This is a genomic window from Sphingopyxis sp. LK2115 (genome assembly GCF_014595975.1).
Lineage (GTDB): Bacteria > Pseudomonadota > Alphaproteobacteria > Sphingomonadales > Sphingomonadaceae > Sphingopyxis.
On sequence record NZ_JABWGQ010000033.1, the window covers coordinates 1 to 57671 of the forward strand.

Here is a 57671-nt window from a genome sequence, read left to right on the forward strand (position 1 = left end):
CGCGATGTGGGGCATACTCCGAGCGAGTTTGTCGAAGAGTCCTTTCCCTCCTCCATTTTCACATTTTCATGCCTGCCCGACCTTCCGGAAATATTCCGGGATTCCCTTGGCATTTCTGATGACCTGTGACGTGACCGCCAGCATTCGTCTAGCCGGCTTTAGTGACGTGACCCCCTGATTTTCCTCGACGCTCGATTAGAGTCTGGCCTGAAGGAAGGACGGACGATGAAGCGTCGAGGAAAATCAGGGGGTCACGTCAAAACCTCAGTTCTTGAGCCGGTAGCCTGTCCGGAACATCCAGAAGATGACGCCCAGGCACAGCGCGAAGAAGAGTGCGACCGCTCCCATGCTAACCTCGATCGCGACGTCGCCCTGCCCGAAGAAGGTCCAGCGAAAGCCGCTGATCAGATAGACGACGGGATTGAACAAGGTCACCGTCCGCCACGCAGCGGGGAGCATGTCGAGCGAATAGAAGGCGCCGCCGAGGAACGTCAGCGGATAGACAATGAGCAGCGGGATTACCTGCAACTGCTCGAAACTTTGCGCCCAGACGCCGATGATGAAGCCGAAGAGGCAAAAGGTCACCGCCATCAGGATCATGAACAGAGCCATAAGCAGCGGATGCGCGACCTGGACATCGACGAACAGATGCGCGGTCGCGAAGATGATCGTGCCGATGATCACCGATTTGGTCGCTGCGGCGCCGACATAGGCGATCACCGTTTCCAGCGGCGACAGCGGCGCCGACAGCATTTCGTAAATCGTCCCCGTCCATTTGGGCATATAGATGCCGAAGGAAGCGTTGCTGATGCTTTCGGTGAACATCGTCAGCATCATCAGCCCCGGCACGATGAACGCGCCATAGGGCACGCCGCCGACCTCGGCCATGCGGCCGCCGATCGCCGAGCCGAACACGACGAAGTAGAGCGCCGTCGTGATGACGGGCAGCATCAGGCTGGTCCAGAAGGTGCGGCCGAACCGCGCCATTTCGAACAGATAGATGGCACGGATGCCGCGGACGTTGGCAATCATGCGACCAGCCCCCTTGCGCCCTTGTCTTCGTGCACCAGCCCGACGAAAATATCCTCGAGCGAGCTTTGCCTCGTGTGCAGATCCTTGAAACCGATGCCGATGTCGCTCATCCGGCGGAGCAGCGAGGGCACGCCGGTCGCTTCGGCCTGACTGTCGAACTCATAGACAAGTTCGTGCCCGTCGCCCGCAAGTTCGAGCTTCCAGTCGGCCAGTTCGGGCGGCACCGCGCCGAGCGGTTCGGCGAGGTTCAGCGTCAGCGTCTTGCGCCCAAGCTTCTTGATGAGCGCATGTTTTTCTTCGACCAGAATGATCTGCCCCTTGCTGATCACGCCGACGCGGTCGGCCATTTCCTCGGCCTCCTCGATATAATGCGTCGTCAGGATGATCGTCACGCCGCGCTCGCGCAGTCCGTGTACCATCGCCCACATGTCGCGCCGCAGTTCGACATCGACCCCCGCGGTCGGTTCATCGAGGAACAGGATTTCGGGTTCGTGACTCAGCGCCTTGGCGATCATCACGCGGCGTTTCATGCCGCCCGACAATTCCATGATCTTGCTGCCGCGCTTGTCCCACAGCGACAGGTCACGCAGCAATTGTTCGATATAGGCAGGGTTCCTGGGCTTGCCGAACAGCCCGCGCGAAAAACTGACCGTCGCGAGCACCGTTTCAAAGGCGTCGGTGTGCAATTCCTGCGGCACCAGCCCGATCATCGACCGCGCGGCGCGGTAATCGCGGGCGTGGTCGTGCCCGCCCACGGTCACCGTTCCGCTGCTCGCGGTGACGATTCCGCAGACGATGCTGATCAGCGTCGTCTTGCCCGCGCCATTCGGCCCGAGCAGCGCGAAGATTTCGCCCTTGTTGATTTCAAGATCGACATTGCTGAGCGCTATGTGACCGCTTTTATAGGTTTTTCCGAGGCCGGAGAGCTGGAGAACGGCTGTCATGGCAGGCGGTCTAGCCGACGCGGCGCCCGGCGCAAAGCGCGAAACTTGCTTGACCTCCCCCCGCCCGTCGGCTTGACCGTCACCGCGCGTGCGGACGTGGCGAAATCGGTAGACGCAGCAGACTTAAAATCTGCCGACCCAGTGTCATGCGGGTTCAAGTCCCGCCGTCCGCACCATATATGCGCCCGATGCGGGCCGGATCAGCGCCGAATCAGCGCCTTTGCCTTCGCGCGCAGACCCAGCCGGTCGAGCAGGGATTTTCCCGCGCCCGCCAGCCGGTCGACGCCGTTCATCAGCCCCAGCGCCGCGCGATTGCCCAGCGTCGGGCGCAGCACCAATATGTCGGCGCAATCGACCGACGCGCGCGCGAACTGCGCCTTGTGCGCGCCGTCACCTTCGGTGAAATCAAAGGCACGAAATCGCCCTTCGGCAAAAAGCGCACGCATCGCTTCGACATGCAGCACGGTTCCGGGGGACAAGGCGGCAAAGGCGGGATCATAGCCCAGATGAGCATAGATGAGGATGTCGCGCTCGACGGGCAGATAAAGATAGGCGATCGCGCGCGCGCCGACGAACAGCAGGAAAGCCCGAACCTTGTCCTCGGCCGCGGCCGCAACAGCGCGCGCCCGGTCGGCCTCGCCCGCGGGCAAGCCTGCCTGCATCAGCCGCGCCTGATAGGTCTGCGCCGACAATATCGCGGCAATGCGCATGAACTCGTCAATCTCATCCGCCGTGCGATAGCGGCGCACGGTCACACCGTCCCCGCAATGAGCGCCGAGCCGCCGCGCCTTGCGCGACAGCGTTTGCCGCGTTCTGGATGAAAAGCCCTGCCACCAGTCGTCGAAACGCAACCCCGCCATCGGCACATAATGGCGCGGATAGGCCTGGCGCTCGACAACAAGCCAGTCGGTCAGACCGGCCTTCAACGCGGGCAGCCGATCGCGCGGCAAGGACCGAAGCAGCCAGCCATCGCGGCCCGCGGGCGGCATGTCGCGCGCCATCGGCGCCAATATGTCGTCGAGGCCATGCGGGACGACGGCCAGATCGCGCCGGATATAGCCGAATGTTCGCCCCGCGATTTCGATGCGCAGCGCGACGCGTTCGCCCATATTTTCGCTTCCCCTGCCCTTCACTTCCCGGTCCATAGTTCGCGATACCTCTGGTCAGCTTTGGCAGCACATGGTTATGATTGGCTTACACGATTTGAGGGATGTGCCGGAATGACAGCAATGGGCCGCACCACATGCCGCGCGATCGCTATCGCGGCCGGCCTGATGCTGACGCTGTCCGGTTGCGACCTGTTCGGCGAGCGCGGGCCGGTTCGCGTCGCCGCGATGGGCGAACTCAACCCGATGGCGAACCCGGCGCGGGGCGAGCTTTCGACCGCCAATGCGGCGCTGCTCGACGCGACCTCGCAAGGGCTGGTCAGCTATGACGGCGAAGGGCAGATCGACACCGGGCTGGCCGACCGCTGGACCGTCACCGCCGATGGGCGCAGCTATATTTTTCGTATCGCCGAGGCGAAATGGACCAATGGCAGCAAGGTCACCGCCGAGACCGTCGCCGCCATCCTGCGCTCGTACCTCGCCCCCGCCAGTCGCCATGTGCTGAAGGATGATTTTCCGGAAGTCGAGACGATCAAGGCGATGACCGACACCGTCATCGAAATCCGCCTGAAGGTGCCGCAACCCGCGTTGCTCGAACTGCTCGCGCAGCCGTCGATGGCGATCGTCAACCGAGGCATGGGCTGGGGACCGATGCGCGCACGCAAGCTTGGCCAGGCGCTGCTGCTCTCCCCCGTCCCCGACCCGCTCGCCGAAGATCCCGAAGCCGCCGAAGCCGCGGCGAACGACCCCGCCGCATCGATCGAACTTGTCGGCACCACGCCGCAGGGCGCGCTCGCGCGGTTCAAGAACGGCTATGCCGACGGCGTGATCGGCGGGCGCTTTTCCACCCTGCCCTATTTCGTCGCGTCGAACATCGGCCGGTCGCGGCTGGTCGTCGATCCCGTGCCCGGCCTGTTCGGGCTGGTCTTTGTCCGCGCCGAAGGCTTTCTGGCGACCGACACCAATCGTGACGCGCTGGTGCGCGCGATCCGACGCGAACGACTGATCGAAGCGTTCGGGCTGACCGAATGGCAGCCGCAGGTGACGCTCCGCCCCGCGCTCTATACACGCGACGGTGGCCCTGCCCCCTTGCAGCCCGCGTGGGCCGATTATGACGCGACGTCGCGGCTTGCTCAGGCGCGCCGCGTCGTCGACGCCTGGCGCGCCGCCGGACGCGAAATCCAACCGCTGCGCATCGCCGTTCCCGACTCGCCCGGCGGCCGCATCCTCTATGCCTATGTCGCTGCCGATCTGGCGGCGATCGGCGTGCCCAGCCGCCGCGTCAAAATGGCGTCGAGCGCCGATCTGCGGCTGATCGACGAGGTCGCGCCGAGCGACGATCCGATCTGGGCGCTGCGCCGCCTGTCGTGCCGCCGCGACACGCTCTGCAACCGCGAGGCGCAGGATCTGATCGAACAGGCATCGGCCAATATCGATGCCGGTCAGCGAACGCGGCAGATCGGCGAGGCGGAGGCGGTGCTCGCGCGTTACGCGCCCTTCATTCCGCTCGCGACCCCGCTGCGATGGTCGGTCGCGTCGCAGCGTCTGACGGGACTGCGAGCCAACGGCCGCGCGCAACATCCGTTGAATCATTTGATTGCCATACCCAACTAATACAGTGGCGTTCGTCCTGGAGCACTTTTGAGAGGACACCGATGGCCCCTTCGCCGCCGAACCCCGACGCGATCTTCGATGCGCTGATCGCGAACCGCACCGACCCGGCCGCGCTGCGCAAGCGCGTCGAAATGCTCGAAATCCTGCTCGAACGCAGCTTTGTCATTCCGGGCCTGGGTCGCCCCGTCGGCCTTGACGCGATCGTCGGGCTGGTCCCCGTCGTCGGCGACGTCATCGCCGCGACGATGGGTGCTTACCTGATCTGGGAGGCGCGGAACCTTGGAATGCCGAAATGGAAAATCTGGCGGATGATCGGCAATCTGGGCGTCGACACCGCGCTTGGCGCGGTGCCGCTGGTCGGCGATGCGTTCGACCTTTTTTTCCGCTCGAACACGCGCAACCTGAAGATCATCAAGAAGCATCTCGACCGGCATCATCCGGCGACGATCACCATAGACCAGTAGATTGCCGGATCAGCATTCCCGTTCGCATCGAGCGGATGGAAGCGAGGCGTTGATCGCACCCTTCCTTTCGGGTGTATAATGCTGCTAGCACAGCACCACCACACCCCAGGGGAGAGTTCCGAATGATCCGCGTCAGCCTTGCCGCGCTTGCGCTCAGCTGTTCCATTGCCGCCATCGCCGCTTCGCCCCAGGACGACCCTTATCTCTGGCTCGAAGACATCGAGGGACCAAAGGCCCTCGACTGGGTCAAAAAGGAGAATGCGAACGCCGACGCGCTGCTCAGGAGCCGCCCCGGCTTCGAGGCCGACCGCAAGCGTGCGCGCGAAATCCTCGACGACGATCGCCAGATCGCGATGCCCGGCGAGGTGATGGGCGATACGATCACCAATTTCTGGCGCGACGCCGCCAATCCGCGCGGCCTGTGGCGCCAAAGCCCGCTCGACGCCTGGCTGGCGGGCAAGCCCGAATGGAGCACGCTGATCGACGTCGACGCGCTCGGCAAGGCAGAGGGGCAGAGCTGGGTCTGGCACGGTGCCGACTGCCTTGCGCCCGATTACACACGCTGCCTCGTCTCGCTGAGCCCCGGCGGCACCGACGCCGACATCATTCGCGAATGGGATCGCACGACGCGGCGCTTCGTCGACGGCGGCTTCACGGTGCCGCTGGCGAAAAGCAGCGTGACGTGGGAAAATGCCGACACGTTGCTCGTCGCGACCGACTATGGCGAGGGCAGCATGACCGCGTCGGGCTATCCGCGCATCGTCAAGCGCTGGAAACGCGGGACGCCGCTGTCGTCCGCGACGACGGTCGCCGAAGGCGCGCCCGACGACGTCGGCATGAATCTGTTCGCGCTGACCGACGGCGACACGCGCTGGCCGATGATCAGCCGCGGCAAGACCTTCTACACCGCCGACCTCTTGCTGCCGAACAGCGACCGGTCGCGCTACATCCCCACAATCGTCCCCGAAACCGCCAGTGTGCGCGACGTGATCGACGGCCAGCTGATCGTTTTTCTGAACCGCGACTGGGGCGACAACCCTGCCGGCTCGCTCGTCTCGCTGTCGCTTGCCGACATGTCGGCCGATCGCAAGGTGGCGATCGTCCCGGCGATGACGCCGACGAAGGCACAGGCGATCGAGGAGGTGTCGGCGACCGACAATATATTGTGGGTCAAGGCGCTGGACGATGTCGAAGGCAAGCTGTTCGCGCTGCGCCGCGACGCCGCGACGGGCGCGTGGCGCCGCAAGGAGGTGCCGCTCGCCGCCAACGCCACGGTCGGGATTGCAGGAACGATCGGCAGGCGCGATACGCTGCTTGCCACGGCCGAGACGATGCTGACCCCGCCGACGCTCTATGCCGTTGCCGAGGGTCAGTCGCCAAAGGCGGTGCAGAGTCTGCCCGCAACCTTCGACGCTGGCGACATGACCGCGGAAAAGCGGTTCGCAACCTCGAAAGACGGGACGAAAATCCCCTATTTCCTTGTCCGCAAGAAGGGCGCGAGCGGCCCGGTGCCGGCCCTCATCCACGCCTATGGCGGTTTCCGCGCCGCGCAGACGCCGGGCTATCTGACCGGCCAGCCCTATCGCGCCGGGCCGCTGGGCCTCTTCTGGGTCGAGGGCGGCAACGCCTATGTCCTCGCGAACATCCGCGGCGGCGGCGAATATGGACCCGCCTGGCACCAGGCGGCGCTCCGCGACAGGCGCCAGAACAGTTTCGACGACCTGCACGCGGTCGCCGAGGATCTGGTCAAGGCGGGGATCAGCGCCAAGGGCCGGATCGCGATTTCGGGCCGTTCGAACGGCGGCGTGCTTGTCGGCGCCGCGATGACCCAGCGGCCGGACCTTTATGGCGCGGTGATCTCCGGCTCGCCGATCAAGGATATGTGGCGATACGACAAGATGCTCGCCGGCGCCTCCTGGGTCGCCGAATATGGCGACCCCGACGAGCCCGGCGACTGGGCGTTCCTGTCGAGATATTCACCCTATCACAATATCCGCAAGGGCGTCGTCTATCCGCCGATCTTCCTCTATCTTTCGACCAAGGATGACCGCGTTCACCCCGGCCATGCGCGCAAATTCGCCGCGCGGCTCATGGAGAACGGCAACCGCGTCTATTATCACGAATATCTGGAAGGCGGCCATTCGGTCGGCGCCGACCATGCCGAAGACGCAGTGCGCGCGGCGATGCTCCACGCCTTCCTGTCGCGCGAGCTCGTCGAAAAGAAATAGCGGGCATGGCGGACAGGATCGCGCTGATCGAGGCCGGCGGCACCAAGTTCGTCGTCGGCGTCGGCGACGCGACGCGCCAGATCCTCGCGCGCACGCGGATAGACACGACGCGCCCCGGCGAAACCATCGCCGCGGCGATCGACTGGCTGCGGGCGCAGGGCGACGATTATTCGGCGGTGGGCATCGCCAGCTTCGGCCCGCTCGACCTCGATCCCGCATCGCCGTCGTGGGGGCATATCCGGCAGACGGCCAAGCCGCACTGGAGTGGCGCGGACATCGCCGGGCCGTTCGGGCGCGCGCTTGCCTGCCCGGTCGCGATCGATACCGACGTCAACGGCGCCGCGCTCGCCGAAGCGATGTGGGGTGCGGGCGCGGAAACGAGGTCGGCGCTTTACCTGACGGTGGGCACCGGGATCGGCGGCGGTGCGGTCATCGACGGACGGCTCATCCACGGCGTCGGCCACCCCGAGATGGGGCATATCCGTATACCGCGCCACCCCGACGACCGGGCGTTCGCGGGCAACTGCCCCTTTCACGGCGACTGCCTCGAAGGCCTCGCGGCGGGTCCGTCGATCAAGGCGCGGTGGGGCGCCTCACTGTCCGAACTCCCCGCCGGCCATGCCGCGCACGGCGTCATCGCCTGGTATCTTGCGCAGGCCGTCGCCACCTTCCAGGCAATCCTCGAGCCCGCACGCATCATCTTCGGCGGCGGCGTCATGGCGACGCCCGGACTGATCGAACGCGTCCGCGCCGAAGCGATGGCGGCATCGAACGGCTATTTCAGCGGCGACCCCGAAACGGTCATCGTGCGCCCCGGTCTTCGCGATGACGCCGGCCTGCTCGGCGCGCTTGCGCTGACCGGCCTCGACGGCCACCTCCGCCGCGTAGCGGGCGCGGGCGGCTGACGCGACGCTCATCGAACCTGCCGCTTCTCCAATTTCCGCGCCAGGGTTCGCCGATGCATCCCAAGCCGCCGCGCGGTTTCGGAGATGTTGAAGCCGGTTTCGACAAGCGTCTGGTGGATATGCTCCCACTCGACGGTCTTGATCGACGACGGGCGCGCGTCGAGCGCGGCGTCGGGGTTGCCCTCGGCGCGTTCGAATGCCGCCTCGATGTCGTCGGTGTTCGACGGCTTGGCGAGATAATAGGAGGCGCCGAGCTTGATCGCCTCGACCGCGGTCGCGATGCTGGCAAAGCCCGTCAGCACGACGATCCGCATCGCCGGATCGGCGGCGCGCAGCGCCTGCACGCACGCCAGCCCCGACGCGCTGCCAAGCTTGAGGTCGACCACCGCATAGCCCGGCCGCGCGGTCGTCAATACCGCATCCATCGCTTCGGGGCTGTCGGCAACGAACACGTCATAGCCGCGCCGCTCGAAGGATCGTTTCAGCGTCCGCGCGAACGTCTCGTCATCCTCGACGATCAGCAGTTGCCGCCTGTCGGTCATACCGTTTCTCCACCCGGCCGTGCCAGCGCCGCCACCGGCAGCCAGATTCGCACAAGTGCCCCGCCCTCGTCGCGGTTGGCCACCGTCGCCCCGCCGCCGAGCTTGCGCAGCACATTGACGAGCAGGAACAACCCCAGCCCGCCGCCGGGGCGCCCCTTGGTCGATCGATAGGGCTGGCCGAAGCCCTCGATCATCTCGTCGCTGAAGCCAGGGCCGCGGTCGGCGATTTCGATCACCAGCATCTCGCCGTCGCGCGACGCGGTGAAGCTGGTCCAGGCGGGCGACACTTCAGCGGCGTTGTCGAGCACGTTGCCGATCACCTGCCGCAGCGCGGGGTCCGACACGATGGCGACATCGGGGCCGAAACGGTCGTGGAACTCCAGCGTGCCGGGGCGGCGCGCGGCGCGCGCATGGGCGACAATCTCGCCGAACGCCGCGCGCATCGTGGTAAGCTGCGGCGCCTCGCCGCGCGCCTCGCCCGCCGACATCAATATGCCGCTGACGATCGCCTTGCACCGCTGCACCGCGGCATCCATGTCGGAAAGATCCTCCTGCAATTCACGGTCGTCCTTCAGCCGCGCCGCCGCCTTCCAGTCGCCGATCAGGACTGACAGCGTCGACAGCGGCGTGCCGAGCTCGTGCGCCGCGCCCGATGCGAGCAGCCCCATGCGCACGATATGATCCTCCTCCGCCGCGCGCTGGCGGCTCGCGGCGAGCGCCGCGTCGCTGTCGCGCAAATTGCGGCTGATCCGCGTGACAAACGCGACGAGCAGCACCGCGATCAGCAGGAAACAGACAAAGCTGCCCTGAAGGTAAAGCCCCATCGGGTCGGCGGCATAGGCGGGCGGCAGCACCAGCGGCGTCGGATCGACGCGAAGCGCCGCGAGCGCGACCAGGGCCGCGGCGACGATCGCCCATGACGAACGCGGCGTGAGCAGGATCGCACCGATCACCACTTGCAGAAGAAAAAGCGACGCGAAGGGGTTGGCGAGCCCGCCGCTGTGATGCAGCTGCCATCCAAGCGCGGCAACATCGAACAAAAGCGCGGCGGTCAGTTCGGCATTGGTCACCGCGCGGCCGCGACGAAGCAAGGCGGTGCTCGCGAGGTTGATCGCGATGAGCACAAGGATCGCGCCGAGCAGGGGACCGCGCTCCAGCGAAATCCCCATCGGCCCGCTGACGATACCGATCGTGGCGAGCTGTCCGCCCACCGCGAGCCAGCGCAGCTGAATCAGCAACGCCATGTTGCGGCGGCCGGCGGGCGCCGTGCTGGACGTCGGCGGCAGGGTCGAAAGCGCGGTCATCAATCGCGACTATGCCACAGTCGCCAGGCAAAAAAGAGGCTGAGCGCGCATAGTGCGAACCAGGTCAGCGCATAGATCAGATGATGATCGCGAAAACGCACGACGGTCAGTCCGCCGACCGGATAACCGCCAGCGTTCGGCGCCGCGTCGGCATCGACGAAATAGGGGGCGGTCCTGCCCAGTCCGCGCGCCTTCGCAATCGCTGCAACATCGCGCGAGAACCAGCGGTTCGCGGCCGGGTCGTTGTCGCGCAGGAAGGCGCCGCCGGGCTCGCTCACGCGCAAAAGGCCCGACACCGTCACCGGCCCCGCGACATTGCCCGCCGCCCGCGTCGCTGCCTCGCGGCGACTCGATGGCACGAAACCGCGATTGACGAGCAGCGTGAAGCGCGGCGTTTCAAGCGGCGTCAGCACCCAGAAGCCCGCGCCGCGCTCGGTCACCGCCTGAACCAGCGTCTCGCGGTCGTGGCGGAATACGCCCGTCGCGGTGACGCGGCGATAGGCGTCGTCGCTTGCGTTGATGCGCGGCCAGGCATCGGGGCCGGGCGCCGCCACCGGCGCGGCGGCGATCCGCGCATCGACTGCGGCGATCAGTTCATGCTTCCACGCGCGGCGTTCGACCTGCCACATGCCGAGGCCCGCGAAAAGCATCGCCGCGATCAGCGCCGCCGCGGCAAAGCCCGCGCGGCGGGCGCGCGTCACGGCGCCTGGCCTTCAACCTGACTCGTCGCCTCGTGCGGCATCGGCATCATGTTGGTGTTGAGGTGGTGCATCACCCACAGCGACCCCGCGAGCATGATCACGACGACGATGACGGTAAAGACAAGCGAGGTCAGCGACCATCCGCCCTCGGCCTTTGGCGTCATGTGCAGGAAAAAGATCATGTGGACGACGATCTGCGCGACGGCAAAGCCCATGATGATCGCGCCGGTCGTGCCCGCGCTCAACGGCATCGTCATCACCAGCCAGAAGGGGATGGCGGTCAGGATCACCGACAGCACGAAACCGATGACATAGTCGCGCATTGTGGCGTGCGGCATCTCGATCTCGTGATGACCGTGCGCCTCGGCGTGGGGATCGGCGCTCATCGCAGCACTCCCATCAGATAGACAAAGGTAAAGACACCGATCCACACGACGTCGAGGAAGTGCCAGAACATCGAAAGGCACATCACCCGGCGCTTGTTCGCGGCGATCAGCCCGTGCTTCGACAGCTGGACCATCAAGGTCGCCAGCCAGATGATGCCAAAGGTGACGTGCAGGCCGTGCGTGCCGACAAGGGTGAAAAAGGCCGAGAGAAAGGCGCTGCGCTGCGGCGTCGCCCCGATCTCGATCAGATGGTGGAACTCGTAAAGCTCGATTCCGAGGAAGGCGAGCCCGAACAGGCCGGTGACGGCCAGCCAGAGCTGCACGCCCTTCACCTTGCCCTGCTGCATCTGGAGCACCGCAAAGCCATAGGTGATCGACGAGAAGAGCAGCATCGCGGTGTTGAGCGCGATCAGTTTCAGGTCGAACAGATCCTTCGGCGCCGGCCCCGCGGCATAGCTGCCGCCGAGCACCGCATAGCAGGCAAAGAGGATCGCAAAGATGAGGCAGTCGCTCATCAGATAGATCCAGAAGCCCAGCATCGTGCTGTGCCCCTCGGGATGCGCCTGTTCGTCAAGCTGGTAGAAGCTGACGGGTTCGTCGGCGGTCAAGCTGTTGGCACTCATCGCATCAGGCTCCGGCCGCCAGCTGGCGGGTGCGCGCGTCCTCGACCGCCGCGACCGTCGCCGCCGGAATGTCGAAATCGCGCTGATAGTTGAACGTATGCACGATCGCCCCCGCGATCACCGCGACGAAGCTCGCCGCCACCAGCCACCAGATATGCCAGACGAGCGCGAATCCCAGGACGAGGCAAATGCCCGACAGGATGATCCCCGCCCCCGTATTGCTTGGCATATGGATGTCGCGATAACCGCCGATCGGCCGCTGGTGCCCGCGCTTCTTCATGTCGTACCAGGCGTCAAGGTCGTGGATCACGGGCGTAAAGGCGAAATTATAGTCGGGCGGCGGCGAGCTGGTCGCCCATTCGAGCGTGCGGCCGTCCCACGGATCGCCGCTTTCCTCGCGCAGCTCCTTGCGGCGCCAGATGCTTACCGCGAACTGGACCAGCATCGCGCCGATGCCCGCGGCGATGATGAGCGCGCCGACCCCCGCGATCGCGAACCAGATTTGCAGGCTGGGGTCGTCGAACACGCGCATCCGCCGCGTCACGCCCATCAGGCCGAGGACATAGAGCGGGGCAAAGGCGACCCAGAAACCGACGACCCAGCACCAGAAGCTGATCTTGCCCCAGAAAACGTCGAGCTTGAAACCGAACGCCTTGGGCCACCAATAATTGATCGCCGCGAACAGGCCGAACAATACGCCGCCGATGATGACATTGTGGAAATGCGCGATCAGGAACAGCGAATTGTGCAGCACGAAGTCGGCGGGCGGCACCGCTAGCAGCACCCCGGTCATGCCGCCGATGACAAAGGTCAGCATGAAGGCGATCGTCCACATCATCGGCAATTCATAACGAATGCGGCCGCGATACATGGTGAAGAGCCAGTTGAAGAGCTTGGCCCCGGTCGGGATCGAAATCACCATCGTCGTGATGCCGAAAAAGCTGTTGACGCTTGCCCCCGACCCCATGGTGAAGAAATGGTGCAGCCAGACGATATAGGACAGGATCGTGATGCACACGGTCGCATAGACCATCGACGTATAGCCGAAGAGGCGCTTGCCCGAGAAGGTCGAGGTAACTTCGGAAAAGACGCCGAACAGCGGCAGGATGAGGATGTAAACTTCCGGGTGCCCCCAGATCCAGATCAGGTTCACATACATCATCGGCGATCCGCCGAGATCATTGGTGAAGAAATTGGTGCCCGCGTAGCGATCGAGGCTGAGCAGCGCGAGCGTCGCGGTCAGGATCGGGAAGCTCGCGACGATCAGGATGTTCGAGCAGAGCGAAGTCCAGGTAAAGACCGGCATCTTCATCAGCCCCATACCCGGCGCGCGCAGCTTCAGGATGGTGACGATCAGGTTGATGCCCGACAGCGTCGTGCCCACCCCGGCAATCTGAAGGCCCCAGATATAATAATCGACCCCGACATTGGGGCTGTAGGCGATCCCCGACAAGGGCGGATAGGCCAGCCAGCCGGTCTGCGCATATTCGCCGACGAAGAGCGAGATCATCGTCAGCGCCGCGCCCGCGCTCGTCATCCAGAAGCTGAAATTGTTGAGGAAGGGAAAGCTGACGTCGCGCGCGCCGATCTGGAGCGGCACGATATAATTCATCAGCCCGGTGATGAACGGCATCGCGACGAAAAAGATCATGATGACGCCATGTGCGGTGAACACCTGATCATAATGATGCGCGTTGAGGTAACCTTCGGACCCGCCGAACGCCATCACCTGCTGCAATCGCATCATGATCGCGTCGGCAAAGCCGCGCAGGAACATGATGAGGCCCAGGATCATGTACATGATCCCGATCCGCTTATGATCGACGGTGGTGAACCACTCCTTCCACAAATATCCCCACAGGCGATATTTGGTCAGCAGCGCAAGGATGGCGATGCCGCCGATCGCCACCACGATGAAGGTGACGACAAGGATCGGTTCGTGCAGCGGGATCGCGTCGATCGACAGCTTGCCGAAAATCGGGTGCGTCGGTGGGGCGGGATGCGGGATGATGGCGTCGGACATGGATTTCAGCTCGGCAGACGGTCAGGACAGCGGGGGCGTGACGGCGGGCGCGTTCAGCGCGGTGCGGGCGGGCTTGCCCGGCAGTGGCAGCCCCTCGCCCTTCAGCTTCTCCGGCGACACGGGCTTGGCGTCGGGGCGGTCGTTCGACATCACCGGCGCGCTGCACCAGGCGGCGACATAGCGCATCGACCAGCGCGCCGCGTCGACGGTGCCGCGCGCGGCGAACTTGTCATAGGTGACCTGCCGGACATTGCCGATGCCCGCGATCCCCGCGCCGCCCGCGGCATCGAGCGACATCATGTCGTGCATGCACATCTTGCCCGGCTCGACGCACATATTGACCACCGCGTCGAACAGCTGCGGGTCGCTTGCGACGAAGCGGCGGACAGGCTCCTTCTGCGACGGCGTTTCGAGCTTCAGATAGGCATTGCGGTCAAGGTCGCCTTCGGCCGACGCGCGCGTCGCGACGACCCATTGGTCGAACTCGGCGGGGGACAGACTCCTGACGCCAAAGCGCATGTTGGAAAAGCCCCAGCCCGAATAATTGGCCGAAAAGCCCGTGAACTCGCCCGTCTTGTCGAACACGCCATGAAGTTTGGTCTCCATCCCCGGCATCGCATAAATCTGTCCGGCGAGCGCAGGCACGTAAAAGCTGTTCATCACCGACGAGGAGGAAATGCGGAAACGCAGCGGCCGATCGACCGGCACCGCCAGCTCGTTGACCGTCGCCACCCCCTGTTCGGGATAGATGAACAGCCATTTCCAGTCGAGCGCGACGACCTGCACGTCGAGCGGCTTCACCTCCGCCGCGACGGGCTTGCCCGGACCCGTGCGCGCGAGCGGGCGATAGGGGTCGAGCAGATGCGTCGCCACCCATGTCACCGCGCCGAGGCAGATGATGATGAGCAGCGGCGCCGACCAGATGACCAGCTCAAGCTGCGTCGAATGGTCCCAGTCGGGCTTGTAGGTCGCGTCCCGGTTCGACGCGCGATATTTCCATGCGAAAAAGATCGTCAGCGCCATCACCGGCACGATAATCAGCAGCATCAGCGCCGTCGAAAGCACGATCAGATTGCCCTGCTGGCGCGCGACGTCGCCTGCGGGATCGAGCACGACCATGCCGCAGCCCGACAAGAGCGGCGTTGCGGCGAGCAGCGGCAGCAGCCGCATCGGGGCGGAAAAACGGGAGTGATCAGCGGGCATGACGCGCGCCTAAGCCTCCTTTGCTGCACTGCACATAGGACATTTTGTCCAATCCCGCGATGCGTCGTCATCGCGCAGGGGCGTTTTCATTGCGGGCGCTTTTGCCCTATGACCGACTCGTGCCCGTGCATCCTGACGTGCCGCGGGCGCCAGCTCAAGGATTGTTGCCATGGCTGCCGATACTGTCCCCACGAGCGAGGCTGAACGCGACGCGCGCGCGCTCCACGGTGCCGACAAAAACGGGGACGGGCACCGCATCGACCCGGCCGAAATCGCCATCGGCGTCATCATCGGCCGCACCTCCGAATTTTTCGACTTTTTCGTCTATGCGATCGCGTCGGTGCTGGTCTTTCCGAAGCTGGTGTTCCCGCACGTCGATCCGCTGACCGGCACGCTCTGGTCGTTCGCGATCTTTGCCCTTGCCTTCGTCGCGCGACCTGTCGGCACGATCATCTTCACCGCCATCGACCGCGCCTATGGCCGCGGCGCCAAGCTCACCATCGCGTTGTTCCTGCTCGGCGGCTCGACTGCGGCCATCGCCTTTCTGCCCGGTTACGAATCGATCGGCATCGGCGCCGCGCTGCTCCTCGCGCTGTTCCGCATGGGCCAGGGCGTCGCGCTCGGCGGCTCGTGGGACGGCCTTGCCTCGCTGCTCGCATTGAACGCGCCCGAATCGAAGCGCGGCTGGTATGCGATGATCCCGCAGCTCGGCGCGCCGCTCGGCCTGATCGTCGCCAGCCTGCTCTTCATGTTCCTGATCTCGGCGCTGCCGGCAGAGGATTTCCTCGCCTGGGGCTGGCGCTACCCCTTCTTCGTCGCCTTTGCGATCAACGTCGTCGCACTTTTCGCGCGGTTGCGCATCGTTGTGACCCCAGAATATGCCGAATTGTTCGAGAATCGCGCGCTCCAGCCCGCGCCGCTGGCCGAAACGGTGCGATCGGAGTGGAAAACGATTGTCATCGGCGCTTTCGCGCCGCTCGCAAGCTTTGCGATGTTCCACATGGTCACCGTCTATCCGCTGTCGTGGGTGTTCCTGTTCACCGACGAAACCCCCGCGCGCTTCCTGATGATCGAGGCGATCGCCGCAGTCGGCGGCGTCATCGCGATCATCGCCTCGGGCTATCTTGCCGATCGCTTCGGGCGCCGCACCGTGCTCGCCGCGACGGCGGCGGCAATCGCGGCATTCAGCGGTTTCGCCCCGCAGCTGCTCGACGCCGGCCAGGTCGGCGAGGCGAGCTTCATGATCCTCGGCTTCCTGCTGCTCGGCCTGTCGTTCGGGCAATCGTCGGGTGCGCTCTCGTCGAACTTCACCCCGCGACATCGCTATACCGGCTCGGCCTTCACCACCGATCTCGCCTGGCTGTTCGGCGCCGGCTTCGCGCCGATGGTCGCGCTGTGGCTGTCGAGCGAATTCGGGCTGATCGCTGCGGGCGCCTATCTGCTGTCGGGCGCGATCGTCACGCTGGTTGCGCTATGGCTCAACCGCGAACTCGCGCGCACGATTGATTGACGACGCACAGGCGGGTTACGCAGCTTTGCCGATCTGCACAATCCAAGGCAAAGCCGCAGTGAGAATTGGGGACGGATTCCCTTGTTCGCCAGTGGATAAAATCGAATCCGGCGGCAAAACCTGGGTCGACGTGGACGCTCGACGATAGCAACCGGATGGTCGCCTTCATGGTCCAGAATCAGGCAGACCGCCGGTTCGCTTAACCTCAGGTGATATCCTGTTCGCCGTCTTGCTCGTCGTAAACCCTTCCTCTCAAGAGGTCGGGCCGCCGGCAATGCCGGAAACGGTTCATAAACCTGTGTTTTCTGGTGTTTCATCGCCTTGGGAGGCGGTGGTGGACAGGGCTGGATTCGAACCAGCGTACGGAAACCCGGGCAGATTTACAGTCTGCTGCCTTTAACCACTCGGCCACCTGTCCATGGGGTCCGCGTTGGGAAGAGGCCCAATGGCGAAACGAGGCTTGCCTGTCAATGCCAGTCATGGGAAAGGCGCGGCCATGAGACAATTTTCCCGTCACCGCCGACCCACCGGCGGAAACCAGCGCGGACAGGCCGTGCGCTTCTGGGGTCGCCATGCCGTTCTTGCCGCGCTCGCCAACCCCGACCGGACCGTCAAGCGCATCTGGGGCACGCGGGACGCGCTGAGCCAGCTCGACCTGCCGCCGGTGATTCCGATCAGCTATGCCGACGTCGCCGACCTTGCACGCCTCGTCGCGCGCGACGCGCCGCACCAGGGGCTGGTGATCGAGGTCGAACCGCTCGACAGCATCTATCTCGGCGACTTGCTGCAGGAAGAAGTCGATGCCGAAAGCAAGCGCCCGCTCGTCATTCTCGACCAGGTCACCGATCCGCACAATATCGGCGCGGTGCTGCGCTCGGCCGCGGCGTTCGACGCGGCAGCGATCATCACCCAGGATCGCCACAGTCCGCCCGAAAGCGGCGTCATCGCGCGGTCGGCATCGGGCGCGCTCGAAAGCGTGCCGTGGGTGCGCGTCGTCAACCTGTCGCGCGCGCTGGAGGAAATCGCCGAAGCGCAATATTGGCGTATCGGGCTGATGGGCGACACCGAAACGACGCTGGGCGAAACGCTGGACGGCAGCAAGGTCGCGCTCGTGCTTGGGTCCGAAGGCGACGGGATGCGCCACAATGTCATGGAACATTGCGACGTGCTGGCGCGACTGCCGATCTCGCCGCGGATGGAGAGCCTCAATATCTCGAACGCCGCGGCGATCGCGCTCTATGCGGTCGCGACCGCGGCAGGCTGAAACTTTACACCATCGTCATTGCGAAAAGCCGAAGGCGATGCGGCAATCCGGAAGTCGCGCAAACCGCTCCGCATGGCTTCGCCATGCCCGCAATGGCAAAGGAGATATGGTCAATCCTCCGCCGCGATCCGCACCTTCAGCCCGTCCAGCGCGTCGCTGAACGGGATCTGGCACGACAGGCGCGATGTCTCGTCGCGGTCGGTGGTCGAATCGAGCAGGTCGTTTTCGTCCTCGCTCATCGCGGGCATCGCGGCGGTGTCGCCGGCTTCGACATGGACGTGGCACGTCGCGCACGAACAGCAGCCGCCGCAAAGCGCGAGCAGCTCGTCAAAGCCCGCCTCGCGGATATTCTCCATCACGGTCAGGCTGGTGTCGCCCTCGATCTCATGCTCGGTCCCGTCGCGCGTCACGACAATCAGCTTGGCCATGCTCGTCCCCATAGATTTGTGTCGCTGGCGCTATGTCGCGCGTTGCCTGCCAAATCAAGCGTTGCTATCAGCAACTTTGGGAACAAAAGGAGAATATGGGATGGGCCTCAGCCAGGAGCAGCTGAACGCGGGAATTGACGCGCTGGCGGAACGCGACGCCAATTTCGCGCGCGCGCTCGGCAACGCCGGTTATCCCGAACCGCGCATTCGCGAACGTGGCTATGCGACTCTGCTCCGCACCATTGTCGGCCAGCAGGTCAGCGTCGCCGCCGCGACCTCGATCTGGAACAAGCTGGAGGCTGCATTCGGTCAAGGTTGTCCGGCCGAAGTCATCGCCGCGGCCGATTCCGATACGCTGCGCGGCTGTGGCCTTTCTGGACAGAAACAGGGCTATGCCAAAAGCCTTGCGCAGCTGGTTCTCGATGGCGAGCTGACCTTCGACGCCCTGCCCGCCGACGACGAGGAAGCAATCGCGCTGCTCACCAAGGTCAAGGGCATCGGGCGCTGGTCGGCGGAGATTTATCTGCTCTTTGCCGAAGGACGCGCCGACATCTGGCCGGCGGGCGACCTGGCCGTGCAGGAAGCCGTTGGCCGGATCCTCGGACTCGGCGCACGGCCGAGCGAGAAACAGGCGCGCGAACTCGCCGAACCCTGGCGCCCCCACCGCGGCGCCGCCGCGATCTTCAGCTGGCATTGCTATAATATGGACGTGATCTAGGCGGATCGGATCGATTCACGAAAAGCAAGTTATTTCCAGGGTGCAGGAAAGTTCAGCCCTGAACTCGCGCTTACCCGGCCACGACGGCGAAGCCCCCTGTCCGCCTTGCCGGGGCCTGTCCCAAGCCGGACAGCGAGCGCATTTATCCACTAAAGGAAAGAGCCGGATGAAGGCCGGGAAAGCCGGATCAAGCAGGACAGCGATTTTTTCGAGATCGGATCTGGCGTGGAAGGCGGACAAGGACCAACGTCCAACCGTCACCATTACAGGCCAACCCGATGAAGCCGCCTCGCCATGACGAACAAAAGGCCGGGCGGAGCATCCTCCACCCGGCTTTTCGATTTCCAGTCGCGCGACCTTATTTCTTCGCGGGGGCAGCCTTCTTTGCCGCAGGCTTCCTGGCCGCGGGCTTGGCGTCGGTGTCGGCCTTCGCCTTGGCGGGTGCCTTCTTGTCAGCGGCGGCGGGCTTGTCCTCGGCTTTCGCAGCCGCGGCCTTCTTCACCGGCGCCGTCTTGGGCTCGGCCGACTTTTTGGCCGCTGCCTTCTTCGCGGGCTTTTCGTCATGGTCGTGGCCGCAGCCCGGCCCATGGACGTGGCCGTCGTCATCGGCTTCGATCGCGGCTTCGAGTTCCTCGCGGGTCGTTTCGCGATCGGTGATCTCGGCCTTGTCGAACAGGAAGTCGACGACCTTGTCCTCATAGAGCGGCGCACGAAGCTGCGCGGCGGCGAGCGCATCCTGCTGGACATATTGGACGAAACGCTGACGATCTTCGGGGCGATACTGCTGCGCCGCCTGCATGATCAGGCGCTGCATTTCCTGCTGCGATACCTGCACGCCATGCGCCTGGCCGATTTCCGAAAGAAGCAGGCCCAGGCGGACGCGGCGCACCGCGATGGCGCGATATTCTTCGCGATCCTTTTCCAGCTCGGCCTTGGCCGCTTCGGGATCCTCCTCGTGGCTCGCTTCATGTTCGAGTTGCTGCCAGATCTGGTTGAACTCCGCTTCGACCATCGTCGGCGGCACTTCGAAATCATGGGCGGCGGCGAGCTGGTCGAGCAGCTTGCGCTTCATATAGGTGCGCGTCAGGCCGTTCAGCTCCTGCTCGACCTGGTCCTTCATCAGCTCTTTCAGCTTGTCCAGACTTTCGAGGCCGAGCGACTTGGCGAAATCATCGTCGATCTTCGACGCGGCGGGAAGCTTCACTTCCTTCACCGTCACCGCGAATTCGGCGTCCCTGCCCTTCAGCGTGTCGACCGGATAATCTTCGGGGAAGGTGACCTTCAGCACCTTCTCGTCGCCCGCCTTGACGCCAACGAGCTGATCTTCAAAGCCCGGAATCAACTGGCCCGAACCGATTTCGACCGCCATATCCTCGCCCGTGCCGCCGTCAAAGGGGGTGCCATCGACGCTGCCGGCAAAATCAATGATGACCTGGTCGCCGGTCGCAGCTTTTCTGGTCTTCGGCGCTTCCTCAAAGCGCTTCATCTGCGCGGCGAATTCCTCGATCTTTGCCATCACCGCCTTGTCGTCGACGGGAACGGTCAACCGCTCAAGCTTCAGCCCGTCGATCGACGGCGCCTCGATGTCGGGCAGCACTTCGAGCGCGACGGTGAGTTCGGCATCCTTGCCGGTTTCATAACCATCGGCCAGCGTCACCGCGGGCTGGAGAGCCGGGCGCAGCTTTTCCTTTGCCATCAGATCCTTGACGCCCTGGTCGATCGCCTTGTTGAGGGCGTCGGCCGACAGCGCGGCGCCGTGCATCTTGCGGATCAGGTTCGGCGGCACCTTGCCGGGGCGGAAACCGGGCATACGAACCGTCGGGGCGATGCTCTTCACCTCCTCGTCGACGCGCGCGTCGATGTCCTTGGCGGTAATGGTGAGGCGATATTCGCGCTTCAGGCCTTCGTTCAGCGTTTCGACGGTCTTCATTGCCTTGGTCTTATCCTTGCTCAAAATATCGTATCGAACCCCGTCAAAATGGCGAAGTTCCCCATGATCCCGGCCTGCATTGCAGATTGGTGCGGGCGAAGGGACTCGAACCCCCACATCTTGCGATACTGGTACCTAAAACCAGCGCGTCTACCAATTCCGCCACGCCCGCTCAGAGCTTTGGCCGGGTGCACGGATGCCATGCGCTGTGCCGCGCACGCCCGTGCGGGCCGGGCGGCGCTATAGCAGACGGGACGCCGAGGGCAAGGGCGGAACGCCGCGAAATGCACCGGCCGGAACGAGACGCACGCCGGGGCGTTTGGCAAGCGAGGAGACAGACAATGGCGGCCCCCTATCCCACGCCGAAGCCCGACAGGATCGAACCCCAATCACCGCCCGAAACGCCGGCGCGCCCCGTCCCGCCCGAAGCACCGCCCGGACAGCCCGCCGAAATCCCCGGCCACCCCGGCGGCGGCGATATCGACGAACCTGGACGCGGCCCGGACGAACTGCCGCCGCAGCAGCTTTGACGCTGCCTGTCATCCCGGCAAAGGCTGGTGTGACGACTCCACCAAGAGCGATTATCCTCTGGGGAACGACGCGCCGCGCCGCCACTTCGGCCAGCATCGCCTTCAGCGCCGCCGCGTCGTGCCAGCGGCCGCCGACCATGACACCGAGCGGCGCGCGCAGCGTCGCCGGATTCGCCAGCGGATTTTCGGCGACAAGTAACAGGTCGGCGCGATAGCCCGGCGCGACGACGCCGAACTTCGCCGCTCCCAGCACCTTGCCCTCGTTCACCGCAATCCGCGTCCGCCCGGCAAAGCTGTTCGTCGCCTCGCCCATGTTGAGCATCGTCGTGACACCGTTGGCGAGCAGCAGCCACAAGTCGTCGCGGCTCGTTACATGATTGTGCATGTCAGCCAGGCCGGGAATCAGCGACGCGCCCCTGCCGTCGATCACTGGCGTCCCCGCCGGCAATTTCGCCCTGGTCCCGATGCTGGCGATCACGCCATCGGTAACGATCACCGTTGTGCGCGGGATCACGCGCTGCGTGTCCATCGGCACGACGTTGATGTTTGTGAAGACGACGGTCTCCGCGCGCGCGAGCGTGGCGCAAGCGGCAAGCAGCCAGAGGGTCAGGAACGCGCGGAGCAACGCGCGAGCCTCAGCCCAGCGCCTTCTTCAGCAGTTCATTCACCACCTGCGGGTTCGCCTTGCCCTGCATCGCCTTCATCGTCTGGCCGACGAAGAATCCGAACAAAGCTTCCTTGCCGCCCCTGTACTGATCGACCTTGTCGGCATTGGCGGCCAGCACCTCGCCGATGACCTTTTCGATCGCGCCGGTGTCGCTCGTCTGCTTGAGGCCCTTTTCCTCGACGATCTTCGCGGGCGCATCGCCCGTTTCGAGCATGATCTCGAACACCTGTTTCGCGATGCTGCCCGAAATCGTGCCATCGGCGACAAGGCCGAGCAGTTCGGCCGCCTGCGCGGGGGTTACCGGACAGTCGGAGATGTCCTTGCCGAGCCGGTTCAATGCGCCGAAAAGTTCGCTCGTCACCCAGTTCGCCGCCGCCTTGGGCTCGGCGCCGGCGTCGAGCAGCGCGTCGAACCAGCGCGCGCTTTCGACCTCTGCGGTCAGCACCCCGGCATTATAGGCCGAAATCCCCGCGGCTTCGTAACGCGCCCGCTTGGCGTCGGGCAGTTCGGGCAGGCTCGCGCGGCATTCGTCGAGAAAGGCGTCATCGAGTTCGAGCGGCAACAGGTCGGGATCGGGGAAATAGCGATAGTCATGCGCATCTTCCTTGGACCGCATCGTCCGCGTCGTCCCTGTGTCGGGGTTGAACAGCCGCGTTTCCTGCACGACCGCGCCGCCGCTTTCGATCAGTTCGACCTGCCGACGCGCTTCATACTCGATCGCCTGCATCACGAAGCGCACCGAGTTGACATTCTTCGTCTCGGTGCGCGTGCCGAATGGCTCGCCGGGTCGCCGCACGCTGACGTTGACGTCGGCGCGCATCGAGCCTTCCTCCATATTGCCGTCGCACGAGCCGACATAGCGCAGGATCGCACGCAGCTTGCGCAAATAAGCCCCCGCCTCGGCGGGCGAGCGCATGTCCGGCTTTGACACGATTTCCATCAACGCAACGCCCGAGCGGTTCAGATCGACGAAGCTCATCGTCGGATGCTGGTCGTGCATCAGCTTGCCGGCGTCCTGCTCGACATGGATGCGCTCGATCCCGATCATCTTGCCGTGCGCGATGCCCGCTTTCTCATCAGCCTCGATATGCAGCGAACCTTCGCCGACAAGTGGATGATAAAGCTGCGAAATCTGGTAACCCTGCGGCAGATCCGCATAGAAATAATTCTTGCGGTCGAACCGCGACCATTTGTTGATCCGCGCCTCGATCGCCATCCCCGTGCGCACGGCCTGGCGGACGCACTCGCGGTTGGGCACCGGCAACATCCCCGGCATGGCGGCGTCGACCAGCGACACCTGCGTGTTGGGCTCGGCCCCGAACGCCGTCGCGGCGCCCGAAAACAGCTTGGCGTTGGAGGTGACCTGCGCGTGAACCTCAAGGCCGATCACGACCTCCCACTCGCCGGTTTCGCCCTTGATGCGATAATCGCTCATCTTACCACCACTTCTCCGCACGCGCCGTAAAGCCCGCCCGCTCCTCAATTGCCAGCCCCGCGTTGAGCACACCCTGCTCGTCGAACGCCTTGCCGATGATCTGCAAGCCCAGCGGCAGCCCTTCGCGGTTCAGCGCCGCGGGGACCGACATGGCGGGCAGCCCCGCGAGGCTCGCGGGGACCGCGAACACATCGTTCAGATACATCGCCAGCGGGTCGGCGGCCTTTTCGCCCAGCCCGAACGCCGCCGACGGCGCGGTCGGGGCGAGGATCACGTCGCACGAGGCAAAAGCCGCCTCGAAATCGCGCGCGATCAGCGTCCGCACCTTCTGCGCCTGCGTGTAATAGGCGTCGTAGAAACCGGCCGACAGCACATAGGTGCCGATCATGATGCGGCGCTTGACCTCGGCCCCAAAGCCCTCGGCGCGCGTCGCGGCATACATCTCCTGCAACCCCGCTCCCTGCGGCAGGTCGCGCAAACCATAACGCACGCCGTCATAGCGCGCGAGGTTCGACGACGCCTCGGCGGGCGCGATGATATAATAGGCGGGCAGCGCATATCGGGTATGCGGCAGGCTGACCTCGACCACGTCGGCGCCCGCATCCTTCAGCATCGCGATCCCCGCGTCCCACATCGCGTCGATGTCGGGGTCGATGCCATCCAGCCGATATTCCTTGGGGATACCGACCGTCTTACCCTTCAAATCACTCGATAAAGCATCTTCCCAACGGGGCACCGGCAGGTCCAGACTCGTCGCATCCTTGGGGTCGAAACCCGCCATATTTTCGAGCATGATCGCGCAATCGCGCACGTCGCGCGCCATCGGTCCCGCCTGATCGAGCGAGCTTGCAAAGGCGACGATGCCCCAGCGCGAACAGCGGCCATAGGTCGGTTTGATCCCCGTAATGCCGGTGAAGGCCGCGGGCTGGCGGATCGAACCGCCGGTGTCGGTCCCCGTTGCCGCCGGGCACAGCCGCGCCGCGATCGCCGCCGACGAACCGCCCGACGAGCCGCCCGGTGCGAGCGCGGCGTTCCCGCCGTCCTTCCGCCGCCACGGCGAGATCACATTGCCGAAATAGCTTGTCTCGTTCGACGAGCCCATCGCGAACTGGTCGAGGTTGAGCTTGCCGAGCATCCCGGCACCTGCGTCCCACAATTTCTGGCTGACGGTCGATTCATAGCGCGGCACGAAACCTTCGAGCATATGGCTCGCCGCGGTCGTCTGGACGCCCTTGGTGCAAAACAGGTCCTTCATGCCGATCGGAACGCCCGAAAGCGGCTTGAGCGTGCCCGCCGCGCGGTCGGCATCGGCCGCCTTCGCGGCCTCGATCGCATGTTCGGGCGTCTCGACGATGAAGGCGTTGAGCGCCTTTGCGTCCGCGACATTGGCGTTGAACGCTTCGGCGACCTCGACGGCGCTGAAATCGCCGGCGCGGTGCCCGTCGCGGATCTGCGCAACAGTGAGGTTGGTCAAATCGGTCATTATTCGATCACCTTGGGAACACCAAAGAAGCCATGCTGCGCGGCGGGTGCGTTGGCGAGCACATCGTCGCGGCGGTTGCCGCCGGTGAGCGGGTCGGCATCGACCACGTCGTCGCGCAGGCGGAGCGTGTTCGGGATCACCGCGGTCATCGGCTCCACCCCGCTCACATCGACCTCGCCGAGCTGCTCGACCCAGCCCAGGATGCCGTTCAATTCGCCTTCCATTGCGGCGGCTTCGGCATCGCTGATCGCGATGCGCGCCAGCGACGCGATTTTCCTTACTGTTGCCTGATCGATTGCCATTGATTCCTGCCTTTGCGGGAGAAGAGGCGCCGCTAGCACCCCGCCCCCCGCGCTTCAAGCAGTGCCTATTCGAAACCCGGCGATTGCGACTGGCCATCGACGGTGACGCGCCGTTGCTGCACCGTCTCGATCGCGATCCGCGCCTTTGAAAGGTCGATCTGCGACTGGTCGGGTTGCGGCGCCATCGGTCGTTCGCCAACAATCCAGCGCCCGGCATCGTCCTGCGTCACAAGGTCGAAGCTCAGCGATTCGCCCGGTGCCTTTTGACCGAGCACGCCGATCCGCCGGTCGTCGATCCACACCGCGGCGCACGCCGCCGCGCGGCTGCACATATAGCTGCCCGCAATGCGGTCGATCGCCTCGGCAGGCAGGGCGCGATCGGCGGGGATGACGCGCAGCCGCTCGGCAAAGGGCTTGAGCAGGATCGGCGCCCGCGGCCCGATCAGATCCCAGCGGTTCTTCGCCGCCAGCGCCGCCTTGGCCGCGTCGGCGCGCGCCCTTTGCGGCGATCGCGCCAGTTCTGCAAGCGCCGTGCGCCCGGCGGGTCCGAAATCGAACGCCATCGCCGCCCAGTCGAACTTTTCCGCAGACACCGCCCCCGATTTCAGCCGCGCCAGCTGATCGCGTGCGGAAATCGCCCCGAAATCGACAATCGGCAGCGCGAGAAAGAGCGCGAGCACCATCAGCGCGATCGCCAGCCGCTGCTGCAAGGGGCGCAGCAGATCGTCGAAACGACGCCGCCCGCGCGCCACCGCCCATGCCCCGGCCAGACCATAGGCGAGTGCAATCAGCGTCGCGATCAGCCCCCATATCCGTTCCGGCGTCCAGCCATATTGGCCGATCCGCAACATCATCGAATAAAGCGCGATGACCGCCAGCGGCAACACCGCCACCGCCAGCACCGGCGCCGCCCAGCGCAGCGCCGGCCCCGTCGCGCGGTCGTCGCGGCCGTTGCCGATCACCGCATTGGCAAGCAGCACCGCGAACGCCGCCACCGCCATCATCACCGCCGCGGTCGAAAAGCCCGAATCCCACAGCTTTTGCAGCCCCGTCCCCGCGAGCGAGAGCAGAAAGAGCATCAACGCGACCGCGAGCACCGGCGCCAGCACCGCGAGCACGATCATCACCAGCCGCTGCAAGGTCGCGACCAGCCTGTCGCGCTCGCGCAGCAGGCCGACGGCCCCGCCGAACGCCGCGCCCGCCAGCATCCAGCCGAACCATTCGTCATTCAGCAGGTCGAAGATCAGGTTGATCCCGATCAGCTCGAACATCTGCCCGATCAGTACGGTGAGCAGAAAGGTGATGCCGACGAACGCCAGGCTCGCCGCACCGATGACCGCGTCGGTCCACGCATGGCTGTGGAGCCGATCATACGGCATCGCCCACAGCTTCCAGAAACGCCAGTCGGGCGCGACGTCGCGCCGCGTCTGGAACAGGGGCGTCGCGACGAGCACCGCAAGTATGCCCGACCAGAAGGGCCATTCGACCGGATTGCCCTGCAAATTATAGGCCGCCGTCGCCCGCGCGATCAGCCCGAGGATCGCGCCCCACAGCAACGCAAAACCCAGCGCCCAGTGCCAGCGGCGGCGTTCGACCCCCAGCACGAACACCAGTGTGGCCACCGCGACCGACGCCGCCGCCGCGCTGCGCCACGGCGCCAGCGGGTCGTCATGGGCATGATCGACCAGCAAGTGAAAGGCCAGTCCCGCCGCGGCGCAGATCGCCGCCATGATCCACGGCCGCAGCGGCCACGGCGGATCGCTGTCGTCGAGGCGCGCGGAAGGGCGCGGCGAATCGGACATGGGCGAGCTTCCTGGTGCATCGGTCATGACCACATCTGGGCTTGTTTCGCGGCGCGCGGCAAGCCAAAGCTGCGCACCCAGTGCACGGACATCCCCTGTTGCCGTTCGCATCGAGCGAACGGATAATGAGGTTGACGGATTCCCCTCTCCCCCTCCCATGGAGCCCCCCTTGGCCCGCAAGTTCCTCTATCTCATCGCCGCGATCATCCTCCTCATCCTCGCCGCAGGGATCGTCTATCAGCTCTTTCCCGGCTGGCTCGCGCGCACTGCCTTTGTTCCCAGCACCGAGTTCGAGCCGCAGGCCGCGGTCGCGCCGAATGCCTATGACGACCCCGCCATGTGGTTCGCGCGGCCGGGAATGGAGCATAATCCCTCGGCGTGGCGCCCCGCCGCCGACGGCAGCGAAACGCCGGGCGATGCCGCCAAGAAAAGGGCGGCCGAACCACTTATCCCGCCCGCCCAGGCGGCCGAAACGCCTTCCGCAGCCCCATTCGCCAGGGGCGACGCCGCGGTCTTTTTCGTCCATCCGACGAGCTATTACAGCCGGTCGAGCTGGAATGCGCCGCTCAGCGACCGCGATTCGGACCACCGCGCCAATCTGTTCGTGCAGGGCATGGCGAGCGCCTTTGCCGATGCCGGCGAAATCTGGGCCCCGCGTTACCGGCAGGCGACGCTCGGCGCCTTTCTCGCGACCGACCGGGTAACGGCGGGCAAGGCGATCGATTCGGCATATCGCGACGTCGAGGAAGCGTTCGACGCCTTCCTCGCCGCGCAGCCGAAGGACAAGCCGATCATCCTTGCGGGGCACAGCCAGGGCGCACTCCACCTCACCACGCTGCTCCGCACCCGCATCGCGGGCACCCCGCTCGCCAGGCGCATCGTCGCGGCCTATATCATCGGCTGGCCGGTCAGCCTCGACACCGACCTCGCGGCGCTCGGCCTTCCCGCCTGCCAGACGCCCGACCAGAAGGGTTGCATCGTCGGCTGGGCCAGCTTCGCCGAGCCAGCCGACCCGGCGATGGTCACCGACGCCTATGACGGGACGATCGGCTTTGACGGACGCCCGCGCGCGAACACGCGGATGCTCTGCACCAATCCGCTCACCGGCATCCCCGACACCGCCGCGCCGCCCGAGGCCAATATCGGCACGCTGAAACCGACCGCCGGGTTCAAGTCGGGGTCGCTGATCGCGGGCCGGATCGGCGCCCGATGCGACGACACGCGCGGTTTCCTGATGATCGGCGACGCCGACGTGGCGCAGAATTATGTCGTCGCGGGCTATGTGCTGCCCGGCAACAACTATCATGTCTATGACATCACGCTGTTCTGGGCCAATGTCCGCGCCGACGCGCTGCGCCGCCTGGCCGCCTATGAAGGCAGGCCGTCGCCGGTGCCGCCTGCGGCGCCGCCGCTCGCTCCGCCCGCGCCTGCCGATACCGCAACCTGAACAGGCTCAGAACCGCGTGCGTTCCGTTCGTGTCGAGTGGCGGGATGGGGCGGATTTGACGCACGTCGCCTTTGCCCTCACAAGCTGGCTTTCGCGCGGGCCAAGCTTCTATCCCTTCCCCCGTCGCCGCAAAATGGTTAGGGCGCGCGCATGATCCTGGTCATCGACAATTATGACAGCTTCACCTTCAACCTCGTTCATTATCTGATCGAGCTGGGGGCCGAGGTGCGCGTCGAACGCAACGATGCGCTCACCGCATCCGCGGCGCTCGCGACTGGCGCCGAGGCGATCCTCATCTCGCCCGGCCCCTGCACGCCCAATGAGGCGGGGATCAGCCTCGACCTCGTCGCCGCCTGTGCCGATGCGGCGCGCCCGCTGCTCGGCGTGTGTCTCGGTCATCAGGCGATCGGCCAGCATTTCGGCGGCACGGTGCAGCGCGGCCATCTGATGCACGGCAAGACCTCGCCCGTCTGCCACGACGGCAGCGGGCTTTACGCGGGGCTTCCCTCGCCCTTTCAGGCGACGCGCTATCACAGCCTGGAAGTTGTCGACATTCCTGACTGTCTGATCATCAACGCGACAAGCGACGACGGCGCGGTAATGGGGTTCCGCCATGTCGAGCTGCCGATCCACGGCGTCCAGTTCCACCCCGAAAGCATCGCGACCGAACATGGCCATGCGATGCTCGCCAATTTTCTGGGCGTCGCCGGGCTGCCCGTGCGCGAACGGCAGGCGGCATGAGCCGTTTCGGGCCGTTTCCCGACCCGTCGGCGCTGCTCGATCACGACGAGGCCGCCGCCGCCTTTGCGACGATGCTCGACGGCGGCGCGAGCGACGAACAGATCGCCGCATTTCTGATCGCGCTGGCCGAACGCGGCGAAACGATGGTCGAAATCGCCGCCGCGGCGCAGGCGATGCGCGACCGGCTGATCCCCATCGAGGCCCCCGCAGGCGCGATCGACGTCTGCGGCACCGGCGGCGACGGCCATCACACATTGAACGTATCGACCGCCGTGTCGATTGTTGTCGCAGCGTGCGAAGTTCCGGTCGCAAAGCACGGAAATCGCGCCGCTTCGTCGAAATCGGGCGCCGCCGATACGCTGGAAGCGCTTGGCCTCGACATGGAGCGCGCCGACCGCCAGGCCGAGGAACAACTCGCTGACCTTGGCATCTGTTTCCTTTTCGCAGGCACGCGCCACCCGGCGATGAAGCGCATCATGCCGATCCGCAAGGCGATCGGGCGGCGGACGATCTTCAACCTGATGGGGCCGCTCGCCAATCCGGCGCGCGTGACGCGCCAGCTGGTCGGCATCGCGCGCCCCGCCTATGTCGCCGTTTATGCCGAAGCCTTGCACCGGCTGGGCACTGACCATTCGCGTGTGATTTCGGGCGACGAAGGCCTTGACGAACTGTCGCTCGCGGGCGGCAACGAGGTCGCGGTCGTGACCGCCGAAGGCGTGCGGATGCAGCGCAGCAGTGCCGCCGACGCCGGGCTGCCGACGCGCTCGCTCGCCGAAATTCGCGGCGGCGATGCCGCGTTCAACGCGCGCGCGCTGCGCCGCCTGCTCGAAGGCGAAACGGGCGCCTATCGCGACGCCGTGCTCTACAACGCCGCCGCAGCGCTGATCGTCGCGGGCGCGGTCGACAATCTGGTGGACGGAGTCGAGGAAGCCGCCGAAGCCATCGACAAGGGCCTCGCCAACGCGCTGCTCAATTGCTGGATCGCATATAAATGAACAAGCTCACCCAGATCCTTGAAACCAAGGCGGCCGAAGTCGCCGAGCGCCGCGCGCAGCGCCCGCTGTCCGACCTCGACGCCATGGATGTTGGACCGACGCGCGGTTTTCAAGCCGCCTTGCAAGCAAAGATCGATGCCGGCGGCTATGGCCTGATCGCCGAGATCAAGAAAGCGTCGCCATCCAAGGGATTGATTCGCAAAGATTTCGATCCCGGCGATCATGCCCGCACCTATGCCGCGGGCGGCGCCGCCTGCCTGTCGGTGCTCACCGACGCGCCCTGGTTTCAGGGGCATGAGGATTATCTGGTCGCCGCGCGCGCGGCCTGTGCGCTGCCCGTGCTGCGCAAGGATTTTATGATCGACCCGTGGCAGGTGGCCGAAGCGCGGTCGATCGGCGCCGATGCGATCCTGATTATCGTCGCGGCGCTGGACGACGGCGCGATGCGCGAGATCGAGGCTGCGGCGATCGAACGCGGGATGGACGTGTTGGTCGAGGTCCACGACGAAGCCGAACTGGGCCGCGCGCTCGGCCAGCTCCGATCGCGCCTGATCGGCGTCAACAACCGCGATCTTCGCACCTTCGAAACCGACCTCGGCGTGACCGAACGGCTGGCGAAACTTGTGCCGGCGGGCACCTTGCTCGTCGGCGAAAGCGGCATCGCCTCTCGTGCCGACTGCCAGCGTCTCGCCGCCAGCGGGGTGAAAGCCTTCCTCGTCGGCGAAAGCCTGATGCGCCAGGCCGACGTCACAGCGGCAACAAGGGCGCTGCTCGAAGGTTGAGGTCGGCTTTGGGGTGGGGAGCGGACGCAGCGGCCGTTCAAGCCCCTGCCTGAAAGGCAAAGGCATTTCTTTGGGTTATCGCCGCTTCCGGCCGTTCCCCGACAATTCCCCCTTCCATCCCCCCTTGTCTTTCGGCTCGCCCCTTGCTTGGCTCCTTGCCCATGATCCTTAAACCGACTCATCTGGACGACAGCGGCACTGCGCATATGGTCGATGTCGGCGCCAAAGCCGCAACCCGGCGCCGCGCCGTCGCGGGCGGACGCATCACCATGTCGGCGGAGGCACTCGCAGCCATCCGCGGCGGCAATGCGCCCAAGGGCGACGTGCTTTCCACCGCGCGCATCGCCGGCATCATGGCGGCCAAGCGCACCGCCGACCTTATCCCGCTCTGCCATCCGCTCGCGCTCACCAAGGTTGGCGTGGATTTCGCGTGGGAGGACAATGGCATCGCCGTTACCGCGACCGCACAGACGACCGGGCCAACCGGCGTCGAGATGGAGGCGCTGACCGCCGCTTCGGTCGCGCTGCTCACCCTCTATGACATGGCAAAGGCGCTCGACCGCGCGATGGTGATCGGCGACGTCCGCCTCCTCGAAAAGAGCGGCGGCCGATCGGGCGAGTGGCGCGCCGAATGAGCGCGCTGCTTCCCGTCGAGGAGGCGCAGGCGCGCCTGCTCGCGCTGCGCGCGCCGCTCGCGGGCGAGACGATCGCGCTTGCCGACGCGCCTGGCCGCTATCTTGCCGCCGATGTCCTCGCCGGGCGCGATCAGCCCGCGGCGCCGTTGTCGGCGATGGACGGCTATGCGATCCGCTTCGACGACCTGCCGGGCCCGTGGACCGTGACCGGCGAGGTCGCCGCGGGTGCGCCGCCCGAACAGCTGGTCGGCGTCGGCGAGGCGCATCGCATCTTCACCGGGGCGATCGTCCCGCCCGGCGCCGACACGGTGATCGTGCAGGAGGATGTCGCGCGCGCGGGCGACCGGCTGATCCTGACCGGCGACGGGCCGGGGAGCCGCGGCCGCCACATCCACGCGCGGGCCGCCGATTTCGCCGCGGGTGACGCGCTGCTTGCGGCGGGCTCGCGGCTGACGCCCGGCGCCATTGCCGCCGCGGCGATGAGCGGTGCGGGCACGCTTGCCGTCGGCGCCCGACCGCGCGTCGCGATCCTCACCACCGGCGACGAACTTGTGGCCCCCGGCCGCGCGCTCGGCCCCGGCCAGATCCCCGACAGCAACGGCGTGATGCTCGCCGCGATGCTCGCGGGCGAGGTCGCCGCACCCGTGCTGCCGCTCCACATCGGCGACGACCGCGCGACGCTGGTAAGGATTCTCAAGGATCTGGCGCGGCATCACGATGTCATCGTCACCGTGGGCGGCGCGTCGGTCGGCGATCATGACCATGTCCGCGGCGCGCTGGGCGACGCGGGCGGGCGGCTCGATTTCTGGAAGATCGCGATGAAGCCCGGCAAGCCGCTGATCGCCGGAATGCTCGGCGACGCGATCCTGCTCGGCCTGCCCGGCAATCCATCGTCGGCCTTCGTCACCGCGACGCTGTTCCTTCTCCCGCTCGTCCGTCACCTCGCCGGCGCGCGCGCTCCCTTGCCGCCGGTGCAGCGCGCCCCGCTCGCCGTGCCGCTGGACGCGGGCGGCACGCGCCGCAACTATCTGCGCGCGCGGGTCGAGCGCGGGGAGATCACCCCGCTCGTCGGGCAGGAAAGCGGCCGCACCCTCCCGCTCGCCGCGGCCAATGCGCTGCTGATCCGCGACATAGGCGCCCCGGCACGCGGGGCGGGCGATGCGGCGGATTATATCGCCATCGCTTGACAAGTTCTGCTTTGTTCCACTATCGTTCCCTCTATGTCCGGCCTGACGCTCCAGGCCTTGATGGAGAACGACCGATGTTGACCGCGAAGCAGCATGAACTGCTCCACTTCATCCAGCAGCGTCTCGACGCCAGCGGCATCTCGCCCTCGTTCGAGGAGATGAAGGAGGCGCTGGGCCTCAAGTCGAAATCGGGCATCCACCGCCTGATCAGCGCCCTGGAAGAAAGGGGTTTTCTTCGCCGCCTGCCCAATCGCGCGCGCGCGCTGGAGGTGCTGAAGATGCCCGAAGCTGCGAAGTCCGTGGTGAACAACAATCGCGACAATGTCGTCGCGCTCCGCAAGGCGCCACCCGCGCTCAAGCCGATCGCCGCGAATGACATCGTCGAAGTGCCGCTGCACGGCAGAATCGCCGCGGGCGTCCCGATCGAAGCGTTTGAGGACCATGAGCAGCTTGCCGTTCCCGCCGCGCTGCTCGGCGCGGGCGAACATTATGCGCTCGAAGTATCGGGCGACTCGATGGTCGAGGCGGGCATTTTCGACGGCGACTATGCGCTGATCCGGAAAGCGGACACCGCGCGCGAGGGTGACATTGTCGTCGCGCTTGTCGACGGGCAGGATGCGACGCTCAAATATTTCCGCCGCGAAGGCGCGATGATCCGGCTCGATCCTGCAAACAGCGCCTATGAACCGCAACGTTACCCTGCCGAGCGCGTCATTGTGCAAGGGCGTCTGTCGGGATTGCTTCGTCGTTACCACTGACCTGCTGCGGGCGGCGCCACGGATGCTCGGCGCCGGGTCGGAATGCGGCGACGGCTTTGGGCTGTTCGCCAAGATAGAGCGCGAGTCCGCCCGTTTCGGCCAGGCTGTCGCGCTCGATCGTCAGCCAGCGGCCCACGCATTCGCGCGGCAGCCAGCGGTCGCTGATGACGATATCGGCAGCGGCACACGCCGCGGCCATGTCCGCGCCCTCGATCCGGTCGCGCCCGCGCGAGGCGAGGATGATGCGCCGTGCCGTCCCCGCGCCCTGCGCCCAGCGGCAGAAATCGCGGTTGCACTCGACATGATCGAGATCGGCGAGCGTGCCCAGCGGCGCGTCGATTCCGGCGGCCTCGGCCATGCTGTCGCGGACATGGTCGCCCGCGCGCCCGCGGAGCAGCGCATAGCTGCCGTCGGGCAGCGCCGCGGCGATGTGCCGCCCGTCACCGGCGACCAGCACGTCGGGGCGCGGCTGCGCAAGCAGCGCGGCGGCGCCCACCGCGAGCGGGATCATCCCCCATCGGCGCCAGCGCGTCTTCCACAGCAATATCCAGAGCCCGCCGAACAGCGCCAGGCCAAAGCCCCATGGCGGGAAGCTGGGCAGCGTCGTCACCGCACCGGGCGCGCCTGCAACGGCGTGGGCGAGCGCGATCAGCAACCGCAGCGCCTGTTCGGCGACCCACCAGAAGGGCGCCCCAAGTCCGACGCTGTCGAACAGCAGCGCCAGCGCCTCTGCCGGCATGACGACAAAGGTTGTGAGCGGGATCGCGACGACGTTGGCGAGTGCGCCGTACAGCCCCGCCTTGTGAAAATGGAACAACGCGATCGGCGTCAGCGCGACTTCGACGACCAGGCCCGTCGTCAGCAGGCCGACGATGCCACGCCCCAGGCGGAACGGCCAAGATTCCTCGCGACGCGCAAGGAAGGCCTGCATCGCCCGGCTTTCGTGGAGCGCGACGATCGCGGTCACCGCGGCAAAACTCAGCTGGAAACTCGGCCCCGCCAGCGCCTCGGGCCGCCACAGGAGCACGATCAGCGCCCCCGCCGCAACAAGCCGCAAGGTCAGCGCCTCGCGTCCCATCAGAAAGGCGACGAGCACGAGCAACGCGGCGATGAACGAGCGCAGGGTCGGCACTTCGGCCCCGGCGAGCCATGTATAGCCCCCACCCGCGAGCGCCCCCGCCGCCGCGGCGAGCGGCAGGACAAGGCCCGCGAGCGCGAGCCGCTGGCTCAGCGCGAACAGCCGCATCGTCAACAGCATCGCAAAGCCGACGACCGCGGTGACGTGCAGTCCGCTGATCGACAGCAGATGTGCAAGCCCGCTTCGCCGCATCGCCTCTTCGTCGGTTTCGGCAATCGCACCGCGGTCGCCGGTCACCAGCGCCGCCGCGATGCCACCCGCTGACCCTTCGACCTCACCCTGAATATGTGCGCTCAACCGTGCGCGCAGCGGCGGTTCGGCATCCGCCCGGCCCGGCACGCGCGCGACCTCGCCGAGCACCGTTCCCACTGCGCCGATGCCGTCGAACCACGCGCGCTGCGCGAAATCATAGCCGCCGGGCAGGCTGGCGGTCGGCGGCGGCATCAGCCGCGCGCGCAGCCCGATCGCCTCGCCGGCCACCAGGTCGCCGGCCTGTTCGGTGCGCAGGGTCAGGCGGATGCGCGGCGGCAGGTCGGCGCGCCCCCCTGGCCGGGCAAGGATCCGCACCTGCCCCCTGGCGGGCCGCGGCTCGACGCGTTCGACGACGGCGGAAAATTCGGTGACGACCGGCTGCGCCAGCACGGGGGCCGCAACCCACAGCGCGCGCCCCCAGATCAGCAGCATCCCCGCCGCGATCACGCCGCAGCCGACCGCGACCGCTCGGCCGACGCGGCGGCGCCCGCCGATCAGCAGCCCGACAAGCATCCCGGCGGCGAGTAGCAGCAGCAACCCGATCCAGTGCGCCCTGGTCGGCAGTGCAAGCCATGCCGCGATGCCCGCGCCCAATGCGACGGGAAGCCAAAGGCCGATGCGTTCGCGCTCATCCTCAAGTCGCGCCTCCAGCGCCGCGGCGAACGCTTTCCAGCGGTCGGCGCGACGGGGTGCAATGGGCGTTTGAAGCGGACTTGTCGCCATGCTAGGGGCACCCCCGATCCCGCCCGACGGGGCGGCAAAGTGAGTGAAAGAGGCCGTGGTGGCAACCGAAAACCCAACCAAAGTGGCAGAAGCAATGCCGGAAGCTAGCGGCGCCGACGTGGTGACGCGCTTTGCGCCCTCGCCCACCGGCTATCTGCACATCGGCGGCGCGCGCACCGCGCTGTTCAACTGGCTGTTCGCGCGCCATCACGGCGGCCGGTTCCTGCTGCGGATCGAGGATACCGACCGTGCGCGGTCGACCGACGCGGCGATCGACGCGATTCTGGACGGGATGCGCTGGCTGGAGCTCGACTGGGACGGCGAGCCTGTGTTTCAGTTCGCCCGCGCGCCCCGTCATGCCGAGGTCGCGCACGAACTGCTCGCGCGGGGTGCGGCCTATCGCTGTTATCTGACGCCGGACGAGCTTGCTGCGATGCGCGCCGAGGCGCAGGAAAAGCGCCAGCCGTTCCGCGTCCGCAGCCCGTGGCGCGACCGCGACGACGGCGACCCCGCGGCGCCGCACGTCCTTCGCCTCCGCGCGCCGCAAGACGGCGCGGTGACCATCGCCGACCGGGTGCAGGGCGAGGTCACGGTGCAGAATGCCGAACTCGACGATTTCATCCTGCTGCGCAGCGACGGCACGCCCACCTATATGCTGAGCGTCGTCGTCGACGATCATGACATGGGCGTCACCCATGTGATTCGCGGCGACGATCACCTCAACAACGCCTTCCGCCAACTGGCGCTGATCCGCGCGATGGGGTGGCGCGAACCGGTCTATGCCCACGTCCCGCTGATTCACGGCGCCGACGGGGCCAAGCTGTCGAAGCGCCACGGCGCGCTCGGCGTCGATGCCTATCGCGACGCGATGGGATATCTCCCCGAAGCGGTGAACAATTACCTCCTCCGCCTCGGCTGGGGGCATGGCGACGACGAGATCATCAGCCGCGCGCAAGCGGTCGAGTGGTTCGACCTCGATCATGTCGGCCGCTCGCCCTCGCGCTTCGATTTCAAGAAGCTGGAGAATCTGAACGGCCATTATCTCCGCGAAGCCGACGACGTCCGCCTCGCCGCCCTCGTCGCGCCGCGGGTCGAAACGCTGGTCGGGCGGACGCTGGACGACAGCGACCGCGCGCTGCTGACCCGCGCCATGGCGGCGCTCAAACCGCGTGCCAAGACGCTGGGCGAGATCGCCGAGGGCGCGACCTTCCTGTTCGCCCCCGACCCCATGCCGGTGGACGAAAAGGCCGCCGAAGTGCTAGCCTCTGCCCCCGAAGGCCTGCTGGCGGCGGTGACGCAGCGCCTCGGCAGACTTGGCGACTGGACAAGCGACGCGCTGGAAACCGCGGTGCGCGCCGAGGCCGAAGCCGCGGGACTGGGGCTGGGAAAACTGGCGCAGCCGCTGCGCGCCGCGCTGACCGGCCGGACGGTTTCTCCCGGCATTTTCGACGTGCTGCTGCTGCTCGGCCGCGATGTCAGCCTGGCGCGACTTGACGCAGCGCAACATTATCCGGCAGGGGCGTAGCCGCAACATTCTCCCGCCGTCAGAACAGGGAAGCTAATATGACCGACACCGCAAAAATCACGCTGGGCGACAAGACCGTCGACAGCCCTGTCCTGTCGGGCACCGTCGGCCCCGATGTGGTCGACATCCGCAAATTCTATGCCCAGACCGGCGCCTTCACTTACGATCCCGGCTTCACTTCGACCGCGAGCTGCGAATCGAAGCTGACCTATATCGACGGCGACGAAGGCGTGCTGCTGCACCGCGGCTATGCGATCGGCGACCTTGCCGAACATTCGTCGTTTATGGAGGTGTGTTACCTCCTGCTCAACGGCGAGCTGCCGACCGCCGAAGAACTTGAGGCGTTCGACAATACGATCACCCGCCACACGATGCTGCACGAACAGCTCGCGACCTTTTACCGGGGCTTCCGCCGCGACGCGCACCCGATGGCGGTCATGTGCGGCGTCGTCGGGGCGCTCAGCGCCTTCTATCACGATTCGACCGACATCCAGGATCCGCACCAGCGGATGATCGCCAGCCACCGGCTGATCGCCAAGATGCCGACGATCGCGGCGATGGCGTATAAATATTCGGTCGGCCAGCCGTTCATCTATCCCGACAACAAGCTCAGCTACACCGGCAATTTCCTGCGCATGACCTTCGGCGTCCCGGCCGAGGAATATGAGGTCGTGCCCGCCGTCGAGCGCGCGCTCGACCGCATCTTCATCCTCCACGCCGACCATGAGCAGAATGCGTCGACCTCGACCGTCCGCCTGGCGGGTTCGTCGGGCGCCAATCCCTTTGCGTGCATCGCCGCGGGCATCGCCTGCCTGTGGGGCCCGGCGCATGGCGGCGCCAACGAGGCCGCGCTCAACATGCTGCGCGAAATCGGCCGCCCCGAACGCATCCCCGAATATATCGCCCGCGCCAAGGACAAGGACGATCCGTTCCGCCTGATGGGTTTCGGCCACCGCGTGTACAAAAATTATGACCCGCGCGCGACGGTGATGCAGAAAACGGTGCGCGAGGTGTTCGACGCGCTGAAGGTCAACGATCCCGTTTTCGAGGTCGCGCTGCAGCTGGAGGAAATGGCGCTGAACGACAGCTATTTCATCGAAAAGAAGCTGTTCCCCAATGTCGATTTCTATTCGGGCGTGATCCTGTCGGCGATCGGTTTCCCGACGACGATGTTCACCGCGCTGTTCGCGCTGGCCCGCACCGTCGGCTGGGTCGCACAGTGGAACGAGATGATTTCGGACCCCGCACAGAAGATCGGCCGCCCGCGCCAGCTCTACACCGGCCCGGCGCACCGCCCCTATGTGCCGGTGGACCAGCGCTGAGGCAGACCAGCGCCGGATCAGGCGCGCCGCACGGTAACGAATGTGAGGAAGGGGCCGCGCTTTGCGGCCCCTTTGTCTGGGCGGATAGCGGGCGCGGCGCTTGACTTGTCGAACCTGTCAAGTCCATGCGCGTAAAAAACAATGGTTTGCCAATTGCGCGCGGGTGGTGGTGGCGGTCGGCGATGGGGGCGGGCGGCGTGTCGCAACCCGCCACGATCGCTGCCCGAAGGCCTTCTTCTCCGCCATCGCTCTCGCCGCAACCGCCATGTTCCGGCTCTGATCAATGTTTCCTGACCCTGGTGGCTGTTTTGAATTCGCAATGAACCGGCCGAATAAGCGTGGCAGTGAACGAGGTTTGTCATCCATGACATTTCCGTGACACTCTTTGTCACAAACACGTCACACAAAACCCCCATTGGGCGCTCAGCGAGTCGCCGCGGGGGTGGCGGCTTGGTTCGGTAACGACCCCCTTCAACAGGATTTTTCGATGCTGCAGAAACTCGCACCCCGCCTGCTTGGAGTCGCCGGCGCCGCCACCTGCGCGCTTGCGCTGTCCGCGTGCCAGGACCAGGCGTCGTCGGGCGGCGGTGCGCGCGATTATATCAGCGCGGTCGGCTCCTCCACCGTCTATCCCTTTGCCACCGCGGTCGGCGAACAATTTGCCGAAGCGACGGGCAACAAGACGCCAAAGATCGATTCGACCGGCACCGGCGGCGGGTTCGAGCGTTTCTGCGCCGGCGTCGGCGGCGACACGCCCGACATCGCCAACGCTTCGCGCCGCATCAAGAAAAAGGAATATGACACCTGCGTCGCGAATGGCGTGAAGGACATCGTCGAAATCCAGATCGGCATCGACGGCATCGCGCTGGGCGAGGCGCAGCGCGGCCCCGGCTTCAAGCTGACCGAGGCAGACGTCTATAAGGCGCTCGCCGCCAACCCCTATGGCAAGCCGAACACCGCGAAGACGTGGAAAGACGTCAACCCCGCGCTGCCCGCGGTCGCAATCTCGGTTTTCGGCCCGCCATCGACCAGCGGCACCTACGACGCGTTCAAGGAGCTGATCCTTGGCCGCGGGTGCGACGCGAACCCCGAAATGAAGGCGCTGAAAGACAGCGACAAGGATAGGCACGAAGCGGTGTGCACCACGCTGCGCGGCTCGCCCTATTATGTCGAGCAGGGCGAGAATGATAACCTCATCATCTCGAAGCTCGACAAGAACCCGACCAGCCTTGGCATCTTTGGCTTTTCCTACCTCGATGCGAACAAGGATAAGATCAAGGCGGTGCCGATCCAGGGCGTCGCGCCGACCTATGCCGCGATCGCCGACGGCAGCTATCCCGGTTCACGTCCGCTGTTCATCTACGTGAAGAAGGCGCATGTCGGCGTCGTTCCCGGCCTTGCCGAATATGTCGCCGAGTTTCTGAAGGGCGCGGCCGACGGCGGTTACCTCAACGCCAAGGGGCTGATCGTGTCGCCGAAGGCCGTCGCCGACAAGGCGCGCGCCGCGGGCACCGCGATGACCCCGATGGATGGCAGCGAGCTGAACTAATCTTGCTCCCGCAAGCGGCCGGGGCGGGTTTGCTCGTTCCGGCCGCGGGTGCTTTGCCCCTTCCCCTTTCCCCGTTCGTGTCGAGCGGAGTCGAGACACTCATCAGGACGGCGCCAGATCGAGGGGCTTCTCGACGTCGCTCGATACGAACGGCAGAGTGGTGCAGACGGGACAAAGATTATGACACAGAGTCATCAAACTGCCACGCCGCCCCGCTTTGGGATGGCGACGACGAGCCCAGACGCGATACGGGGACATAAGTGACCTTCAACGCCGCCGCCCTTTTGCTGTTGATTGCGGGACTTGCGCTGATCGGCTGGCTGGCCGGGCGTGCGCGGTCGAACCTGCTCGCCGGGCGTGCGGGGACGAAGCTGCATTCGCGGCCGCAATATCATGGCTGGTATGTCGCGCTTTGGCTGTTCGCGCCCGCGGCGATCTTCCTCGCCGTCTGGTCGTCGGTTTCGCCCGCGCTGATCACCAACGAGGTGCTGGAAAGCGAGGCGGCGCAGTCCCTGCCGAGTTTTGGCTTTGAGCGCGGGGCCATCTTGTCCGACGCGCGCGACGTGGCGCAGGGACGCGCCGCCGAGGTGCGCCTGGCCGCCGCCGAACCGCTGGTGAGGCCCTATGCCGACGCATCGCGCAAATATGCGTGGATCGGCATTGCCGCGATGCTGGCGCTGGCGCTGGCGGGCGGGCTTTATGCCTTCACGCGCATCCGCCCCGATTTCCGGGCGCGAACGCGGGTCGAACGGATCGTGATGCTGGTGCTGCTGCTTGCGTCGCTCGTTGCGATCCTGACCACCTTTGGCATCCTGCTGTCGCTGATCTTCGAATCGATCCGCTTCTTCCGCCTCGTCTCGCCCGCTGAATTGCTGTTCGGCACGACCTGGGCGCCGCAGAGCGGCGCGCCGCAGCCGGATAGCTTTGGCGGCATTCCCCTGTTCTGGGGCACCGTGCTGATCGGCGCGATCATCGCGATGATCGTCGCGATCCCGATCGGGATGATGACCGCGGTGTACCTGACCCAATATGCCGCCCCCGCGGTGCGCCGCTGGGTGAAGCCGTTGCTCGAGATCCTGGCGGGGGTGCCGACGGTGGTCTACGGCTATTTCGCGGCGCTGACCGTCGCCCCTGCCTTGCGCGAATTTGCGGTGATGCTGGGCATTCCCAACGCCTCGACCGAAAGCGCGCTGGCCGCGGGCATCGTGATGGGGGTGATGATCATCCCGTTCGTCTCGTCGATGGCCGACGACAGCATCAACGCGGTGCCGCAGGCGATGCGCGACGGATCGCTCGCGCTCGGCGCGACGCCGAACGAGACGATCCGCCAGGTGCTGATCCCCGCCGCGCTGCCCGGCGTGATGGGCGGCATATTGCTCGCGGTCAGCCGCGCGATCGGCGAAACGATGATCGTCGTGATGGCCGCCGGCCTGTCGGCCAATATGACCGCTAACCCCTTTGCCAGCGTCACCACGGTGACGGCGCAGATCGTCAAACTGCTGACCGGCGACCAGGAGTTCGACAGCGCCAAGACGCTTGCCGCCTTTGCGCTGGGCCTGGTGCTGTTCATCGTCACCCTGCTGCTCAACATCGCCGCACTGCGGATCGTGAAAAAGTATCGCGAAGCTTATGAATAGGGACACCGCCCCCACCGACTGGAAAGCCGCGGCGATGCAGAAGCGCATCGCGCGCCGCTATGCCGCCGAGCGCCGGTTCAAGGCGATCGGGCTGGGCGCGGTGCTGTTGTCGGGCGCGTTTCTGGCCTTCCTGCTGTTCGTGATGGTCGGCAATGGCGCGCGCGGCTTTACCTATACGCATGTCGCGGTGCCGATCGATTTCGTGGGCACGCCGCTGACGATCGACGCATCGCGCCTCGACGATCCCGATGCCGACCAGCTGATCGCGAACGCGGGACTGGCCGACATCGTCGCCTTTGCCGCCGAGGAGGCGCTGGGCGACGACGGGGCCGAGCTGATCTCCGAAAATGCGTGGAAAGAGGTGCGAAGCGCGATTCGCGATGATCCCGAACTGCTGAACGGCCGGACAGTGTTCGAACTCCCCGCGTCGTCTGCGGTCGACATCATCGCCAAGGAAGGCGGGCGCGGCGAACTCGCCGCCAGGGTCGATGCGCTGGAAAAGGACGGCAAATTGTCGACCAGCATCCATTGGCCCTTCTTCCGCAACGCCGATGCGACCGATCCCGCGGTGGCAGGGATCTGGGGCGCGCTCAAGGGATCGGTGCTGACAATCTTCATCGCCTTTCTGATCGCCTTTCCGACCGGCGTGCTCGCGGCGCTTTACCTTGAGGAATATGCGCCGAAGAACCGCTGGACCGACCTTATTGAAGTGTCGATCAACAACCTCGCCGCCGTGCCGTCGATCATCTTCGGCCTGCTCGCGCTCGCGGTGTTCATCAACTGGTTCGGTATCTGTCAGGCCAGCCCGCTGGTCGGCGGGCTGACGCTCGCGCTGATGACGATGCCGGTGATCGTGATCGCCAGCCGCAACGCGATCAAATCGGTGCCGCCGTCGATCCGCGACGCGGCGCTGGGCGTCGGCGCCAGCCCCGTGCAGGTGGTGTTCCACCATGTCCTGCCGCTCGCCCTGCCCGGCATTTTGACCGGCACGATCATCGGCATGGCGCGCGCACTGGGCGAAACGGCGCCGCTGCTGCTTGTCGGGATGCGCGCCTTTATCGGCGACGTGCCGGGTGGCATCTGCTCGCCCTCGACCGTGCTGCCGATGCAGATATTCCTCTGGTCGGACGAAGTCGACCGGGGCTTTGTCGAGAAAACCTCCGCCGCGATCATCGTGCTGCTTATCGTGCTGCTGTCGATGAACGCCTTTGCGATCTATCTTCGCAACAAATTCGAAAAACGCTGGTGACCATGACCCAAGACGATCTTACCATCGCCGATCCCAAGATGCGGGCGCAGGGCGTCAACGTCTTTTACGGCGAGAAACAGGCGATCAACGATGTGTCGATCGATGTCGGCACCGACCTGGTCACCGCCTTTATCGGCCCGTCGGGGTGCGGCAAGTCCACCTTTCTGCGTTCGCTCAACCGCATGAACGACACGGTGGCGAGCGCGCGGGTGACGGGCACCATCCTGCTCGATGGCGAGGATATTTATGCACCGTCGATGGACGTCGTGCAGCTGCGCGCGCGCGTCGGCATGGTGTTCCAGAAGCCCAATCCCTTTCCCAAGTCGATCTATGACAATGTCGCCTATGGCCCGCGCATTCACGGCCTGGCGCCGTCGAAGGCCGACCTTGACATGATCGTCGAACGCGCGCTGGTCCGCGCCGGATTGTGGGAAGAGGTCAAGGACCGGCTGAGCGAAAGCGGAACCGCATTATCCGGCGGCCAGCAGCAGCGCCTGTGCATCGCGCGCGCGATCGCGGTCGATCCGGAAGTCATCCTGATGGACGAGCCATGCTCGGCGCTCGACCCGATCGCGACCGCCAAGATCGAGGAACTGATCCACGAACTGCGCGGCAAATATGCGATCGTGATCGTCACGCATAACATGCAGCAAGCGGCCCGCGTGTCGCAGCGCACCGCCTTTTTCCACCTCGGGACGCTGGTCGAATACGGCAAGACCACCGACATCTTCACCAACCCGAAGCAGGAACGGACCAAGGATTATATCACCGGCCGCTACGGCTGATCCGCAGCGAAACAGGACGACAGTGATGGCATTAACGAACGATCATACGGTCAAAGCCTTCGACGAAGACCTCAACCGCCTGCGCGGGCTGATCAGCGAGATGGGCGGCCGCGCCGAACAGGCGCTGCTCCAGGCGATGGCCGCGCTCAAGCAGGGCGACCTTGACCTTGCCGCACAGGTGGTGCGCGACGACAGAAAGATCGACGCGCTGGAAGCCGAGGTCGAACAGCTGGCGGTCCAGACCATTGCCCTCCGCGCCCCGATGGCCGACGACCTGCGCGAAATGATCGCGGCGCTGAAGATCGTGTCGGTCGTCGAGCGTATCGGCGATTATGCCAAGAACATCGCCAAGCGTGTCGCGCTGATGGACCAGACGCGCTCGATCGAGGCGATCCCGCTGCTGATGTCGATGTCGTCGAACGTCGCCGAACTGGTGCATGACGCGCTCGACAGCTTCGCGGCGCGCGACGCCGAACTCGCGGTGCGGGTCACCGTCCGCGACAAGAATGTCGACGATTTCTACAACAGCATCTTCCGCACCCTCGTCACCTTCATGATGGAGAATCCGAAATATATTTCGGAAAGTGCGCATTTGCTGTTCGTTGCCAAGAACCTTGAGCGCATGGGCGATCATGCGACCAACATCGCCGAGATGGTCTATTATGTCGTGACCGGCGAGCATATGGAGGAGCGCGAGCGCGGCGAACAACCCGAAGATGGCGCCGCGGAGCAGGAGCAAGGCTGATGCCCCAGCCCGACCTGCTGCTGATCGAGGATGACGAGGCGATCGCCGAACTCATCGTCTGGCATTTCGCGCGCGAAGGCTTTTCGGTCCGACAGACGCCCGACGGCGAACAGGCGCTGGTGCTGGTCGAAGAGCGCGTCCCCGACATCGTCCTGCTCGACTGGATGATCGAAAGCCTGCCCGGCATCGAAGTGTGCCGCCGCCTGCGCCGCAATCCGAAATCGGCCAACGTGCCGATCATCATGCTGACCGCGCGCGGCGAGGAAGAGGACCGCATCCGCGGCCTCGAAACCGGCGCCGACGATTATGTCACCAAACCGTTCAGCCCGCGCGAACTGGTCGCGCGCGTATCGGCGGTGCTCCGCCGCCTGCGCCCCGCGCTCGCGGGCGAAATGCTGAGCTATGCCGACATCGAACTGGATTCGGTTGCGCACAAGGTCGTGCGCGGCGGCCAGGTCGTCGCGATGGGACCGACCGAGTTCCGGCTGCTGAGGCATTTCATGGAACATCCCGGCCGCGTTTTTTCGCGCGGGCAATTGCTCGACAGCGTGTGGGGCCAGGACAGCGACATCGAACTGCGCACCGTCGACGTCCATATCCGGCGGCTGCGCAAGGCGATCAACCTGCCCGGCACCGCGGACATCATCCGCACCGTGCGATCGGCGGGCTATGCGCTGGATGCAGGGAAAAGCGTCTGAAGGACGCGTCCGGGTTCGGGCCTCGGCAGGGGACGTTCGGCGTCTCCCCGGAACACAGCGGCGCGGACGATGACGGCTTGCTTCGTGAAGCCGCGCATCGTTCCGCCGTCGCCGCTAGCGCGCGCCGAAACGCCAGCGCAGCAGCGGCCGCGCAAGGAACAGGCCCGCGAGGAACCCACCGACATGCGCCCAGATCGCAATTGCGCCGAACCCGGCGCCGCCCGCGAAGCCGAGGAGGATCTGCACGCCGATCCACGCCGCCGCGAGCCAGAGCGCGCGCACCCAATGGCCGGGAATCGGTCCGATCGCGGGCGCCTGGCTGCGGCTGAAGATCAGTGCGAACACCGCGATCAGCGCCGATATCGCGCCGCTCGCACCGATCATCGGCACAGCCGAGGCGGGATCGGCGAGATATTGGGCGAGTGCACCGCCATAGGCGCCCGCGACCAGCAGCACCGCCATCGCCCTGGCCCCCAGCGGCGCTTCCAGCTGGCGACCGATGAACAGCAGCACGACCATGTTGAACGCGATGTGCAGCACCCCGCCGTGCAGGAACGCCGACGTCAGCGGCGTGAGAACAAAGGGCACCAGCGTCCCCGGCGGCACGATCAGCTCGGCGCCCAGGCGCGCGGGAATGAAGCCCGCGCGCACGACCGCGTCGATCTGGTATCCGGTGATCCAGAGCAGCACGAACAGGATGACGCAGGCAAGCGCATAGCCCGTGACCAGCGGCGCATCGCGTTTCATCGACCCGATCCGACCCCGGCCGCGCGTCAGATGAACTCGATCTTGGTCACCAGATAATATTTGTCGCCCGACGGCACGGTGACTTCGACCTCGTCGTCGACGCGGCGCCCGATCAGCGCCCGGCCGAGCGGCGAATTATAACTGATCTTGCCCGCCTTCGCGTCGGCTTCCGCCTGCCCGACGATCTGATATTTGACCGGCTTGTCGTCCTCGTCGGCAAGGGTGACGGTCGCACCGAACACGATGCGGTCGCCCGACAGCGTCGTGGGGTCGATCACCTGCGCGCGCGAAAGCTTGTCCTCAAGGTCGCCAATCGTCGCCTCGACCTGGCCCTGGCGTTCCTTGGCGGCGTGATATTCGGCATTTTCCGAAAGGTCGCCATGCGCGCGCGCTTCCTCGATCGCATCGACGATCAACGGTCGCTCGGCTTTCAGCGCCGCGAGTTGCGCGGTCAGCTTTTCATAGCCTTCTGCCAGCATCGGAACCTTTTCAACGCTTGCCATTATCCTGTTGTCCTTCGTCAATAATCCTGCCCCGGCGGTTGCGCGCCGGGCGGCTGAGCCGCTGTTTCCGTCGATGTGGGGAGGTGGAGCGGTGGTTCAATAATAGTCCTGAAGCGGCTTTACTTCAAGGGAGTGCGCGCGCAGCGCCCCGATCGCCTGCGTCGCGGCATCGCTTGCCGCGGCGGTGGTGTAATAGGCGATGTCGGCGGCAAGCGCCGAAGCGCGGATCGATTGCGAGTCCTGCAAGCTCTGCCAGCCTTCGGTGGTGTTGAAGATCAGCTGCACGTCGCCATCCTTGATCCGGTCGACGATGTGCGGGCGGCCTTCGGCAACCTTGTTCACGCGTTCGACGTCGATCCCTTCGCCCGCCAGATAGTCGGCGGTGCCGCCGGTCGCGATCACCTTCCAACCCCAGGCGCGAAGCCGTTTGACCGCGCCGACGATGCGCGGCTTGTCGCTGTCCTTCACCGACACGAACAGGCGGCCGTCGGTCGGCAGGCGGTCGCCCGCGCCGAGTTGCGCCTTGGCAAAAGCCAGGTTGAAATCACGATCGATTCCCATGACTTCGCCGGTGGACTTCATCTCCGGCGACAATACCGGATCGGTGCCGGGGAAGCGCGCGAAAGGAAACACCGCTTCCTTGACCGCGACATGGTCGATGTCGCGGTTGATGCGCGGCAGGTCGGCAAGCTTTTCGCCCGCCATCACGCGCGCGGCGATCTTGGCGATCGGCGAGCCCACCGCCTTGGCGACGAATGGCACCGTGCGGCTCGCGCGCGGGTTGACCTCGATCAGATAGACCTCGCCGTCCTGCACGGCGAACTGGATGTTCATCAGCCCGCGCACTTGCAGCGCGCGCGCGAGCGCGTCGGTCTGCCGCTCGATCTCGGCGACAATGTCGGCAGGCAGGCTGTAGGGCGGGATCGAGCAGGCGCTGTCGCCCGAATGGACCCCGGCTTCCTCGATATGCTGGAGCACGCCCGCGACAACCACGTCGGTGCCGTCGCAGAGCGCGTCGACGTCGACCTCGATCGCGTCGCGCAGATAGCGGTCGATCAGCACCGGCGAATCCCCCGACACCTGCACCGCCGTCTCAATATAATGTTCAAGCTGCGCGGAATCGTCGACGATCTCCATCGCGCGGCCGCCCAGCACATAGGAGGGGCGCGTCAGCACCGGATAACCGATGCGCGCGGCGACCGCGACGGCTTCCTCGCGGCTGCGCGCGATGCCATTGGCAGGCTGCTTGAGGCCGAGCCTGTTGACAAGCGCCGCGAAACGCTCGCGGTCTTCGGCGAGGTCGATCGCATCGGGCGACGTGCCCAGGATCGGAATGCCGGCCTCTGCCAGCGCCTGCGCAAGCCTGAGCGGCGTCTGCCCGCCGAACTGGACGATCACGCCCGCCAGCGTGCCCCGCGACATTTCGACGTGCAGGATTTCCAGCACATCCTCCACGGTCAGCGGCTCGAAATAAAGGCGGTCCGACGTGTCATAGTCGGTCGACACCGTTTCGGGGTTGCAGTTGACCATGATCGTTTCATAGCCCGCCTCTTCCAATGCGAAGCAGGCGTGGCAGCAGCAATAGTCGAACTCGATCCCCTGCCCGATCCGGTTCGGGCCGCCGCCCAGAATCACGACCTTCTTGCGATCCGACGGGTTCGCTTCGCATTCGGGTTCGCCGAAGGTCGGCGCTTCGTAAGTCGAATAGAGATAGGGCGTCCTGGCCTGAAACTCCGCGGCGCAGGTGTCGATCGTCTTGAACACCGGGCGCACGCCGAGCTTGTGGCGCAGCGCGCGCACCTCGGCTTCGGTCACGCCGCCGGTCATCGCCTTCACCGCTTCGTGGATCAGCCCGCCGCCGCGCGCGGTCGCGCGGCGCGCGCCGGGCTGAAGGTTCGCCGACTGGAGCGCCAGATAGGCAAGCCGCTTGTCGGAAAAGCCCATGGCTTTCAGCCTGCGCAGCCCAGCGGCATCGCGCGGCAGGCCGTTTTCGCACACTTCGCGCTCGGCCGCGACGATCTCGGCGATGCGATCAAGGAACCACATGTCGTAACCCGCGACGCGGTTGATCTCTTCGAGCGGCAGCCCCTCGCGGATCGCCTGTGCGGTGTTGAGCAGCCGGTCGGGGGTGCGCTGCGCCAGTTCGTTGCGCAATTGCTCGTGGCTCGCACCGACAAGCCGGTCGACGAAATTGAAGCCCGACAGCCCCGTTTCGAGGCCGCGCAGCGCCTTCTGCAAAGACTCGTGGATCGTCCGCCCGATCGCCATCACCTCGCCGACCGATTTCATCGCGGTCGACAGCGTCGCTTCGGCGCCCTTGAACTTTTCAAAGGCGAAACGCGGGATCTTGGTGACGACATAATCGATCGTCGGTTCGAACGACGCCGGGGTCACCCCGGTGATGTCATTCATGATCTCGTCCAGCGTGTAGCCCACAGCCAGCTTCGCCGCGACCTTTGCAATGGGAAAGCCCGTCGCCTTCGACGCCAATGCCGACGAACGCGACACGCGCGGGTTCATCTCGATCACGATCAGGCGGCCGTCCTTGGGATTGACCGCAAACTGGACGTTCGACCCGCCTGTTTCGACGCCGATCTCGCGCAGCACGGCGATGCTCGCACTCCGCATGATCTGATATTCCTTGTCGGTCAGCGTCAGCGCGGGGGCGACGGTGATGCTGTCGCCGGTATGCACGCCCATCGGATCGACATTCTCGATCGAACAGATGATGATGCAATTGTCGTTGCGGTCGCGCACCACCTCCATCTCATATTCTTTCCAGCCGAGGAGCGATTCCTCGATCAGGACTTCGGTGGTGGGCGACGCGATCAGGCCGCCGCGGACGATAGCCTCGAACTCCTCGCGGTTATAGGCGATGCCGCCGCCGGTGCCGCCCAAGGTGAACGACGGGCGAATGATCGCGGGCAACCCGGTGCGTTCGAGCACCGCGAACGCCTCGTCAAGCGTGTGCGCCACGCCGCTGCGCGCGCTTTCCAGCCCGATCCTGTCCATCGCGTCGCGGAACTTCTGCCGATCCTCCGCCTTGTCGATCGCCTCGGCATCGGCGCCGATCATCTCGACACCATATTTGGTCAACGTGCCGTCGTTGAACAAAGCCAGCGCGGTGTTGAGCGCGGTCTGCCCGCCCATCGTCGGCAGCACCGCGTCGGGGCGCTCCTTTTCGATGATCTTCGCGACGATCTCGGGCGTGATCGGCTCGACATAGGTGGCGTCGGCCAGGTCGGGATCGGTCATGATCGTCGCCGGATTGGAGTTGACGAGGATGATGCGATAGCCCTCCTCCTTCAGCGCCTTGATCGCCTGCGTCCCCGAATAATCGAACTCGCACGCCTGGCCGATAACGATCGGGCCGGCGCCGATGACGAGGATGGATTGGATGTCGGTTCTTTTGGGCATTTAATTGCTCTTTATCAGTGCGAGGGCGGAGACGACTGAGGCTGCGATCGCGATCCGTTCGCCGCGACGGATGGACTTTATCCCTCCGACTATGATCTTCCTTCTTTCCGTATCAACCACCGCTGTGGAACGTCGATCAACGAAGCCCACCGACAAACGTCTCGAACAGATAGAAACTGTCCTGCGGTCCTGGGCTCGCCTCGGGGTGATATTGCACGCTGAACGCCTTCTTGCCCGCGATCGCGATGCCGCAGTTCGATCCGTCGAACAGGCTCCTGTGCGTTTCGACCACCCCCGCGGGCAGCGTCGTCGCATCGACCGCAAAGCCGTGGTTCATGCTGGTGATTTCGACCACGCCATCGGCGAAATCGCCGCCGACGCGCTGGACCGGATGGTTCGCGCCGCGGTGCCCCTGGTGCATCTTCACCGTCCGTGCCCCCGCGGCGAGCGCGAGCAGCTGGTGGCCGAGGCAGATGCCAAAGATCGGGACATTGCGGTCGAGCAGCCCCCGGATCACCGGCACCGCATAGTCGCCCGTCGCCGCCGGATCGCCGGGGCCGTTGGACAGGAACACGCCCGCAGGCTCCAGCGCCAGCACCTCGTCGAGGGTCGCGGTCGCGGGGACCACGGTGACGCGCGCGCCGGCCTTGACGAGGCTCCGGAAGATATTGTCCTTCGCGCCATAATCGATCGCGACAACGTGGGGGCGTTCGCTTCCCTCCGCAGTCGCATAGCCGCGACCCAGCGCCCACGCGCCGCCGGTCCATTCGCCGGTGTCGGAGCGGCTGACCGCTTTCGCAAGGTCCAGCCCCTCCAGCCCCGGCCAGCTCCGCGCCATCGCCAGCAGCGCGTCCATATCGAACTTGCCCTCCGCGCTGTGCGCGATCACGCCGTTCGGCGCGCCCGCATCGCGGATGCGCCGCGTCAGCGCGCGCGTGTCGATGCCCGCCAGGCCGATCACGCCCTGCTCCGCCATCCATTCGGGCAAGGTCTGGACGCTGCGAAAATTGCTGGGCTGCGTCGGCAGCTCGCGCGTGATGCACCCCAGCGCGCCATGCACGCCGCGCTCCATATCTTCGGGGTTCGCACCGACATTGCCGATGTGCGGGAAGGTAAAGGTGATGATCTGCCCGGCATAGGAGGGGTCGGTCAGGATTTCCTGATAGCCGGTCATCGACGTATTGAAACAAATCTCGCCTACCGCGGCACCTTCGGCGCCATAGCCGACGCCCCACAGGATCGTGCCGTCGGCAAGGACGAGCACGCCGGTGGCGCCGGACGGCTGGCTTTTGGGCGCGACTGATGGGTTGGCCAAAGGGCTGGCAGGTGCCATTTAACATGCTCCGGACGGGGGGCTAAACGGCCGACCAATTAGGCGGCAAAAAAGTGATTCACAAGCTATCGGATTTGGAATCTTCCCGCTAGAGAGGGCCTTTCCGAAATTTGAGAGCCATGGGGACACGCATGATTCGCGATGACATCAAGGCTGCGCAGGTTGCCGCGATGAAGAGCGGTGACAAGGCGCGCCTGGGCACGATCCGGCTGATGCTGGCCAAGATCAAGGACAAGGACATCGAGCTGCGCACCGGCGCCGCGCCGGCCGACGACGATGTGCTGGTGACCGACGTTTTGCAGAAGATGGTGAAGCAGCGCCGCGAATCGATCGCCATGTACGAACAGGGCGGACGGCAGGAGCTTGCCGACATCGAAGCGGCCGAGGTTGCGGTGATCGAGGATTTCCTGCCCGCGCAACTGAGCGACGACGAAGCGACAGCGGCGATCAGGGCGATCGTCGACGAGCTGGGCGCAACGAGCCTGAAGGACATGGGCAAGGTAATGGCCGCGGTGAAGGACCGGCTGGGCAGTCAGCTCGACATGAGCAAGGCGAGCGGGTGGGTGAAGGCGGCGCTCAGCTGAAACATGCCCTCCCCTAATCCCTCCCGCCAGCAGGTGGGGGACAGACGGACGGCGAGCGCATATTCTCCCCTCCCGCTTGCGGGAGGGGTCGGGGGAGGGCCTGTTTGGACATGGGCTGCAAGCGACCGACCGCACGCTCCCGCGAGCTGATGCGGAACGCCACCGACGCCGAACGGAAACTCTGGGTGCAACTGAGTGGCCGCGAAATCGCCGGCACTCGCTTCAATCGCCAATTCCCGATCGAACCCTTCACCTGCGATGTCGTCTCGCGGTCCGCAAAGCTCGTCGTCGAAGTCGATGGCGGGCAACACGCCGTTGATGTAGAAAAAGACCGGGCGCGCACGGCCCATTTGAAAGCACAGGGTTATCGGGTGATCCGTTTCTGGAACAATGATGTGATGGACCGGATCGAGGGCGTCGTGGCCGAAATAGAGCGGGTTCGTAGAGACATGCCCTCCCATAAATGGGAGGGGGACCGATGACCCTCACCCCCCAATGGCTCGACGAATTGCGCTCGCGCATCACGCTGTCGACGCTGATCGGCCGCACGGTGAAAATCACGCGCGCCGGGCGCGAATATAAGGCCTGCTGCCCCTTCCATAACGAAAAGACGCCCAGTTTCACGATCAACGACGAAAAGGGATTCTACCACTGCTTCGGCTGTTCAGCGCACGGCGATGCGATCCGCTGGATGACCGACCAGCGCGGCCTGTCGTTCATGGACGCGGTCAAGGAGCTTGCCGCCGAAGCCGGGATGGACGTCCCCGCCCCCGACCCGCGCGCCGCGAAAAAGGCCGAGGAACAGGCGAGCCTGCGCGACGTGACGCAAGCGGCGGCCGACTGGTTCGCGCAGCAACTTGGCAGCAGCAACGGCGCCGCCGCACGCGAATATCTGGCGAAGCGCGGGATCTCGGACGCGACGCGCAAGGCCTTTGGCTTCGGCCTTGCCCCCGACAGCCGCACGGCGCTGAAAGAGGCGCTGAAGCAGTTCCCCACGGCGATGCTCGTCGAGGCAGGAATGCTGATCGCGGTCGACGACAAGGAGCCATATGATCGCTTTCGCGGCCGCCTGATGATCCCGATCCGCGACGCGCGCGGGCGGGTGATCGCCTTTGGCGGCCGCATCCTGGGCGATGGCGAGCCCAAATATCTCAATTCGCCCGACACGCCGCTCTTTGACAAGGGGCGCACGCTCTACAATCTCGACAGGGCCTCGCCCGCCTCGCGCCAGACCAACCGGATCATCGTCGTCGAGGGCTATATGGACGTCATCGCGCTGGCCGAAGCGGGGATCGCCGATGCGGTCGCGCCGCTCGGCACCGCGCTCACCGAGAAGCAGCTCGCGATGCTGTGGCGCCTGGTGCCGGTGCCCATCCTCTGCTTCGACGGCGACAGCGCGGGGCAGAAGGCGGCGATGCGCGCCGCAACGCGCGCGCTGCCGCTGCTCCGCCCCGGTTTCAGCCTGGCCTTTGCGACGCTTCCCGCCGGGCAGGATCCCGACGATCTGGTCCGCGCAAAGGGAGCCGCCGGTTTCGCCGCGATCCTGGACGAAGCGCAGCCGCTCGTCGAACGATTGTGGGCGCATGAAGTCGCCGCCAGCCCGCTCGCGACGCCCGAGCAGCGCGCGGCGTTGAAAACGCGGCTGCTCGCCCATGCCGATGCGATCGAGGATGCCGATGTGCGCCACCATTATCGTGAGGCGTTTCGCGAAAAGATCGACGCACTGTTTGCAAGGGCGCGGCGCGACGAGGGCCCCCGCATGCCCTGGGCGCCGCAGCCAGGGCGCGGCGGCCGCCGCTTGGCGCCCGACCCGCGCTTTCAGCCGCCCGCCGCGGAAACACGCGCGCTCGGCCAGGCGGGGATTGCGGGACCGCTGGTGGCAGCCTTGCTCGGCGGCCTGCTCCGTTATCCGGAGGCCATCCGGCGCAACGAAGAGGCCCTGACCCGCCTCGCAATCCCCGATTCCGGCGACGCTGAACTGCTCGGCAGGATGCTTGACATCGCCAATGCCCGCGAAGGGCTTGATTGCGAGGGGTTGCTTGCCATATTGGAGCCGATGAAAGTGTATAATAGGGCGATGACATTGCTCAGAGCCGATGGAATGCACTTCTCGTTCAATCGACGGCTCGAAGGCGAAGAGGTTGATGCGGCACGCGAAACCGCGCTGCGCGACCTCGACGAATATATCGGCGTGCTCGTGACGCAGCCCGAAATCCGTGCCCGGCTTGCCGAGGCAACCGCGGATTATATGCGCACGATGGACGATGAAGGCCATGCGCGGCAGCAAAAGCTGCGCGCGATGGACGAGGATCTGACCCGCCGCCTGGCCGCGCTGTCCGACAGCCGCAGCCAGTAGCGACCCGAAAAAATGCCCCCGCAGGCAAGGAACGAATATGGCCACGAAAAACGAAGCCGATACCGACGCCCCGCTGATCGACCTTAACGAGGCCGACGTCAAAAAGCTGATCGCGCGCGGCAAGAAGCGCGGTTACCTGACCTATGACGAGCTCAATGAGGCGCTGCCGCAGGACCAGATGTCGTCGGAGCAGATCGAGGACATCATGTCGGCGATTTCCGACATGGGCATCAACATTGTCGAAAGCGACGAGGATGTGCAGGAAGAGGCCGAGCAGGAAGCCGACGACGACATCGACATCAGCGTCGGCACGGGTTCGGTGTCGAACCCGGCAATCGAGAAAAAGAAGGAAACGGTCGATCGCACCGACGATCCCGTGCGCATGTATCTGCGTGAAATGGGCGCGGTCGAATTGCTGTCGCGCGAGGGCGAAATCGCGATCGCGAAGCGCATCGAGGCCGGTCGCGACACGATGATCCTGGGGCTGTGCGAAAGCCCGCTGACCTTCAACGCGATCATCGAATGGTCGAACGCGCTCAACAATGGCGACATGCAGCTGCGCGAAATCGTCGATCTGGAAGCGATGCTGTCGAAGGATCCTGCACCCGAAAATCTGGACGAGGACGGCGCCGAGGACGACGGCGAAATCAGCGAAAAGACCGCCGGCGTCTCGTTCAAGGACGAGGACGAGGTCGAGGAAGAACCGTCGGCCGATTCGGATGACGAGGATGGCGACGGCGCGGCGGGGAAGCGCGAAAGTTTCGACGATGACGATGAGGACAACACGCTGAGCCTCGCGGCGATGGAGGAATTGCTCAAACCCGATGCGCTGGAGAAATTCGCAAACATCACCAAGAGCTTCAAGGCGTTCCAGAAGCTTCAGGAAGCCCGGCTTGAAGCGCTGTCGGGCGGCGAGGAGTTTCCGGCGGCGTCGGAAAAGAAATATCACAAGCTGCGCGAGGAACTTACCGCGCAGGTCGAAAGCGTGCAGTTTCATGGCACCAAGATCGAATATCTGGTCGACCAGCTCTACAGCTACAACCGCCGCCTGACCGCGCTCGGCGGCCAGATGCTGCGCCTAGCCGAGCGCCACAAGGTGCCGCGCAAGTCGTTCCTCGATCATTATGTGGGGCGCGAGCTTGAAGAAAACTGGCTCGAAGAAGTCGCGGGCATCGACAAGAAATGGGCGGCCTTCGCCGAGAATGAGGCGGCAGCGGTCGACCGCATCCGCATCGAAATCAGCGAAATCGCGCAGGCCGCGGGCATGAGCCTGGCCGAGTTCCGCCGTGTCGTGAACATGGTCCAGAAGGGCGAGCGCGAGGCGCGCATCGCCAAAAAGGAAATGGTCGAGGCGAACCTGCGCCTCGTCATCTCGATCGCCAAGAAATATACGAACCGCGGCTTGCAGTTCCTCGACCTTATTCAGGAAGGCAATATCGGGTTGATGAAGGCGGTCGACAAGTTCGAATATCGCCGCGGCTACAAGTTCAGCACCTATGCGACCTGGTGGATCCGGCAGGCGATCACCCGCAGCATTGCGGATCAGGCACGCACGATCCGCATTCCGGTCCATATGATCGAGACGATCAACAAGCTGGTGCGGTGCAGCCGCCAGTTCCTGCACGAGAGCGGCCGCGAACCTACCCCTGAGGAAATGGCCGAGCGGCTGTCGATGCCGCTCGAAAAGGTCCGCAAGGTGATGAAGATCGCCAAGGAGCCGATCAGTCTCGAAACGCCGATCGGCGACGAGGAAGACAGCCACCTCGGCGATTTCATCGAGGACAAGAATGCGGTGATCCCGGTCGACGCCGCGGTGCAGTCGAACCTGAAAGAGACGGTGACGCGCGTTTTGGCGTCGCTGACGCCCCGCGAGGAACGCGTGCTCAGAATGCGCTTCGGCATCGGCATGAACACCGACCATACACTTGAAGAGGTCGGCCAGCAGTTCAGCGTGACGCGCGAACGCATTCGCCAGATCGAAGCGAAGGCGCTCCGCAAGCTCAAGCACCCGTCGCGGTCTCGCAAGATGCGCAGCTTCCTCGACCAATAGGCGCGGGCCTGTAACCCGCTGACGACATTCATCGAATTATGACGGCGGCCGGTCTAACCGGCCGCCTTATTTTCGCGCGGCCCTTGTAGGGAAAAGACCGCCGCCCATATCGGCGACGCTCTCCCCCGAGTTCACGCCATGAAAATGATACAATATGATGGTGACACTTCCCGACTGATGGGACAATTTTCCAGTTCATGCGCCGTTCGCGCGACAGCGCATGGGTCGAATCGGCCGGAAATCCACGCATCTGAACAATTGGCACGCCCTTTGCGAAGCATGGGGCACGAGCGCGGGGCTGAGCCCGCAGCCAGAGGAAAGACGCAATAATGCAGAATGAAACCACCAATCTCTTCCGCCGCCGCGACACCTTTTTCGGCATCTGCGAGGCCGTGGGCCAGGATTTCGGCTTCAACCCGCTCTATCTGCGCCTGGCGTTCATCGCGCCGCTCTTCTTCTTTCCGGTGCAGAGCTTCGCCGCCTATTTCGGACTCGGCCTCGTCGTGCTCGTGTCGCGCCTGCTTTTTCCGGCCAGGGTTGCGCCGGCAGCCACCCCCGCGCTCAGCATGACCGAGGGCGGCGCGCAGTCGGCGCCCAAGGCCGACGAGATCGCACTCGCCGCTTGAGCCGAAACGGCCGGGTTCTCCCTCTCCCCGAGTCCGCCGTTTCGCTCCGATGGTGCGCTTCGCGCGCCATATATGGGACCGCCGAGCTTCTCCCCAAAAGGCTCGTCGGTCCCTTTATCCTTTTTGCGGCGCCGACCGGCGCTGTCCCCGCCTGAAACAATCGCGCGGCAAATCCGTCCGCCCGTATAAACGCGTCGTTTACGACGTTCGCCTATGACGGTTCGCGAACCATTCCATCGGCTTGGCCCCGGTCAGGCTCCAGAAAGGAACCCGCGTTGAGCCAGTCGCCGCAAATCCGCATGCCGACGCGCAGCGCCGCCGAACTGCTCGACGCGCTCGTCGCGCGCGAAGGCACCGGCGCGCATCCGCACATCCGTTCGGGCGCGCTGTCGAGCGGCACCGACGCGATGCGCAACCTCGCCGACGCCGCCCATTTCCTCTGCCTGCTCCACGGTCGCCATCCCGGCGTGATCGACAGCGCGGCGCGCAAGGCGGTCGATCCAGCCGCGCGCGCGTGGATGGACCAGGCCGCCGCCGCCTTTGTCGACGAGCGCGCTTTCCTGTCGAAGATTGCCTCGGCGGCCGGCCCGGTGCCGAGCACAGCGGGTCAGGCGCAATGCGAGGCCGCGGTCGCCGCGCAATGCAAGGCGCTCGACATGCTCGCCGAATCAGACCGTCACGGCTGTGCGCTCGGCGCGGCGATCGCGCTGACGCTCGACTGGCGCACGATCCGCGTGCTGCTC

General features: G+C 65.5%; 50 protein-coding genes, 3 tRNA genes and 1 pseudogene (1 of these 54 running past the window's edge). 30 read left to right on the top strand and 24 right to left on the bottom strand.

Features of this window, described 5'->3' with window-relative positions; all coding sequences use genetic code 11:
* Positions 1-264: 264 nt before the first annotated feature.
* The gene (locus HUW43_RS04925) at positions 265-1032 is read right to left on the bottom strand and encodes an ABC transporter permease (protein WP_188236333.1); all 768 of its coding nucleotides are present in this window, start codon (positions 1030-1032) and stop codon (positions 265-267) included.
* Positions 1029-1976 (bottom strand): ABC transporter ATP-binding protein, encoded by a 948-nt coding sequence (locus tag HUW43_RS04930; protein WP_188236334.1) that lies wholly within the window; start codon positions 1974-1976, stop codon positions 1029-1031. Before HUW43_RS04930 ends, HUW43_RS04925 begins: the two co-directional genes overlap by 4 nt.
* Positions 1977-2066: 90 nt before the next feature.
* Between HUW43_RS04930 and HUW43_RS04935 the strand changes: the two genes are divergently transcribed.
* Positions 2067-2152 (top strand) — tRNA-Leu (locus HUW43_RS04935).
* A gap of 24 nt (positions 2153-2176) precedes the next feature.
* Here HUW43_RS04935 and HUW43_RS04940 read toward each other — a convergent pair.
* A complete protein-coding gene (locus HUW43_RS04940; protein WP_188236335.1) occupies positions 2177-3121 on the bottom strand; it encodes a GNAT family N-acetyltransferase in 945 nt (314 codons plus the stop codon).
* 84 nt (positions 3122-3205) lie between these two features.
* Here HUW43_RS04940 and HUW43_RS04945 point away from each other — a divergent pair, with 84 nt between their 5' ends.
* From HUW43_RS04945 to HUW43_RS04960, 4 genes are all read left to right on the top strand, one after another.
* Positions 3206-4696 carry an ABC transporter substrate-binding protein gene (locus HUW43_RS04945; RefSeq protein ID WP_223181296.1) on the top strand — a complete coding sequence of 497 codons (1491 nt, stop codon included), beginning with the start codon at positions 3206-3208 and terminating at the stop codon, positions 4694-4696.
* Between the two features lie 41 nt (positions 4697-4737).
* Complete coding sequence (locus tag HUW43_RS04950; RefSeq protein WP_188236337.1) at positions 4738-5160, top strand: DUF4112 domain-containing protein; 423 nt, start codon at positions 4738-4740, stop codon at positions 5158-5160.
* A 122-nt stretch (positions 5161-5282) separates the two neighbouring features.
* On the top strand, positions 5283-7388 hold the full coding sequence (locus tag HUW43_RS04955; protein WP_188236338.1) for a prolyl oligopeptidase family serine peptidase: 2106 nt from the start codon (positions 5283-5285) through the stop codon (positions 7386-7388).
* Positions 7389-7393: 5 nt separating this feature from the next.
* Entirely contained in the window at positions 7394-8293 is a 900-nt protein-coding gene (locus HUW43_RS04960) for an ROK family protein (protein ID WP_188236339.1), read from the top strand.
* 8 nt (positions 8294-8301) lie between these two features.
* On the opposite strand, the gene HUW43_RS04965 is transcribed toward HUW43_RS04960, so the two are convergent.
* The 7 genes from HUW43_RS04965 to cyoA are packed head-to-tail and all read right to left on the bottom strand — an operon-like array spanning position 8302 to position 15075.
* Complete coding sequence (locus HUW43_RS04965) at positions 8302-8835, bottom strand: response regulator transcription factor (RefSeq protein WP_188236340.1); 534 nt, start codon at positions 8833-8835, stop codon at positions 8302-8304.
* Positions 8832-10139 carry an ATP-binding protein gene (locus HUW43_RS04970; RefSeq protein ID WP_188236341.1) on the bottom strand — a complete coding sequence of 436 codons (1308 nt, stop codon included), beginning with the start codon at positions 10137-10139 and terminating at the stop codon, positions 8832-8834. Before HUW43_RS04970 ends, HUW43_RS04965 begins: the two co-directional genes overlap by 4 nt.
* Positions 10139-10840: an SURF1 family protein gene (locus HUW43_RS04975; protein WP_188236342.1), complete on the bottom strand. Its 702-nt coding sequence runs from the start codon at positions 10838-10840 to the stop codon at positions 10139-10141. The genes HUW43_RS04970 and HUW43_RS04975 overlap by 1 nt, the downstream gene beginning before the upstream one ends.
* Positions 10837-11226 carry a cytochrome o ubiquinol oxidase subunit IV gene (gene cyoD, locus HUW43_RS04980; protein ID WP_188236343.1) on the bottom strand — a complete coding sequence of 130 codons (390 nt, stop codon included), beginning with the start codon at positions 11224-11226 and terminating at the stop codon, positions 10837-10839. Before cyoD ends, HUW43_RS04975 begins: the two co-directional genes overlap by 4 nt.
* Positions 11223-11849: a cytochrome o ubiquinol oxidase subunit III gene (cyoC, locus tag HUW43_RS04985; RefSeq protein ID WP_188236344.1), complete on the bottom strand. Its 627-nt coding sequence runs from the start codon at positions 11847-11849 to the stop codon at positions 11223-11225. Before cyoC ends, cyoD begins: the two co-directional genes overlap by 4 nt.
* Before the next feature lie 4 nt (positions 11850-11853).
* Positions 11854-13872, bottom strand: a complete 2019-nt coding sequence (gene cyoB / locus HUW43_RS04990; RefSeq protein WP_188236345.1) for a cytochrome o ubiquinol oxidase subunit I — start codon at positions 13870-13872, stop codon at positions 11854-11856.
* 21 nt (positions 13873-13893) lie between these two features.
* Positions 13894-15075, bottom strand: coding sequence for a ubiquinol oxidase subunit II (gene cyoA, locus HUW43_RS04995; RefSeq protein WP_411157930.1), 1182 nt, complete (start codon positions 15073-15075; stop codon positions 13894-13896).
* Between the two features lie 169 nt (positions 15076-15244).
* Between cyoA and HUW43_RS05000 the strand changes: the two genes are divergently transcribed.
* Entirely contained in the window at positions 15245-16585 is a 1341-nt protein-coding gene (locus tag HUW43_RS05000; protein WP_188236346.1) for an MFS transporter, read from the top strand.
* 332 nt (positions 16586-16917) lie between these two features.
* Here the strand turns inward: HUW43_RS05000 and HUW43_RS05005 are convergent.
* Positions 16918-17003 (bottom strand) — tRNA-Tyr (locus HUW43_RS05005).
* 78 nt (positions 17004-17081) lie between these two features.
* Between HUW43_RS05005 and rlmB the strand changes: the two genes are divergently transcribed.
* Positions 17082-17849, top strand: coding sequence for a 23S rRNA (guanosine(2251)-2'-O)-methyltransferase RlmB (rlmB, locus tag HUW43_RS05010; protein ID WP_188236347.1), 768 nt, complete (start codon positions 17082-17084; stop codon positions 17847-17849).
* 110 nt (positions 17850-17959) lie between these two features.
* Here the strand turns inward: rlmB and HUW43_RS05015 are convergent, their stop codons facing one another.
* Positions 17960-18277 (bottom strand): 2Fe-2S iron-sulfur cluster-binding protein, encoded by a 318-nt coding sequence (locus HUW43_RS05015; RefSeq protein ID WP_188236348.1) that lies wholly within the window; start codon positions 18275-18277, stop codon positions 17960-17962.
* Between the two features lie 100 nt (positions 18278-18377).
* On the opposite strand from HUW43_RS05015, the gene HUW43_RS05020 reads away from it, so the two are divergent.
* Positions 18378-18995: a DNA-3-methyladenine glycosylase family protein gene (locus HUW43_RS05020; protein ID WP_188236349.1), complete on the top strand. Its 618-nt coding sequence runs from the start codon at positions 18378-18380 to the stop codon at positions 18993-18995.
* Between the two features lie 358 nt (positions 18996-19353).
* On the opposite strand, the gene tig is transcribed toward HUW43_RS05020, so the two are convergent.
* From tig to HUW43_RS05055, 7 genes are all read right to left on the bottom strand, one after another.
* On the bottom strand, positions 19354-20925 hold the full coding sequence (gene tig, locus HUW43_RS05025; RefSeq protein ID WP_188236350.1) for a trigger factor: 1572 nt from the start codon (positions 20923-20925) through the stop codon (positions 19354-19356).
* 87 nt (positions 20926-21012) lie between these two features.
* Positions 21013-21097: transfer RNA gene (locus tag HUW43_RS05030), tRNA-Leu, on the bottom strand.
* A 68-nt stretch (positions 21098-21165) separates the two neighbouring features.
* The gene (locus HUW43_RS16005) at positions 21166-22080 is read right to left on the bottom strand and encodes a hypothetical protein (protein ID WP_188236351.1); all 915 of its coding nucleotides are present in this window, start codon (positions 22078-22080) and stop codon (positions 21166-21168) included.
* A gap of 10 nt (positions 22081-22090) precedes the next feature.
* Positions 22091-23557, bottom strand: coding sequence for an Asp-tRNA(Asn)/Glu-tRNA(Gln) amidotransferase subunit GatB (gene gatB, locus HUW43_RS05040; protein ID WP_188236352.1), 1467 nt, complete (start codon positions 23555-23557; stop codon positions 22091-22093).
* Between the two features lies 1 nt (position 23558).
* The gene (gatA, locus tag HUW43_RS05045) at positions 23559-25040 is read right to left on the bottom strand and encodes an Asp-tRNA(Asn)/Glu-tRNA(Gln) amidotransferase subunit GatA (RefSeq protein ID WP_188236353.1); all 1482 of its coding nucleotides are present in this window, start codon (positions 25038-25040) and stop codon (positions 23559-23561) included.
* Positions 25040-25342, bottom strand: a complete 303-nt coding sequence (gene gatC / locus HUW43_RS05050; protein WP_188236354.1) for an Asp-tRNA(Asn)/Glu-tRNA(Gln) amidotransferase subunit GatC — start codon at positions 25340-25342, stop codon at positions 25040-25042. The genes gatA and gatC overlap by 1 nt, the downstream gene beginning before the upstream one ends.
* Positions 25343-25407: 65 nt before the next feature.
* The gene (locus HUW43_RS05055) at positions 25408-27144 is read right to left on the bottom strand and encodes a DUF4153 domain-containing protein (protein ID WP_223181298.1); all 1737 of its coding nucleotides are present in this window, start codon (positions 27142-27144) and stop codon (positions 25408-25410) included.
* Positions 27145-27313: 169 nt separating this feature from the next.
* Here HUW43_RS05055 and HUW43_RS05060 point away from each other — a divergent pair, with 169 nt between their 5' ends.
* The 7 genes from HUW43_RS05060 to lexA all read left to right on the top strand — a co-directional run bounded on the left by HUW43_RS05060 (position 27314) and on the right by lexA (position 33689).
* On the top strand, positions 27314-28591 hold the full coding sequence (locus HUW43_RS05060) for a DUF3089 domain-containing protein (protein WP_188236356.1): 1278 nt from the start codon (positions 27314-27316) through the stop codon (positions 28589-28591).
* 150 nt (positions 28592-28741) lie between these two features.
* The gene (locus HUW43_RS05065; protein WP_188236357.1) at positions 28742-29332 is read left to right on the top strand and encodes an anthranilate synthase component II; all 591 of its coding nucleotides are present in this window, start codon (positions 28742-28744) and stop codon (positions 29330-29332) included.
* Positions 29329-30327: an anthranilate phosphoribosyltransferase gene (gene trpD / locus HUW43_RS05070; RefSeq protein WP_188236358.1), complete on the top strand. Its 999-nt coding sequence runs from the start codon at positions 29329-29331 to the stop codon at positions 30325-30327. The genes HUW43_RS05065 and trpD overlap by 4 nt, the downstream gene beginning before the upstream one ends.
* Entirely contained in the window at positions 30324-31109 is a 786-nt protein-coding gene (gene trpC, locus HUW43_RS05075) for an indole-3-glycerol phosphate synthase TrpC (RefSeq protein ID WP_188236359.1), read from the top strand. Before trpD ends, trpC begins: the two co-directional genes overlap by 4 nt.
* A 161-nt stretch (positions 31110-31270) precedes the next feature.
* Entirely contained in the window at positions 31271-31744 is a 474-nt protein-coding gene (gene moaC / locus HUW43_RS05080; protein WP_223181299.1) for a cyclic pyranopterin monophosphate synthase MoaC, read from the top strand.
* Positions 31741-32931, top strand: a complete 1191-nt coding sequence (locus tag HUW43_RS05085; RefSeq protein ID WP_188236360.1) for a molybdopterin molybdotransferase MoeA — start codon at positions 31741-31743, stop codon at positions 32929-32931. The genes moaC and HUW43_RS05085 overlap by 4 nt, the downstream gene beginning before the upstream one ends.
* Positions 32932-33005: 74 nt before the next feature.
* Positions 33006-33689 (top strand): transcriptional repressor LexA, encoded by a 684-nt coding sequence (gene lexA / locus HUW43_RS05090; RefSeq protein ID WP_188236361.1) that lies wholly within the window; start codon positions 33006-33008, stop codon positions 33687-33689.
* On the opposite strand, the gene HUW43_RS05095 is transcribed toward lexA, so the two are convergent.
* Complete coding sequence (locus HUW43_RS05095; RefSeq protein ID WP_188236362.1) at positions 33643-35802, bottom strand: ComEC/Rec2 family competence protein; 2160 nt, start codon at positions 35800-35802, stop codon at positions 33643-33645. The genes lexA and HUW43_RS05095 overlap by 47 nt on opposite strands.
* 94 nt (positions 35803-35896) lie before the next feature.
* Between HUW43_RS05095 and gltX the strand changes: the two genes are divergently transcribed.
* The 9 genes and pseudogenes from gltX (at position 35897) to phoB (ending at position 45312) form a co-directional block, all read left to right on the top strand.
* Positions 35897-37327, top strand: a complete 1431-nt coding sequence (gltX, locus tag HUW43_RS05100; protein WP_188236388.1) for a glutamate--tRNA ligase — start codon at positions 35897-35899, stop codon at positions 37325-37327.
* A gap of 38 nt (positions 37328-37365) precedes the next feature.
* Positions 37366-38649, top strand: a complete 1284-nt coding sequence (locus HUW43_RS05105; RefSeq protein WP_188236363.1) for a citrate synthase — start codon at positions 37366-37368, stop codon at positions 38647-38649.
* A 193-nt stretch (positions 38650-38842) separates the two neighbouring features.
* Positions 38843-38929, top strand: a pseudogene (locus tag HUW43_RS05110) (IS5/IS1182 family transposase); the annotation flags it as partial.
* Between the two features lie 207 nt (positions 38930-39136).
* Positions 39137-40198: a substrate-binding domain-containing protein gene (locus tag HUW43_RS05115; protein WP_188236364.1), complete on the top strand. Its 1062-nt coding sequence runs from the start codon at positions 39137-39139 to the stop codon at positions 40196-40198.
* Between the two features lie 260 nt (positions 40199-40458).
* Positions 40459-41835 (top strand): phosphate ABC transporter permease subunit PstC, encoded by a 1377-nt coding sequence (pstC, locus tag HUW43_RS05120; protein ID WP_188236365.1) that lies wholly within the window; start codon positions 40459-40461, stop codon positions 41833-41835.
* A complete protein-coding gene (gene pstA, locus HUW43_RS05125; protein WP_188236366.1) occupies positions 41828-43084 on the top strand; it encodes a phosphate ABC transporter permease PstA in 1257 nt (418 codons plus the stop codon). The genes pstC and pstA overlap by 8 nt, the downstream gene beginning before the upstream one ends.
* Positions 43085-43086: 2 nt before the next feature.
* Entirely contained in the window at positions 43087-43869 is a 783-nt protein-coding gene (pstB, locus tag HUW43_RS05130) for a phosphate ABC transporter ATP-binding protein PstB (protein ID WP_223181305.1), read from the top strand.
* Positions 43870-43894: 25 nt separating this feature from the next.
* A complete protein-coding gene (gene phoU / locus HUW43_RS05135) occupies positions 43895-44614 on the top strand; it encodes a phosphate signaling complex protein PhoU (protein ID WP_188236368.1) in 720 nt (239 codons plus the stop codon).
* Entirely contained in the window at positions 44614-45312 is a 699-nt protein-coding gene (gene phoB, locus HUW43_RS05140) for a phosphate regulon transcriptional regulator PhoB (protein ID WP_188236369.1), read from the top strand. Before phoU ends, phoB begins: the two co-directional genes overlap by 1 nt.
* A 114-nt stretch (positions 45313-45426) precedes the next feature.
* On the opposite strand, the gene HUW43_RS05145 is transcribed toward phoB, so the two are convergent.
* The 4 genes from HUW43_RS05145 to carA all read right to left on the bottom strand — a co-directional run bounded on the left by HUW43_RS05145 (position 45427) and on the right by carA (position 51312).
* Positions 45427-46059: a rhomboid family intramembrane serine protease gene (locus HUW43_RS05145; protein WP_188236370.1), complete on the bottom strand. Its 633-nt coding sequence runs from the start codon at positions 46057-46059 to the stop codon at positions 45427-45429.
* Between the two features lie 26 nt (positions 46060-46085).
* Positions 46086-46562, bottom strand: coding sequence for a transcription elongation factor GreA (greA, locus tag HUW43_RS05150; protein WP_120219950.1), 477 nt, complete (start codon positions 46560-46562; stop codon positions 46086-46088).
* Positions 46563-46658: 96 nt separating this feature from the next.
* On the bottom strand, positions 46659-49979 hold the full coding sequence (carB, locus tag HUW43_RS05155) for a carbamoyl-phosphate synthase large subunit (protein WP_188236371.1): 3321 nt from the start codon (positions 49977-49979) through the stop codon (positions 46659-46661).
* 136 nt (positions 49980-50115) lie between these two features.
* Positions 50116-51312: a glutamine-hydrolyzing carbamoyl-phosphate synthase small subunit gene (gene carA / locus HUW43_RS05160; protein WP_188236372.1), complete on the bottom strand. Its 1197-nt coding sequence runs from the start codon at positions 51310-51312 to the stop codon at positions 50116-50118.
* A gap of 131 nt (positions 51313-51443) precedes the next feature.
* Here carA and HUW43_RS05165 point away from each other — a divergent pair, with 131 nt between their 5' ends.
* The 6 genes from HUW43_RS05165 to HUW43_RS05190 form a co-directional block, all read left to right on the top strand.
* Positions 51444-51896 carry a GatB/YqeY domain-containing protein gene (locus HUW43_RS05165; protein ID WP_188236373.1) on the top strand — a complete coding sequence of 151 codons (453 nt, stop codon included), beginning with the start codon at positions 51444-51446 and terminating at the stop codon, positions 51894-51896.
* A gap of 110 nt (positions 51897-52006) precedes the next feature.
* A complete protein-coding gene (locus tag HUW43_RS05170) occupies positions 52007-52378 on the top strand; it encodes an endonuclease domain-containing protein (protein WP_223181306.1) in 372 nt (123 codons plus the stop codon).
* Positions 52375-54252 (top strand): DNA primase, encoded by a 1878-nt coding sequence (gene dnaG, locus HUW43_RS05175; RefSeq protein ID WP_188236375.1) that lies wholly within the window; start codon positions 52375-52377, stop codon positions 54250-54252. Before HUW43_RS05170 ends, dnaG begins: the two co-directional genes overlap by 4 nt.
* Positions 54253-54289: 37 nt before the next feature.
* A complete protein-coding gene (rpoD, locus tag HUW43_RS05180; protein WP_188236376.1) occupies positions 54290-56302 on the top strand; it encodes an RNA polymerase sigma factor RpoD in 2013 nt (670 codons plus the stop codon).
* Between the two features lie 329 nt (positions 56303-56631).
* Complete coding sequence (locus HUW43_RS05185; protein WP_188236377.1) at positions 56632-56928, top strand: PspC domain-containing protein; 297 nt, start codon at positions 56632-56634, stop codon at positions 56926-56928.
* Positions 56929-57203: 275 nt separating this feature from the next.
* Positions 57204-57671, top strand: the 5' portion of a protein-coding gene (locus HUW43_RS05190) for a DUF6975 family protein (protein ID WP_223181301.1). 201 nt of this gene lie beyond the right edge of the window; only the first 468 of its 669 coding nucleotides appear in the window; it begins with the start codon at positions 57204-57206; its stop codon lies beyond the right edge, outside the window.

Coding starts and splice junctions, on each gene's coding strand:
- HUW43_RS04925 (WP_188236333.1), bottom strand. CDS start 1,032: ATGATTGCCAACGTCCGCGGCATCCGTGCCATCTATCTGTTCGAAATG.
- HUW43_RS04930 (WP_188236334.1), bottom strand. CDS start 1,976: ATGACAGCCGTTCTCCAGCTCTCCGGCCTCGGAAAAACCTATAAAAGC.
- HUW43_RS04940 (WP_188236335.1), bottom strand. CDS start 3,121: ATGGACCGGGAAGTGAAGGGCAGGGGAAGCGAAAATATGGGCGAACGC.
- HUW43_RS04945 (WP_223181296.1), top strand. CDS start 3,206: ATGGGCCGCACCACATGCCGCGCGATCGCTATCGCGGCCGGCCTGATG.
- HUW43_RS04950 (WP_188236337.1), top strand. CDS start 4,738: ATGGCCCCTTCGCCGCCGAACCCCGACGCGATCTTCGATGCGCTGATC.
- HUW43_RS04955 (WP_188236338.1), top strand. CDS start 5,283: ATGATCCGCGTCAGCCTTGCCGCGCTTGCGCTCAGCTGTTCCATTGCC.
- HUW43_RS04960 (WP_188236339.1), top strand. CDS start 7,394: ATGGCGGACAGGATCGCGCTGATCGAGGCCGGCGGCACCAAGTTCGTC.
- HUW43_RS04965 (WP_188236340.1), bottom strand. CDS start 8,835: ATGACCGACAGGCGGCAACTGCTGATCGTCGAGGATGACGAGACGTTC.
- HUW43_RS04970 (WP_188236341.1), bottom strand. CDS start 10,139: ATGACCGCGCTTTCGACCCTGCCGCCGACGTCCAGCACGGCGCCCGCC.
- cyoD (WP_188236343.1), bottom strand. CDS start 11,226: ATGAGCGCCGATCCCCACGCCGAGGCGCACGGTCATCACGAGATCGAG.
- cyoC (WP_188236344.1), bottom strand. CDS start 11,849: ATGAGTGCCAACAGCTTGACCGCCGACGAACCCGTCAGCTTCTACCAG.
- cyoB (WP_188236345.1), bottom strand. CDS start 13,872: ATGTCCGACGCCATCATCCCGCATCCCGCCCCACCGACGCACCCGATT.
- cyoA (WP_411157930.1), bottom strand. CDS start 15,075: ATGCCCGCTGATCACTCCCGTTTTTCCGCCCCGATGCGGCTGCTGCCG.
- HUW43_RS05000 (WP_188236346.1), top strand. CDS start 15,245: ATGGCTGCCGATACTGTCCCCACGAGCGAGGCTGAACGCGACGCGCGC.
- rlmB (WP_188236347.1), top strand. CDS start 17,082: ATGAGACAATTTTCCCGTCACCGCCGACCCACCGGCGGAAACCAGCGC.
- HUW43_RS05015 (WP_188236348.1), bottom strand. CDS start 18,277: ATGGCCAAGCTGATTGTCGTGACGCGCGACGGGACCGAGCATGAGATC.
- HUW43_RS05020 (WP_188236349.1), top strand. CDS start 18,378: ATGGGCCTCAGCCAGGAGCAGCTGAACGCGGGAATTGACGCGCTGGCG.
- tig (WP_188236350.1), bottom strand. CDS start 20,925: ATGAAGACCGTCGAAACGCTGAACGAAGGCCTGAAGCGCGAATATCGC.
- gatB (WP_188236352.1), bottom strand. CDS start 23,557: ATGAGCGATTATCGCATCAAGGGCGAAACCGGCGAGTGGGAGGTCGTG.
- gatA (WP_188236353.1), bottom strand. CDS start 25,040: ATGACCGATTTGACCAACCTCACTGTTGCGCAGATCCGCGACGGGCAC.
- gatC (WP_188236354.1), bottom strand. CDS start 25,342: ATGGCAATCGATCAGGCAACAGTAAGGAAAATCGCGTCGCTGGCGCGC.
- HUW43_RS05055 (WP_223181298.1), bottom strand. CDS start 27,144: ATGTCCGATTCGCCGCGCCCTTCCGCGCGCCTCGACGACAGCGATCCG.
- HUW43_RS05065 (WP_188236357.1), top strand. CDS start 28,742: ATGATCCTGGTCATCGACAATTATGACAGCTTCACCTTCAACCTCGTT.
- trpD (WP_188236358.1), top strand. CDS start 29,329: ATGAGCCGTTTCGGGCCGTTTCCCGACCCGTCGGCGCTGCTCGATCAC.
- trpC (WP_188236359.1), top strand. CDS start 30,324: ATGAACAAGCTCACCCAGATCCTTGAAACCAAGGCGGCCGAAGTCGCC.
- moaC (WP_223181299.1), top strand. CDS start 31,271: ATGATCCTTAAACCGACTCATCTGGACGACAGCGGCACTGCGCATATG.
- HUW43_RS05085 (WP_188236360.1), top strand. CDS start 31,741: ATGAGCGCGCTGCTTCCCGTCGAGGAGGCGCAGGCGCGCCTGCTCGCG.
- lexA (WP_188236361.1), top strand. CDS start 33,006: ATGTTGACCGCGAAGCAGCATGAACTGCTCCACTTCATCCAGCAGCGT.
- HUW43_RS05095 (WP_188236362.1), bottom strand. CDS start 35,802: ATGGCGACAAGTCCGCTTCAAACGCCCATTGCACCCCGTCGCGCCGAC.
- gltX (WP_188236388.1), top strand. CDS start 35,897: ATGCCGGAAGCTAGCGGCGCCGACGTGGTGACGCGCTTTGCGCCCTCG.
- HUW43_RS05105 (WP_188236363.1), top strand. CDS start 37,366: ATGACCGACACCGCAAAAATCACGCTGGGCGACAAGACCGTCGACAGC.
- HUW43_RS05115 (WP_188236364.1), top strand. CDS start 39,137: ATGCTGCAGAAACTCGCACCCCGCCTGCTTGGAGTCGCCGGCGCCGCC.
- pstA (WP_188236366.1), top strand. CDS start 41,828: ATGAATAGGGACACCGCCCCCACCGACTGGAAAGCCGCGGCGATGCAG.
- pstB (WP_223181305.1), top strand. CDS start 43,087: ATGACCCAAGACGATCTTACCATCGCCGATCCCAAGATGCGGGCGCAG.
- phoU (WP_188236368.1), top strand. CDS start 43,895: ATGGCATTAACGAACGATCATACGGTCAAAGCCTTCGACGAAGACCTC.
- phoB (WP_188236369.1), top strand. CDS start 44,614: ATGCCCCAGCCCGACCTGCTGCTGATCGAGGATGACGAGGCGATCGCC.
- HUW43_RS05145 (WP_188236370.1), bottom strand. CDS start 46,059: ATGAAACGCGATGCGCCGCTGGTCACGGGCTATGCGCTTGCCTGCGTC.
- greA (WP_120219950.1), bottom strand. CDS start 46,562: ATGGCAAGCGTTGAAAAGGTTCCGATGCTGGCAGAAGGCTATGAAAAG.
- carB (WP_188236371.1), bottom strand. CDS start 49,979: ATGCCCAAAAGAACCGACATCCAATCCATCCTCGTCATCGGCGCCGGC.
- carA (WP_188236372.1), bottom strand. CDS start 51,312: ATGGCACCTGCCAGCCCTTTGGCCAACCCATCAGTCGCGCCCAAAAGC.
- HUW43_RS05165 (WP_188236373.1), top strand. CDS start 51,444: ATGATTCGCGATGACATCAAGGCTGCGCAGGTTGCCGCGATGAAGAGC.
- HUW43_RS05170 (WP_223181306.1), top strand. CDS start 52,007: ATGGGCTGCAAGCGACCGACCGCACGCTCCCGCGAGCTGATGCGGAAC.
- dnaG (WP_188236375.1), top strand. CDS start 52,375: ATGACCCTCACCCCCCAATGGCTCGACGAATTGCGCTCGCGCATCACG.
- rpoD (WP_188236376.1), top strand. CDS start 54,290: ATGGCCACGAAAAACGAAGCCGATACCGACGCCCCGCTGATCGACCTT.
- HUW43_RS05185 (WP_188236377.1), top strand. CDS start 56,632: ATGCAGAATGAAACCACCAATCTCTTCCGCCGCCGCGACACCTTTTTC.